The sequence below is a fragment of the Kribbella sp. NPDC049227 genome (assembly GCF_043197265.1).
In the GTDB taxonomy this organism is placed as follows: domain Bacteria; phylum Actinomycetota; class Actinomycetes; order Propionibacteriales; family Kribbellaceae; genus Kribbella.
In genome coordinates, this window is record NZ_JBICST010000001.1 from 331477 (window position 1) to 387509 (window position 56033).

57 protein-coding genes and 1 tRNA gene (2 of these 58 only partly in view) are annotated in these 56033 nt (G+C 68.8%); 20 read left to right on the forward strand and 38 right to left on the reverse strand.

What is annotated here, in order from left to right:
- Positions 1-1217 carry the 5' portion of a methionine--tRNA ligase gene (gene metG, locus ACGFH6_RS01755; protein ID WP_393379607.1) on the reverse strand. It extends 538 nt beyond the left edge of the window, so the window shows 1217 of its 1755 coding nt (coding positions 1-1217); its start codon is at positions 1215-1217; the stop codon falls past the left edge of the window.
- 157 nt (positions 1218-1374) lie between these two features.
- Positions 1375-2286 carry an NADP-dependent oxidoreductase gene (locus ACGFH6_RS01760; protein ID WP_393379609.1) on the reverse strand — a complete coding sequence of 304 codons (912 nt, stop codon included), beginning with the start codon at positions 2284-2286 and terminating at the stop codon, positions 1375-1377.
- 139 nt (positions 2287-2425) lie between these two features.
- On the opposite strand from ACGFH6_RS01760, the gene ACGFH6_RS01765 reads away from it, so the two are divergent.
- A complete protein-coding gene (locus ACGFH6_RS01765) occupies positions 2426-3682 on the forward strand; it encodes a LuxR C-terminal-related transcriptional regulator (protein WP_393379610.1) in 1257 nt (418 codons plus the stop codon).
- On the opposite strand, the gene metG (ACGFH6_RS01770) is transcribed toward ACGFH6_RS01765, so the two are convergent.
- Both metG (ACGFH6_RS01770) and rsmI read right to left on the reverse strand, forming a co-directional pair.
- On the reverse strand, positions 3679-5244 hold the full coding sequence (gene metG, locus ACGFH6_RS01770; protein WP_393379612.1) for a methionine--tRNA ligase: 1566 nt from the start codon (positions 5242-5244) through the stop codon (positions 3679-3681). The two genes, ACGFH6_RS01765 and metG (ACGFH6_RS01770), sit on opposite strands and share 4 nt — an antisense overlap.
- A 28-nt stretch (positions 5245-5272) precedes the next feature.
- Positions 5273-6115: a 16S rRNA (cytidine(1402)-2'-O)-methyltransferase gene (gene rsmI / locus ACGFH6_RS01775; protein ID WP_393379614.1), complete on the reverse strand. Its 843-nt coding sequence runs from the start codon at positions 6113-6115 to the stop codon at positions 5273-5275.
- A gap of 154 nt (positions 6116-6269) precedes the next feature.
- On the opposite strand from rsmI, the gene ACGFH6_RS01780 reads away from it, so the two are divergent.
- Positions 6270-7952, forward strand: a complete 1683-nt coding sequence (locus ACGFH6_RS01780; protein ID WP_360442199.1) for a phospholipid carrier-dependent glycosyltransferase — start codon at positions 6270-6272, stop codon at positions 7950-7952.
- 36 nt (positions 7953-7988) lie between these two features.
- Here the strand turns inward: ACGFH6_RS01780 and ACGFH6_RS01785 are convergent, their stop codons facing one another.
- From ACGFH6_RS01785 to ACGFH6_RS01855, 15 genes are all read right to left on the reverse strand, one after another.
- Entirely contained in the window at positions 7989-8663 is a 675-nt protein-coding gene (locus tag ACGFH6_RS01785; protein ID WP_393379615.1) for a DUF1707 domain-containing protein, read from the reverse strand.
- A 75-nt stretch (positions 8664-8738) separates the two neighbouring features.
- Positions 8739-9995 carry an MFS transporter gene (locus ACGFH6_RS01790; protein WP_393379617.1) on the reverse strand — a complete coding sequence of 419 codons (1257 nt, stop codon included), beginning with the start codon at positions 9993-9995 and terminating at the stop codon, positions 8739-8741.
- A complete protein-coding gene (locus ACGFH6_RS01795; RefSeq protein ID WP_393379619.1) occupies positions 9992-10804 on the reverse strand; it encodes a Rossmann-like domain-containing protein in 813 nt (270 codons plus the stop codon). Before ACGFH6_RS01795 ends, ACGFH6_RS01790 begins: the two co-directional genes overlap by 4 nt.
- 34 nt (positions 10805-10838) lie before the next feature.
- The gene (locus tag ACGFH6_RS01800) at positions 10839-11885 is read right to left on the reverse strand and encodes a pyridoxal-phosphate dependent enzyme (RefSeq protein WP_393379621.1); all 1047 of its coding nucleotides are present in this window, start codon (positions 11883-11885) and stop codon (positions 10839-10841) included.
- A complete protein-coding gene (locus ACGFH6_RS01805; RefSeq protein ID WP_393379622.1) occupies positions 11882-13471 on the reverse strand; it encodes an ABC transporter ATP-binding protein in 1590 nt (529 codons plus the stop codon). Before ACGFH6_RS01805 ends, ACGFH6_RS01800 begins: the two co-directional genes overlap by 4 nt.
- Positions 13468-14124 (reverse strand): ABC transporter permease, encoded by a 657-nt coding sequence (locus ACGFH6_RS01810; protein WP_393379624.1) that lies wholly within the window; start codon positions 14122-14124, stop codon positions 13468-13470. Before ACGFH6_RS01810 ends, ACGFH6_RS01805 begins: the two co-directional genes overlap by 4 nt.
- 278 nt (positions 14125-14402) lie before the next feature.
- Positions 14403-15341, reverse strand: a complete 939-nt coding sequence (locus tag ACGFH6_RS01815) for an ABC transporter permease (RefSeq protein WP_393379626.1) — start codon at positions 15339-15341, stop codon at positions 14403-14405.
- A complete protein-coding gene (locus tag ACGFH6_RS01820; RefSeq protein WP_393379628.1) occupies positions 15342-16874 on the reverse strand; it encodes an ABC transporter substrate-binding protein in 1533 nt (510 codons plus the stop codon).
- Positions 16875-17068: 194 nt separating this feature from the next.
- A complete protein-coding gene (locus ACGFH6_RS01825; RefSeq protein WP_393379630.1) occupies positions 17069-17635 on the reverse strand; it encodes an NADPH-dependent FMN reductase in 567 nt (188 codons plus the stop codon).
- Between the two features lie 123 nt (positions 17636-17758).
- On the reverse strand, positions 17759-18244 hold the full coding sequence (locus ACGFH6_RS01830) for a MarR family winged helix-turn-helix transcriptional regulator (protein WP_393379631.1): 486 nt from the start codon (positions 18242-18244) through the stop codon (positions 17759-17761).
- A 46-nt stretch (positions 18245-18290) separates the two neighbouring features.
- Positions 18291-19283: a copper resistance D family protein gene (locus tag ACGFH6_RS01835; RefSeq protein ID WP_393379633.1), complete on the reverse strand. Its 993-nt coding sequence runs from the start codon at positions 19281-19283 to the stop codon at positions 18291-18293.
- Entirely contained in the window at positions 19280-19792 is a 513-nt protein-coding gene (locus tag ACGFH6_RS01840) for a copper resistance protein CopC (RefSeq protein WP_393379635.1), read from the reverse strand. The genes ACGFH6_RS01835 and ACGFH6_RS01840 overlap by 4 nt, the downstream gene beginning before the upstream one ends.
- Positions 19793-19794: 2 nt before the next feature.
- Positions 19795-20484, reverse strand: a complete 690-nt coding sequence (locus tag ACGFH6_RS01845) for a YcnI family protein (protein ID WP_393379637.1) — start codon at positions 20482-20484, stop codon at positions 19795-19797.
- Positions 20485-20537: 53 nt separating this feature from the next.
- A complete protein-coding gene (locus tag ACGFH6_RS01850; protein WP_393379639.1) occupies positions 20538-21086 on the reverse strand; it encodes a hypothetical protein in 549 nt (182 codons plus the stop codon).
- 64 nt (positions 21087-21150) lie between these two features.
- Positions 21151-21288, reverse strand: a complete 138-nt coding sequence (locus tag ACGFH6_RS01855) for an alpha/beta fold hydrolase (RefSeq protein WP_393379641.1) — start codon at positions 21286-21288, stop codon at positions 21151-21153.
- Between the two features lie 105 nt (positions 21289-21393).
- Here ACGFH6_RS01855 and ACGFH6_RS01860 point away from each other — a divergent pair, with 105 nt between their 5' ends.
- From ACGFH6_RS01860 to proS, 4 genes are all read left to right on the forward strand, one after another.
- Positions 21394-22230, forward strand: coding sequence for an ROK family protein (locus tag ACGFH6_RS01860; protein WP_393379643.1), 837 nt, complete (start codon positions 21394-21396; stop codon positions 22228-22230).
- Positions 22231-22260: 30 nt separating this feature from the next.
- On the forward strand, positions 22261-22935 hold the full coding sequence (locus ACGFH6_RS01865) for a pentapeptide repeat-containing protein (RefSeq protein ID WP_393379645.1): 675 nt from the start codon (positions 22261-22263) through the stop codon (positions 22933-22935).
- Positions 22936-23013: 78 nt separating this feature from the next.
- Positions 23014-25233: an NADP-dependent isocitrate dehydrogenase gene (locus ACGFH6_RS01870; protein ID WP_393379646.1), complete on the forward strand. Its 2220-nt coding sequence runs from the start codon at positions 23014-23016 to the stop codon at positions 25231-25233.
- Positions 25234-25377: 144 nt separating this feature from the next.
- A complete protein-coding gene (proS, locus tag ACGFH6_RS01875; RefSeq protein ID WP_393379648.1) occupies positions 25378-26790 on the forward strand; it encodes a proline--tRNA ligase in 1413 nt (470 codons plus the stop codon).
- Positions 26791-26891: 101 nt separating this feature from the next.
- Here proS and ACGFH6_RS01880 read toward each other — a convergent pair whose 3' ends face one another.
- The 6 genes from ACGFH6_RS01880 to ACGFH6_RS01905 all read right to left on the reverse strand — a co-directional run bounded on the left by ACGFH6_RS01880 (position 26892) and on the right by ACGFH6_RS01905 (position 34510).
- Positions 26892-27875, reverse strand: coding sequence for a LuxR family transcriptional regulator (locus ACGFH6_RS01880; protein ID WP_393379649.1), 984 nt, complete (start codon positions 27873-27875; stop codon positions 26892-26894).
- Between the two features lie 60 nt (positions 27876-27935).
- On the reverse strand, positions 27936-28721 hold the full coding sequence (locus ACGFH6_RS01885; protein ID WP_393379651.1) for a hypothetical protein: 786 nt from the start codon (positions 28719-28721) through the stop codon (positions 27936-27938).
- Positions 28722-29097: 376 nt separating this feature from the next.
- Entirely contained in the window at positions 29098-30096 is a 999-nt protein-coding gene (locus ACGFH6_RS01890) for a LuxR C-terminal-related transcriptional regulator (protein ID WP_393379652.1), read from the reverse strand.
- An 89-nt stretch (positions 30097-30185) separates the two neighbouring features.
- Positions 30186-31622, reverse strand: coding sequence for a GuaB1 family IMP dehydrogenase-related protein (locus tag ACGFH6_RS01895; protein ID WP_393379654.1), 1437 nt, complete (start codon positions 31620-31622; stop codon positions 30186-30188).
- Between the two features lie 172 nt (positions 31623-31794).
- On the reverse strand, positions 31795-34041 hold the full coding sequence (gene katG, locus ACGFH6_RS01900) for a catalase/peroxidase HPI (protein ID WP_393379656.1): 2247 nt from the start codon (positions 34039-34041) through the stop codon (positions 31795-31797).
- A 37-nt stretch (positions 34042-34078) separates the two neighbouring features.
- Entirely contained in the window at positions 34079-34510 is a 432-nt protein-coding gene (locus tag ACGFH6_RS01905; protein WP_393379657.1) for a Fur family transcriptional regulator, read from the reverse strand.
- Between the two features lie 45 nt (positions 34511-34555).
- Here ACGFH6_RS01905 and ACGFH6_RS01910 point away from each other — a divergent pair, with 45 nt between their 5' ends.
- On the forward strand, positions 34556-35002 hold the full coding sequence (locus tag ACGFH6_RS01910) for a GNAT family N-acetyltransferase (protein ID WP_393379659.1): 447 nt from the start codon (positions 34556-34558) through the stop codon (positions 35000-35002).
- 41 nt (positions 35003-35043) lie between these two features.
- A complete protein-coding gene (locus ACGFH6_RS01915; protein WP_393379661.1) occupies positions 35044-35607 on the forward strand; it encodes a hypothetical protein in 564 nt (187 codons plus the stop codon).
- A 3-nt stretch (positions 35608-35610) separates the two neighbouring features.
- Here ACGFH6_RS01915 and ACGFH6_RS01920 read toward each other — a convergent pair whose 3' ends face one another.
- The 9 genes from ACGFH6_RS01920 to ACGFH6_RS01960 form a co-directional block, all read right to left on the reverse strand.
- On the reverse strand, positions 35611-36399 hold the full coding sequence (locus ACGFH6_RS01920) for an aminoglycoside N(3)-acetyltransferase (RefSeq protein WP_393379663.1): 789 nt from the start codon (positions 36397-36399) through the stop codon (positions 35611-35613).
- Positions 36400-36755: 356 nt separating this feature from the next.
- A tRNA-Ala gene (locus ACGFH6_RS01925) sits at positions 36756-36828 on the reverse strand.
- Positions 36829-36911: 83 nt separating this feature from the next.
- A complete protein-coding gene (locus ACGFH6_RS01930; RefSeq protein WP_393379664.1) occupies positions 36912-37694 on the reverse strand; it encodes a hypothetical protein in 783 nt (260 codons plus the stop codon).
- A gap of 97 nt (positions 37695-37791) precedes the next feature.
- Positions 37792-38409, reverse strand: a complete 618-nt coding sequence (locus ACGFH6_RS01935) for a GNAT family N-acetyltransferase (RefSeq protein WP_131362872.1) — start codon at positions 38407-38409, stop codon at positions 37792-37794.
- Positions 38409-38897, reverse strand: a complete 489-nt coding sequence (locus ACGFH6_RS01940) for a molybdenum cofactor biosynthesis protein B (RefSeq protein WP_393379665.1) — start codon at positions 38895-38897, stop codon at positions 38409-38411. Before ACGFH6_RS01940 ends, ACGFH6_RS01935 begins: the two co-directional genes overlap by 1 nt.
- Positions 38894-39376 (reverse strand): cyclic pyranopterin monophosphate synthase MoaC, encoded by a 483-nt coding sequence (gene moaC / locus ACGFH6_RS01945; protein ID WP_393379666.1) that lies wholly within the window; start codon positions 39374-39376, stop codon positions 38894-38896. The genes ACGFH6_RS01940 and moaC overlap by 4 nt, the downstream gene beginning before the upstream one ends.
- Positions 39373-40599, reverse strand: a complete 1227-nt coding sequence (gene glp, locus ACGFH6_RS01950; RefSeq protein WP_393379667.1) for a gephyrin-like molybdotransferase Glp — start codon at positions 40597-40599, stop codon at positions 39373-39375. The genes moaC and glp overlap by 4 nt, the downstream gene beginning before the upstream one ends.
- A 77-nt stretch (positions 40600-40676) precedes the next feature.
- Positions 40677-41147, reverse strand: a complete 471-nt coding sequence (locus tag ACGFH6_RS01955; RefSeq protein ID WP_393379668.1) for a GNAT family N-acetyltransferase — start codon at positions 41145-41147, stop codon at positions 40677-40679.
- 23 nt (positions 41148-41170) lie between these two features.
- Positions 41171-42559: a UTP--glucose-1-phosphate uridylyltransferase gene (locus ACGFH6_RS01960; RefSeq protein WP_393379670.1), complete on the reverse strand. Its 1389-nt coding sequence runs from the start codon at positions 42557-42559 to the stop codon at positions 41171-41173.
- A gap of 66 nt (positions 42560-42625) precedes the next feature.
- On the opposite strand from ACGFH6_RS01960, the gene ACGFH6_RS01965 reads away from it, so the two are divergent.
- The 3 genes from ACGFH6_RS01965 to ACGFH6_RS01975 are packed head-to-tail and all read left to right on the forward strand — an operon-like array spanning position 42626 to position 45157.
- Positions 42626-43192, forward strand: coding sequence for a 5-formyltetrahydrofolate cyclo-ligase (locus tag ACGFH6_RS01965; RefSeq protein WP_393379672.1), 567 nt, complete (start codon positions 42626-42628; stop codon positions 43190-43192).
- The gene (locus ACGFH6_RS01970) at positions 43185-44093 is read left to right on the forward strand and encodes a phosphotransferase (protein WP_393379674.1); all 909 of its coding nucleotides are present in this window, start codon (positions 43185-43187) and stop codon (positions 44091-44093) included. The genes ACGFH6_RS01965 and ACGFH6_RS01970 overlap by 8 nt, the downstream gene beginning before the upstream one ends.
- Positions 44093-45157 (forward strand): serine hydrolase domain-containing protein, encoded by a 1065-nt coding sequence (locus ACGFH6_RS01975; RefSeq protein WP_393379676.1) that lies wholly within the window; start codon positions 44093-44095, stop codon positions 45155-45157. The genes ACGFH6_RS01970 and ACGFH6_RS01975 overlap by 1 nt, the downstream gene beginning before the upstream one ends.
- On the opposite strand, the gene ACGFH6_RS01980 is transcribed toward ACGFH6_RS01975, so the two are convergent.
- Positions 45138-47669: a penicillin acylase family protein gene (locus ACGFH6_RS01980; protein WP_393379677.1), complete on the reverse strand. Its 2532-nt coding sequence runs from the start codon at positions 47667-47669 to the stop codon at positions 45138-45140. The two genes, ACGFH6_RS01975 and ACGFH6_RS01980, sit on opposite strands and share 20 nt — an antisense overlap.
- Positions 47670-47748: 79 nt before the next feature.
- Here ACGFH6_RS01980 and ACGFH6_RS01985 point away from each other — a divergent pair, with 79 nt between their 5' ends.
- From ACGFH6_RS01985 to mscL, 4 genes are all read left to right on the forward strand, one after another.
- A complete protein-coding gene (locus ACGFH6_RS01985; protein WP_393379679.1) occupies positions 47749-48213 on the forward strand; it encodes a DUF1203 domain-containing protein in 465 nt (154 codons plus the stop codon).
- Between the two features lie 77 nt (positions 48214-48290).
- Positions 48291-48647: an FmdB family zinc ribbon protein gene (locus tag ACGFH6_RS01990; protein WP_393379681.1), complete on the forward strand. Its 357-nt coding sequence runs from the start codon at positions 48291-48293 to the stop codon at positions 48645-48647.
- 58 nt (positions 48648-48705) lie between these two features.
- Entirely contained in the window at positions 48706-49323 is a 618-nt protein-coding gene (locus ACGFH6_RS01995) for a hypothetical protein (protein WP_393379682.1), read from the forward strand.
- A 120-nt stretch (positions 49324-49443) separates the two neighbouring features.
- Positions 49444-49833 (forward strand): large conductance mechanosensitive channel protein MscL, encoded by a 390-nt coding sequence (mscL, locus tag ACGFH6_RS02000; RefSeq protein WP_393379684.1) that lies wholly within the window; start codon positions 49444-49446, stop codon positions 49831-49833.
- Positions 49834-50000: 167 nt separating this feature from the next.
- On the opposite strand, the gene ACGFH6_RS02005 is transcribed toward mscL, so the two are convergent.
- Genes ACGFH6_RS02005 through ACGFH6_RS02015 form a run of 3 tightly spaced genes read right to left on the reverse strand, consistent with a single transcriptional unit; the run spans position 50001 to position 51263 of the window.
- Positions 50001-50480, reverse strand: coding sequence for a GNAT family N-acetyltransferase (locus ACGFH6_RS02005; protein ID WP_393379686.1), 480 nt, complete (start codon positions 50478-50480; stop codon positions 50001-50003).
- 10 nt (positions 50481-50490) lie between these two features.
- Positions 50491-51126: an alpha/beta fold hydrolase gene (locus tag ACGFH6_RS02010; protein WP_393379687.1), complete on the reverse strand. Its 636-nt coding sequence runs from the start codon at positions 51124-51126 to the stop codon at positions 50491-50493.
- Positions 51123-51263, reverse strand: a complete 141-nt coding sequence (locus tag ACGFH6_RS02015) for a hypothetical protein (RefSeq protein ID WP_393379689.1) — start codon at positions 51261-51263, stop codon at positions 51123-51125. Before ACGFH6_RS02015 ends, ACGFH6_RS02010 begins: the two co-directional genes overlap by 4 nt.
- Positions 51264-51509: 246 nt before the next feature.
- Here ACGFH6_RS02015 and ACGFH6_RS02020 point away from each other — a divergent pair, with 246 nt between their 5' ends.
- The 5 genes from ACGFH6_RS02020 to ACGFH6_RS02040 form a co-directional block, all read left to right on the forward strand.
- Entirely contained in the window at positions 51510-52115 is a 606-nt protein-coding gene (locus ACGFH6_RS02020) for a hypothetical protein (RefSeq protein WP_393379691.1), read from the forward strand.
- Positions 52116-52376: 261 nt separating this feature from the next.
- Positions 52377-53585: an alpha/beta fold hydrolase gene (locus ACGFH6_RS02025; RefSeq protein WP_393379692.1), complete on the forward strand. Its 1209-nt coding sequence runs from the start codon at positions 52377-52379 to the stop codon at positions 53583-53585.
- 118 nt (positions 53586-53703) lie between these two features.
- Complete coding sequence (locus ACGFH6_RS02030; RefSeq protein ID WP_393379694.1) at positions 53704-54198, forward strand: SigE family RNA polymerase sigma factor; 495 nt, start codon at positions 53704-53706, stop codon at positions 54196-54198.
- Positions 54195-54800 (forward strand): META domain-containing protein, encoded by a 606-nt coding sequence (locus ACGFH6_RS02035; RefSeq protein WP_393379696.1) that lies wholly within the window; start codon positions 54195-54197, stop codon positions 54798-54800. Before ACGFH6_RS02030 ends, ACGFH6_RS02035 begins: the two co-directional genes overlap by 4 nt.
- 92 nt (positions 54801-54892) lie before the next feature.
- Positions 54893-56033: the 5' portion of a S1 family peptidase gene (locus ACGFH6_RS02040; protein ID WP_393379698.1), read on the forward strand. It continues 152 nt past the right edge of the window; only the first 1141 of its 1293 coding nucleotides appear in the window; it begins with the start codon at positions 54893-54895; the stop codon falls past the right edge of the window.

Here is a 56033-nt window from a genome sequence, read left to right on the forward strand (position 1 = left end):
GACGCGGTCCGATTCACCAGGTTGCCCCAGGTGCCGACCAGTTCGTCGTTGTTCCGGCGGACGAACTCCGACCAGGTGAAGTCGGAGTCGTGCGTCTCCGGCCCGGCGACGGCGATGAAGTACCGCAACGCGTCCGGCCCGTACCGCTCCAGGACATCGCGGACATAGATCACCACCGACCGCGAGGACGAGAACTTCCGTCCTTCCTGGGTCAGGTACTCGCTGCTCACGACCTCGGTCGGCAGGTTCAGGACGCCGTACGGCCCGGGTGAGGCGTTGTAGCCGAGCAGTTCGGCCGGCCAGATCTGCGCGTGGAAGGTGATGTTGTCCTTGCCCATGAAGTAGTACGACAGCGCCTGCGGATCGGACCACCACTTCCGCCAGGCCTCCGGATCGCCGCTCCGCCGGGCCCACTCGATACTCGCCGAGAGGTAGCCGATGACCGCGTCGAACCATACGTACAGACGCTTGTTCGGGTTGTCCTCCCAGCCCGGCAGCGGCACCGGGATGCCCCAGTCGATGTCCCGCGTCATCGGCCGCGCGCGTACGTCGTCCAGCAGGTTCAGCGCGAACTTGAGGACGTTCGGCCGCCAGCCGGTCCTGGTGCGGAGCCACGCTCCGAGCGCGTCGGCCAGGGCCGGGAGATCCAGGTAGATGTGCTCGGTCTCCACGAAGACCGGCGTCTCACCGTTGATCCGGCTGCGCGGGTTCCGCAGGTCGATCGCGTCCAACTGGTTGCCGCAGTTGTCGCACTGGTCGCCGCGCGCACCGTCGTACCCGCAGATCGGGCAGGTGCCTTCGATGTAGCGGTCCGGCAGGGTGCGGCCGGTCGACGGCGAGATGGCGCCCATCCCGGTCCGCGGGACGAGATATCCGTTGCGGTGAACGGTTCTGAACAGCTCCTGTGCCACGGCGTAGTGGTTGCGCGTGGTCGTCCGGGTGAACAGGTCGTACGACAGCCCGAGCGCCTGCAGGTCCTCGACGATGACCCGATTGTACCGATCGGCGAGCTCCCGCGGGGTGACCCCTTCCCGCTCCGCCTGGACGAGGATCGGCGTACCGTGCTCGTCGGTCCCGGACACCATCAGTACGTCGTTCCCAGCCATCCGTTGGTACCAGCTGAACACATCGGACGGAACGCCGAAGCCGGAGACATGGCCGATGTGCCTGGGACCGTTCACGTACGGCCAGGCCACGGCGGACAGGATGCTGGTCATGCGCCCGACTGTAGAAGGCGGGTCCGTCGGCGGCGACCGGAGTAGCAGCCGGACGCGCCGCCGGCACTCACCAACCTGCCGTTGCCCGACCGGGACGTGCCTGCGCACGCTCAGCGGCGAGCTGCCGGCCGAGGTTGGTGAGTGCCGCAGGTCCGGATTACGGGAGGACGACGACCTTCCCGCGAGCGTGACCGGATTCGCTGAGCTCCTGGGCCTTGGCGGCGTCCGCGAGCGGGAAGGTCTGGGCGATCCGGACCCGGAGGTCGCCGGCCGCGGCGGCCTCCAGCTGGTTCGTCAGATCGGCCGCGATCTCCTCGGGGCTCTTGGTGGCTCCCATCGACGCCGCGACCCCCAGCTCCGCGGCGCCGAAGTCGGCGATGGTGACGATCCGCTCGGTGCCACCACGGAGCTCGATCGAGTCCGGCAGGACGCCCTGACCTGCGGTGTCGAAGACCGCGTCGACGCCCTGCGGCGCGGCCGCGCGGACCCGGTCGACCAGGCCGTCGCCGTACTCGAGCGGGACGGCGCCGAGTGACCGGAGGAACTCGTGGTTGGCGGGCGACGCCGTACCGATGACCGTGGCGCCGGCGGCCTTGGCGAGCTGAACGGCGATCGAGCCGACCGCTCCGGCGGCACCGTGGACGAGAACGGTCTCGCCGTCCTTGACCTGCAGTTCGTCGAGCACGCGCTGCGCGGTCTCACCGGCGACGGGCAGTCCGACCGCCTGCTCCCAGCTCAGTCCGGCCGGCTTGGGAGCGGCGTTGCCGAGGATCGCGTACTCGGCGTACGACCCGGTCGCGGACCAGCCGACGACCTCGTCGCCGACGGCGAACCCAGCGCCCTCGCAGACCTCGTCCACGACCCCGGCGACCTCCATCCCCGGCGTAGCCGGGAACGTCACGTCGATGAAGCCCTTGGTCCAGCCGCGACGGACCTTGAAGTCGATCGGGTTCACGCCGGCCGCGTGGACGCGGATCCGGGCCTGCCCGGGACCGGCGTGCGGTTCGGTCACTTCCTCGGTCCGGAGCACCTCAGGACCGCCGAACTCCTCGAAGACCACCGCTTGCATCTCACTGCCTCCACCGATTGGTTGATAGTTCAATCAAGGATGCCCGCGCCGCCGGCATTCCCGACTGGCCGAACGGACGGTTGTCCACCGGCCGAAAGACGGGCTCGGGTGGACGCATCAACCGACGTACCCTGACCTCATGCAGACGGCACTCACCGCCGACGTGCTGGCCGCGGCGGCGCAGATCATCGACGGACCGACCGACGAGCTGTTGATCCGGCTCTCGGCCGCGACCGCCGAGCTGATCCCACATCGCGCGGTCGCCCAGCTCGCCTCCCAGTGCGCCTCCACCCCTGTCACCACGCACGGCGACCCTGCCCTGGCCGAAGCCATCACCGGCGCCGACCTGGCCGGTCTGCTCGGCGTCGTCACCGCCGGTCATCCGTGGCAGGGCGTCGTACCGATCGCCGGTTCGACGCATCCCGTCCTGGCCGTCGCCAGCGACCGGGCGCCTCGCGGATCGGTGGTCGTCTTCCTCCGGTACGACGAGACGCCCGCGGAAGCCGGCACCCTGCAAGCCCTGTGGGACCTCGTCACCGCGCACATGTATCGACTCACGCTCGAGCGTGAGCCCGGCGCGCTCGCGCAGAACCGGGCCGTGGCGCAAGCACGCGCCGATCTCGCGGCCGAGCTCGGTGAAGCCCACGCGACCACCCTCGCCACCTTTCTCGGCGTCCTGCGCAACCAGCGGATCGACGACACCTCGGCCCGGACGATGACAGTCGAGCTGGCCCTCAACGGACTGGCCGACCTGCGCACGGACACCCAGCGGGACCGGGTGTGGAGCGGCGAGGAGCCCTCGGGCAAGGCGTTCGAGCGGCTCGCGGACTCACTGCGGGCGTTGCTCCGGCACGGGCCGGTGGACCTGGAGCTGGATGCCCCGGGCAACGATCGGCTGATCCCCGCGGGTGTCGCTCATCGGGCCCGCGTCGCCGTACGCTCGGTGGTCCTCGCGATGCTCACCCAGGACCGGGTACGACGGATCCGCGTCGGCTGGCGGTGGACCGGGACGGACCTCCAGGCCACCGTCCGCGACGACGGCCCCGGCCGGCTCGAGGACGTCCTTGACCTGGGTCAACTGGCCGAACGGCTTCGGTTGCACGCGGACGACCTCGACCTCGACGCGGTCCCGGGCTGGGGTCTGACCGCCCGCATCACCCTGCACGCGCACGAGACTGCCCCGACCCACACGACCACCTCGGACTCGCTCGCCGCCCTCGGCACCCGGGAACTGGAGGTGCTGGAGCGGTTGGCCCAGGGACTGCGCAACCGCTCCATCGCGGACGACCTGCACATCAGCGAGTCCACGGTGAAGTTCCACGTGGCCAACATCCTCACCAAGCTGGCCGTGACGTCGCGGACTCAGGCGGCTGCTCTCTACCTCGCGACGGCCTAGGCCTCTTCGAGCCGCGGGAAAAGCGGGTCGCCCTTGGTCAGCACCGCGCCGGCCGGGAGCTGGCCCCAGGTGCCGGCGTCCTGGACGCGCTGGTCCTTGAGGGCGCCGAGCTTCTCCTCGGCACCGAGCAGGGTCCACAGCTTCGCGGCCGACTTCGGCATCGTCGGGTTGTGCAGTACGGCGACCGCCCGCAGCGCCTCGGCGGCGGAGTACAGGATCGTTGCCAGGCGATCCCGCTGGGTCTCGTCCTTCGCGACCTTCCACGGCTCCTGCTCGGTCACGTAACCGTTGACCGCGCCGACCAGCTCGTTGATCGCGGCCAGGGCGTCCTGGAACGCGAGCGTGTCCATCGCCTTGTCCGCGGTCGCGACGGTCTGCGCGAGCTTGTCGGCCAGCGCCTGCTCGGCCGGTCCGTGGTCCGTCGGCTCCGGCAGCGCACCGTCGAAGTACTTCCCGACCATCGCCGCGATCCGGCTGGCCAGGTTGCCCAGGCCGTTGGCGAGCTCCGAGGTATAGACCGCGCTCAGGTGCTCCCAGGAGAACGACCCGTCCGACCCGAACTGGATCGTCCGCAGGAAGTAGTAGCGGAACGCGTCCGACCCGAAGTGGTCGGTGATCTCGTGCGGCGCGATCGCGGTCAGCTTGGACTTGCTCATCTTCTCGCCGCCGACCAGCAGCCACCCGTGCGCGAACACCTGCTTCGGTACGGCGACCTCCGCGGCCATCAGCATGGCCGGCCAGATCACCGCGTGGAACCGGAGGATGTCCTTCCCGACCAGATGTACGTCGACCGGCCACAACCGCTCGAACCGCTCCGGGTCGGTGCCGTAGCCCGCCGCCGTCACGTAGTTCAGCAGCGCGTCGATCCAGACGTACAGGACGTGGTCCTCGTCCCACGGCACCGGGATGCCCCAGTCGAAGGTCGACCGGGTGATCGAGAGGTCCTGCAGGCCCTGCTTGACGAACGCGATCACCTCGTTGCGAGCGCTGGCGGGAGCGACGAAGTCCGGCTGGGATTCGTACAGCTCCAGCAGCTTGTCGGCGTACGCCGAGAGCCGGAAGAAGTAGTTGGTCTCGGAGACCTTCTCCAGCTCGGTGCCGTGGATCATGCACCGCTGGGTGCCGTCGGAGTCCGTGCGGATGTCCGTCGGCAGCTTGAACTCCTCGCAGCCGACGCAGTACAGGCCCTCGTACTCGCCCTTGTAGACGTCGCCCTTGTCGTAGAGCTTCTGCCAGAACTCCCGGACCCGCTCGGTGTGGCGCTGCTCGGTGGTCCGGATGAAGTCGTCGTACGCGATGTCGACGTCGACCCAGGCCGGCTTCCAGGACTCCTCGACCAGCTTGTCCGTCCAGGCCTGCGGGGACATGCCCTGCGCCTCGGCGCTGCGCATCACCTTCTCGCCGTGCTCGTCGGTACCGGTCAGATACCACTTCTGCTCGCCACGCTGGGCGTGCCAACGGGTCAGGACGTCCCCGGCCACCGTCGTGTAGGCGCTGCCGATGTGCGGCGGTGCCGTGACGTAGTAGATCGGGGTGGTGACGTAATAGGCCTTCTCGGACATAGGAAAAGGGTAGTGCCGAACGCCAGGGCTATTTACCGGGGTCTCGGGCGGCCAGGACGGCGTCGTACACGGTCCGTTTCGGGACGTTGAAGCGCTTGGCGACGTCCGAGATGGCCTGCTTGCGCGGCGTACCCGCCTCCTCGTCGGTGGCCACCTCCGCGGCGAGCTCGGCCGGAGTGAGGACCTTGTTCGGGTCCGCGCCGGACACGACGACCGTGATCTCGCCCCGGACGCCGTCCTTGGACCAGGTCACGAGCTCGTCGAGCGGGCCGCGCTTGACCTCTTCATATGTCTTGGTGAGCTCCCGACAGACCGCCGTACGACGATCCGTCCCGAAGGCCTCCGCCATCGCCTCGAGGGACGCGGTCAGCCGGTGTGGCGCCTCGAAGAACACCATCGTCCGCGGCTCGTCCGCCAGGTCGGCCAGCCGCCGGGCCCGCTCCCCGGGTTTCCGCGGCAGGAACCCCTCGAAGGTGAACCGGTCCACCGGGAGACCGGACAGTGCCAGGGCGGTCAGCACTGCCGACGGGCCTGGTACGGCGGTCACCTCGACGCCGGCGTCGATCGCGGCCGTCACCAGCCGGTATCCGGGATCCGAGACGCTCGGCATACCCGCGTCCGTCACGACCACGACGGTCTGGCCCGACGTCAGCGCCTCCAGCAACTCTGGCGTCCGCTCCCGCTCGTTCCCCTCGAAGTAGCTGACCACCCGGCCCGCGACCACGATCCCGAGCTCCGACGTCAGCCGCCGCAACCGCCGCGTGTCCTCCGCGGCCACCACATCGGCCTCGCCCAGCACCCGCCCCAGCCGCGGCGAGGCGTCCAGCACGTCCCCGATGGGAGTCCCTGCCAACACCAATCGCCCGGTCATGCCGCTGAGTCTAGGGCGCGTGCATCTCGACAGGAGGTGCCGGTTGTAGGGGGCAGATCCTCCGCCTGAGGACGGCTTAGGAGGGGGCTTTCCCGCCGAGACGTCCTGTCGATCTGCACAGTCCTTGCGGCGGTGTGACCGGCGCGTCCGTACCATGGCGGGCGTGACTGCTGTGATCGAGGACGGAACCGCGCGCCGTGCGGACGCTGCCGCCGGGCGGGAGACGCTGGGGCGGGACGTGCTCGGGAGACGGCTGCCACCACTCAAGGAACGGCTGTACCCGCCGATGCCGCGCGATTTCGAGGGCGGCTGGATCGCGACCCTGGCGATCACCGCGCTGGCCGCGTTCATCCGGTTCTGGCACCTCGGCGACCCGGCGAAGTTCGTCTTCGACGAGACGTACTACGCCAAGGACGCCTTCAGCCTGCTGAAGTTCGGGTACGCCCGGCAGTTCATCGACCAGCCGGAGGGCGCCGCGGACAAGGCGATCCTGGCCGGCAACCTGGACGTCTTCAAGGACACCCCGAGCCTGACCGTGCACCCCGAGGTCGGCAAGTGGATGATCGCGGCCGGTGAACAGCTGTTCGGGATGAACACGTTCGGCTGGCGCTTCATGCCGGCCCTGTTCGGCGCGCTGACCGTGCTGCTGGTGATCCGGACCGTACGGCGGATGACCCGGTCGACCCTGATCGGCAGCATCGCGGGCATCCTGCTCGCGGTCGACGGCCTGCACTTCGTGATGTCCCGGGTCGCGCTGCTCGACATCTTCCTGGCGTTCTGGCTGGTGGCCGCGGTGTCCTGCCTGGTCGCCGACCGGGACTGGACCCGGCGCCGGCACGCGAAGTCCCTCGACACCCCGGTCGCCGACGGCGAGCGCCGTGGCCTCGGCCGCTGGCTGCTGTTCCGGCCCTGGCGGATCCTGGCCGGTGTCTGCTTCGGCCTCGCGCTCGGTACCAAGTGGTCGGCGGTGTGGGTGCTGGCCGGCTTCGGCATCCTCGTTTTCGCCTGGGACTACGGTGCCCGGCGTGCGCTCGGCGTACGGCTCGCGTTCCTCAAGTCGGTGCTGGTCGACGGCATCCCGGCGTTCATCAGCATCGTGCTGGTCGCAGGCGTCACGTATCTGGCGACCTGGACCGGCTGGCTGCTGCACGACAACGCCTACGACCACGACTACGCGTCCAAGAATCCGGCGACCGGGGTGATGAAGATCGTCCCGGACGACTTCAGATCGCTGCTGCACTACCACGAGGAAGTGCTCGCGTTCCACACCGGCGACTACATCAAGAACGCCACCCACCCGTACGCCTCGAACCCGGCCGGCTGGCCGATCATCGCCCGCCCGATCGGGTTCGACGCGGTCAACGACATCAAGCCGGGGACGCCGGGCTGCAACCCGCCTGCAGGCCAGAACTGCCTGTCGGTGATCTCTGCCCTGGGTACGCCGATCCTGTGGTGGGGCGGAGCACTGGCGCTGATCGCGGCCCTGGTGCTGTGGATAGGCTCGCGGGACTGGAGATTCGGGATACCGATCGTCGGCTATGTCACCTGCTGGGTGCCGTGGTTCGCGTTCGACGACAGACCGATCTTCTTCTTCTACGCGGTCACGATGATCCCGTTCACCGTGATGGCGCTGGCCTTGGTGCTCGGCAAGATCCTCGGCCCGGCCAGATCGGCGTTCGGCAACGCGACACCACGCCGCCTGATCGGTAGCGCGGTCGTCGGTGCCTTCGTCGTCCTGGTCGTGCTGAACTTCGCCTACATCTGGCCGATCCTCACCGACAAGGTCCTCCCCCACTCCGACTGGCTCAGCCGAATGTGGTTCAAATCCTGGATCTGACCGACCCCACCGGGTGCTCCGCCGTCCGGCGGGCGGTCAGTGGCCGAGTTCGCCGTGGTTCTTGAAGCGCTTCTTGTGGCGTTTGGCTGAGGACTGACCGCCGACGCCGCCGAACAGGGCCAGGCCCTTGACCACGACGACGGGTGCGTCGGGGTGCGGGTCGTCGCTCCCGCGGGCCCCGAAACCGCCGAAGATGCCGACGCCCTCGTTGCGGACGGTGACACCCTCGGGGACGGTGATGTCGATCCCGCCGAACACGGCGAACGCCCAGATCGTCACCTCGCGGCCCTCGAACACCGCGTCGGTCATGTCCAGGTCGTGCCCGCCGAACACCGCGACCGCGTTGGTCCGGCGCTTCACCCGCCAGCGGCCCGTCCGCTCGCCGCCGCCGAAGATCGCCAGCATGGTGTCGAAGCTGTCCTGCGGGTTCGCCGGCTCCTCGATCGGGACCGGGCTGTTCGACGTGACCGGCTGGGCCATCGACGTCGGCAGCGGCGTCGTCCCGCCCGGGATCACCAGGTCACTGGTGATCGGCTCCAGCTCGCCGAGGGTCTTGGCCTGCAGCGTCTGCTCCAGCCGCTCGGCATGCTCGTCCTGAGACAACCGCCCCGACATCAGGGCTTCCCGCAGTACGTCGACGACCTGGTCGCGATCGGTGTCGGACGCGCGCAGGCGCGCATGCGGGTTCTGGCGGTCGGGCAGGTTCTCCATAAGACCGAACGATATATCGAGACAGGCCCGAAACGGAGCCTGAATCTTCCGGATCGATTCGCTGACGGCCGGGGGTCAGGTCAGGGTCGGTGCGCGGCGTACCCGGACGGCGAAGAGGACTGCGATCAGCGTGATCGCGGAGAAAGCCAGCGCTGTGCCCGGGTAGCCGCCGAGCCCGAGGCCGAGACCGCCGATGGCCGCACCGAGGAACGTACCGAGGCTCATCCCGGCGGCGTTGACGCTGAGGGCCGAGCCACGGAGATCTCCACTGCGGCGGACCAGAAGAGTGGTGACACAGGCGGCGACGGCCGCGTGGCTGGCGCCGAGGAGTGCGGTCAGGAGGAGAGTCAGCGGGAGCGTCGGCGAGAAGTAGAAGAGCGCGACGCTGGTCAGCGCGACGCCGAGGCCGATGAGCAGCATCTTCTCCGGGCCGATCCACGGACGTTCGAGCGCGATGTAGCGGCCGGCCAGGAGGTTGCCGAGGAAGAACGAGGCGCCACTCAGCGACCAGACGAGCGCGAACCAGCCCGGGGCGAGGTCGAACTTCTCGTCGTAGAAGGCGGCGAGGTACGCCAGGTAGCCCATGAAGGCAGCCGTCCGCAGCATCGCGACCACGAGCAGCGGCAGGGCGCCGGGGATCCTGCCCAGCTCGCGGTACGTCGTGAGGTAGCTCAGCCGCTCGTTGCCGCCGGCCCGCAGCGGTGCCTTCCGGCCGCGACCACGCCAGAAGAACGCGGCCGACAACGCCAGCGAGACGACCGATGCGGCGAGCAGATTGCCCCGCCAGCCCCACAGCAGCCCTGGTACGGCGAGAACCGGCGCAGCCAGCATCGCCATCATCGAGGTGGTCGCGGACACGAGCGTCGCGGCCCGCCCAGCCGCCACCGGGGACGTGAACCGATCAGCCGCGGCCGCACCGATCGACGGCGCCAGGATCGAGGTGGATGCCCCGATCAGCAAACAGAACGCCGCCAGCGCAAACACGTTGCCCACAGCACCAAGTGCCGCCGAGACCCCCAGCAATGCCAGCCCACCCGCAGCCACCAACTCCCGCGCCAACCGGTCGATCAATGGCGCCACCAAGAACCCGACCACCAACGCGGCCAACCCACCCAGGCCGCGCAACCCTCCAACCTCGGCCACATCCCCATCAGCCGCGGCCGCGATCGGCACCAGGTACATCCCGAACACCGTGAACGGAATCAGACTCACCGCCGAAGCCACCAAGAACGGCCACAACCGCCGCGCCATCCACAGATCGCCTGGCACGTCTGCCGGTCGCCCGCCGACGACCTGTGCGGCGATCGCCGGGTTCTGACTGGGGCTGCTCATGTGTCCGTCCTGGAGGGGTAGCGGTAGAGGGTGGTGGGGCGGGCGCTGAACTGGGAGAAGGGGAAGGGCTCGGCGGAGAGGGCGGTGACTCCGGAGCCCAGGAAGGCGCGGACCACGGCGCTGCCGGTCTGCGCGTAGATCGCCAGCGGCTTCGATTGCTGGCGGCAACGGTCCAGGAGTACGTCGAAACTCCCGTTGGACAAGGTCATCCCGGTCGCCACGACGGCGTCGGCGGCATCGACGACCTCGGTCATGTCCCGCGAAACCGGCAGCCCGGATGCGGTCTCGCGCAGGTTGAAGTCGCAGGGCAGGCAGATCCCACCTCGCTCGCTGATCGCGTCGACCAGTGGGTTCACCACCCCGATCAACGCGACCTTCCAGCCCGGTCGAACGTCGAGCAGCCCGGCCACCGCCGCATCCCGGGCCCGTGCGCGGAGGTCCGGCGTACCGGCGGGGAGCACGATCTCCTCGGCTCCGGACGCCGAGTGATGCGGCTCCACCGAGGCGAGATAGGCGTCCAGCGCCGCGATCCTCACCGGCAACGGACCATCCGCGATCAAGTCGTCCAGCGAGACCCCGGACGCATCCGCGCAGTACGACGGATCGAGCTCACCCGCCTCGAAGGAGCAGGCACCGAACACCTCGCCCACGCGGAGCAGGACGTAGTGGTTCCGGTACGTCACCTCGGCTCCCGGCAGCCGCGTCGTGTGATGCAACCAGAACGCGCTCGTGACGGACAACGTCGACGGATCCGGGCCCGATGAACCGGCGAGGACGGAGGAGGTGAGCGCAGCCACGGAAGCGGTCATCGGCCAGCCTTTCGGTCGTCGGTCAGACCAGAGACTAATGCGACGGAGTCGCAGATGGAAACTCCTCGCGCCGTGTCCGGGCGGATTCGCGGCGGTCCCACGACATCGCCGACCACGGCACCGCGAGCTGGTCCAGCGAGTCGACCTCGCGCGGCCGCATCGACTCCATCGGCCGGGCATCGGCGTGCCGGGCGAACGCGGACTCGACGTACCGCGTCCCGGTGTCGGCGGCCAGGAACACATGCTTGCGGCTGCTGTCGCAGTTGTGTTCCCACAGCGCCGAGAGGTACGCCGCTCCCGCGGACAGGCCGGCAAACACCCCGGACGTCCGCAGCAGGTCCACCGCGGCCGACATCGCGTAGTCGAACGACACCCAGTGCAGCCGGTCGTACAGCTCGTGCCGGACGTTGCGGAACTCGATCGAACTGCCGATCCCCGCGATGATCATCTCCGGATCCTGGGTGTGCCCGGCGCCGAAGGTGATGCTGCCGAACGGCTGCACGCCGACCAGGTTCACGTCCCGGCCGCGATCCCGCAGGTACTCCGCGATCGCGCCTGTCGACGCCCCGGTCCCGACCCCTCCGACGAGACACAGCGGGCCGGCCGGCACCAGTTCGGCCACGAGATCCGCCACCGCGCCGTACCCGAGGTAGTGGATGTCGTCGTGGTACTGCTGCATCCAGTGGTACGACGGGTTGTCGCGCAGGATCTCGCCGATCCGGCGGACCCGGAGGTTCTGGTCGAGCTGCAGGTTGTTCGACGACGGCACCTGCTCGACGGTCGCGCCGAGGATCTCCAGCTGGATCCTCAGCGTCCGGTCGACGGTGGTCGAGCCGACGATGTGGCACTTCATCCCGTACCGGTGACAGGCCAGCGCCAGCGCGTGCGCGTAGATCCCGCTCGAGCTGTCGATCAGCGTGTCGCCGGGCCGGACCGCGCCGGTCTCCAGCAGGTGCCGTACGGCGCCGAGCGCGGAGTACACCTTCATCGTCTCGAACCGCAGGCAGATCAGGTGATCCCCGACGCGGATCGGATCCGGGTCCTTGATCGCCTCCGCCAGGTGGTCGTGCAGTCGCGTCATCGGCGCGGTTCGCTCCTCGTGTCGAGTGTCAGCACGGGCGGAGATTGTGGGTGACCGATCGAGGCGGCCCTCACCAGCCGCCGGGTCAGTTCGTGGTGTGGTTGGGTCATCACGGTCGCGGATGGTCCTTGCTCCACCACGCGACCGGCGTCGATCACCAGGACGTGGTCCGAGACCGCCGCGACCAGGCCGAGGTCGTGGCCGATCCAGATCAGCGCGGTGCCGCGGTCCTTCAGCTCCGTCAGCAGATCGACGACGAGCGCCGTACCGTGATCGTCCAGCGCGGTGGTGATCTCGTCGCAGATCAGTACGTCGGGGTGCGCGAGGACGGCCCGGGCGAGCGCGGCTCGTTGCAGCTCACCACCGGAGAGGCGGCTCGGCGTACGGGCCGCGGTCATCGCGGAGACGCCGAGGCGGGCCAGGGTGGCGACGGCTTCGGCGTGGGCCTGCTCGGGGTCGAGACCGCGAAGGCGTTGGGCTGTCCGGGCGACCTGCTGGTCGACCGGGCGGCGTTCGTCGAACGAGCCGCGGACCTCTTGCCAGACGTACTGGATGCGGCGGTTCTGGGTGCGTGATCGCTTGCGCAGGACGGGTAGTGACTCGTCGTCGAGGAGGAGCCGGCCGGCGTAGCGCTCGTGCAGGCCGGCCAGGCAGCGGGCCAACGTGGTCTTGCCACTGCCGGAACGGCCGACGACGCCCACGCACGCGCCCGGGCGGACGGCGAGGTCGATCTCGTGCAGGATGGGGTCACGGCCGCGGGGACGCAGCGACGCGGACAGGTTCATTGCCTGGAGCAACGGATGCCCGAGGCTGGTGGTTCCCGATCGCCCGAGGTCTGGTGCTTCCGGGAGTACGTCGGGACCGCCGGAGTCGATCACCCGGCCGGCGGACAGCACCACCACGCGGGTGGCGAGCGCGCGGACCAGATCGAGATCGTGACTCAGCAACAAGATCCCGAGCCCGTCGGCGGCGAGTTCCCTCAGCTCGTGGACCAACTGCAGCCGGGTGATCGAGTCGAGGCCGGTGCTCGGCTCGTCCAGAACCAGCACCTTCGGGCGGCACGTCAACGCCTGTGCAAGTGCGACCCGCTGCCGCTGCCCACCCGAGAACTGATGCGGAAACCGCCGCAATGTCTCGCGATCCCCCGGCAACTGTGCCGCCCTGAGCGCTCCGGGGACCACCGATTCACCACGATGATGCAGCCCCTCGAGCTCCCGCAACGTCGTACCAATCCGCCGCGCCGGGTTGAGCGCGCTCCCCGGATGCTGAGGCATGTACGCCACCACCCGCCCCCGGATCCGGGCAGCCGCCGTCGTCACCCCGTTGCCATCAACAACAACCTCTCCAGCAACCTCGACCCTCCCCTCCAGCTGAACCCCCTCCCCAAACTCCCCCAACAACGCCAGCGCCGAAGTGGTCTTCCCCGACCCCGAAGCCCCCACCAAGGCCGTGACCTCCCCCACCACCACCTCGAACGAAACCCCGTCCACCAGAACGGCAGACCCGGCAAACGCCCCGAGCTCCCTGACCCGCGCCACCACCCCCAGCCCGGTCCCACCCGGCAGGTCGGTGGATGGGGTGGTCATTGGGTCGCCTCGGTGGGGTGGCGGGAGTAGTGGAGGAGACGGTCGGCGAGGAGGTTGAAGCCGAGAGTGAACGAGACCAGGAGGAGGGCGGGGGCCAGGACCGACCACGGTTGGAGGAGGAGACCTTCGCGGTTGCGGGAGATGCTGACGGCCCAGTCGGGAGCGGTGGGACTCAGACCGAGACCCAGGAAGTTGACCGAGGCAACCAGGAACACGGCGAGCGTGATGCGGGTGCCGAGGTCGGCGGCGACCGGTCCGAGGACGGAGCGTCCGACGTACCCGAGGTGAATGGTGAACCAGGACTCGCGCTGCATGCGGAGGGCTTCGACAACCGGACTGCTCGCAGCGTCCAGCGCCGCCGCCCGCACCAGCCGGGCAACGGTCGGAACGTTGACCAGGGCAACGGCCAGCGTGATCGCCAGTGCGGACGCCCGCCACCCGACCGCGACCACGCTGATCACGAGCAGCGAAGGCAATGGCAGCAGTACGTCGAGCGGCCGGATCAACCCTTCGTCCAACCACCGGTGCCGCGTCGACGCAGCCACCAGCCCGATCAACCCACCGATCACATACGCGATCACCACCGCGCCGATCGCCATCCCCAGCGCTGTCCGCCCACCAACCAGCAGGAGTTGCAGCACATCCCGCCCCAACCCATCCGTCCCCAAAACCCCCTCCGACGTGTAGGGCAACCCCGCCTCCACCCGAACCCGCGCCAGAGGCCCGAACACCGCAACCGCCACAGGAACCCCAACCAACCCCACCGCCACAACGACCGAGACCCGCCCGACGCCCCCATCTCTCCCAGAAGCCACGCGCCGCCCACCGACCGCACGCGACCATCCGAGGACGCCGGCACGCGTACGCCACCGAGCGGCGGGTGCCTCGGGCCGGTTGGGCCGGGCGCCGAGCCGGCGATCGCGGGAGTGGTTCATCGGAGTAGTTCCGTTCGAGGGACCAGGCGGTTGCAGACCAGGTCGGCGGCGAGGTTGAGGAGCAAGGCTGCTACAGCGAGGACCAGGGTCAGACCCTGAACTACTGGGACATCACGGGTTTCGACGCCGTCTACCAGGGCGGTGGCGAAGCCGGGGATTGCGAAGATTGCTTCCACCACGAGGACCCCGCCCAGCAACGTGTCGCCGGTCCGCGCCAACTCCTGCACCCCGGGGACCGCGGCGTTCGGCAGCACGTGCCGCAACAGCAACCGCCGTCGCGGAACCCCGAGCCGCCGCGCCTGTACGACGTACTCCGCGTGCAGCGCCGTGATCGTCCCCGCACGGACCTGGCGTGACAACAAGCAGACCGTGCGCCCAAGTAGCACCGCGACCGGCAAGACGAGCAACCCCGGGGAAGCCAGCAGAGACCCGCCGATCCAGGTCGCCGGCAACCACCCGAGCTTCAGGGAGAACCCCGCCACCAGCAACACCGCGATCACGAAGTCCGGGATCGCACTCAACGCCAGCGTCACCGATGTGATCGCCCGATCAAGCCGCCCGTTCTCCCGCGTTCCCATCACGATGCCGAGGGCAACAGCCAGCGGTACGACAACAGCGAGCGTGGCCAGCGTCAGCACCAGCGTCGCTCCCACCGAGCTCTTCACGATGTCGACCACCGGTCCCCCGCTGATCAACGACGTACCCAGATCGCCCCTCAGCACGTTGCCGAACCAATCGGCAAACCGTTCCGCCAAAGGCTGATCGAGCCCGAGCTCAGCACGCAGCCGCGAGACCTGATCCGGCGTCAACGTCTCGGTGAACCGCATGTCCGCCGCATCCCCAGGCAGCAAGGCGGTCAGCGCAAACACCAGCACCGAGAGCACAGCCAACTGAACGACGGCGAGCACAGCCCGCTGTCCGGCGTACGACTGCATTCAGGCCAGCCACACCTTGTCGAACCGGCCGGAGTCCAGGGTGTTCGGCGGCACCGCCTGCACGCCCTGCACCGTCGCCGACACCGCAACCAGATAATCCGGCAGCCCCCACGCGAGAATGCCGCCCTCATCCCGCAGCGTCCCCTGGAGTTCGCCGTACTTCGCCGACCGCGCACCCTCGTCCGTCAGCCGCTGCGCAGTCGCAAACGCAGCATCGAAGGCAGGCCGGCGCCAATGCGTCACATTGAACGGCGACGTACTCAGCAGCCGATCCGTGACGTACTGCGGAATCGGCATCGCGCCGGACCGATGGTTGCCGATGACACCCTTCGTGAGCAGGTCCTTCGCATACGTCTGCGCACTCCCCGGGACCACCTTGAGCTTCACCCCGGCCTCGGCGACCTGCTCCGCGAACAGCGTGGCCGACTCGACGAACCCGGCGGACGCATCCGCGGTCAGGAACTCGATCTCCTTGTTCACCATCCCGGCCTTCCTCAGCAGGGCCTTGGCCTCCGAGACGTCCCGCTCCCGCTGCGCCAGATCGGCCGGATAGTACTGATATCCCTTGCCGAACAGGTCGTTGCCGACCTCACCCCGCCCGGCGAGCACCACGTCGACCAGCCGCTGCCGGTCGGCGAGCAGCTTGAACGCCATCCGCACGTCCGGGTTGTCGAACGGCGGCTGATCCACCTTCATGACGAACGCCTGCAGCGTGCTGGCCTTGGCAGGCACGATCCGCACCGTCCGCCCGGCTGACACGGTCCGCGCGAAGGTCGCGGTCATGTCGTTCGCGTACTCCGCCTGTCCGCCTTGTACGGCGTTCGCCCGGGCCTCGGAGTCGGCGGAGAGGATGTGCAGTTCCTCGATCCGGGCCGGCTCGTCCCAGTAGTCGTCGTACCGGTTCGCGATCATCGACCGGCCGGCCTCGAACGAGACGCACCGGAACGGGCCGGTGCCGACCGGTTTCGCCGGATCCTTGAATCCGTCCCGCACGATCTGGGTCCCGATTCCCGCCAGCAGGGCAGGGAACTCCGCGTTCGGCGCGGTCAGCCTCAGCTCGACCGTGCGCGCATCGACGGCCCGGCTGCGCCGCAGATCCAGGGTCGCGAGCGACGACTGGGCGACACGCTCGGGCACGGCCGGGTCGGCGGTCCGCGCGAGGCTGTAGAGCACGTCCTCGCTGGTCAGCTTGCCGCCGTCATGGAACGTCGCATCCCGGAGGCTGAACCGCCAAGTCGTCGCCTGTCCGTCGTGCTCCCACTTCTCGGCCAGCCGCCCCACCGGCTTCAGATCGGGCCCCAGCTCGACCAGCTTCTCGTACGTCGCCTTGTGCCGCGCGATGTCCACGAACAGGCTCTGGACGTGCGGATCGAGGACCTCCTTGGCACCGCCACCGGCGTACACCGCCCGCAGCCGGCCGCCGTTCTTCGGTTGAGCCGCGGCCTCGCCATCGGCGCCGCAACCGGTCAGTCCGGCCAGTGCCGATGCACCGGCCAGCCCCAGGAACCCGCGTCTGTTCAGAGCATCGGACACGCGCCACATCCTCACGTTAGTGAAAACGATTGTCAAATCCAGCGCGCATCCGAACCCGACGCCATCATTCTTCCGACCCCGTCCTTCGACTGCTCTCCGTGACGGCGTGTCACTTCCGCATACCGGGAGTCACCACCAAAATCCGAAAGCCCGCCCCGGCGCAGAGCACCGGGGCGGGCGAGAGACGCGGACGGTCAGGCGGCGGAGGCTCGGACAGTGGCGAGGGCGTTGCTCCAGCTGATCACCTGGTCGAGCATGGCGTGGACCTCGGGCTCGTGGAAGTCGGCCGGGGTGAACTCGGAGTAGTTCTTGAAGTCGGTGGCCAGCGACAGCGTGACCTGGTTGCGGACGTCGGCGACCTTGAGCTCGCCCATCACCAGACGCAGGTGCTCGACCGCGCGGGCGCCGCCAACCGCGCCGTAGCTGACGAAGCCGGCCGCCTTGTCGTTCCACTCCTTGAACAGGAAGTCGATCGCGTTCTTCAGCGCGCCGGAAGTGGAGTGGTTGTACTCCGGGGTGACGAAGACGAACCCGTCGAAGGAGGCGATCTTGTCGGCCCAGGCGTGCGTGTGCGGCTGGCTGTACTGGCCCATCGACGGCGGCATGGCCTCGTCCAGGTGCGGCAGCTTGTAGTCGGCGATGTCGACCAGCTCGAACTCCGCGTCGCTGCGCTGCTTGGCGAGATCCAGCACCCACTGAGCCACGGCTTCGCCGTTGCGGCCCGGGCGCGTGCTGCCGAGGACGATCGCGATCTTGGGCATGACTGTTCCTTCACGAAGAGGGGGCCCGGAGGCTCTTTGATGATGCATCACCAAAATAGCCGATCGAGATGACATGTCAACCCAAGGGTCGGAGCTCTCACCTGCTGGGACCGCCGGTGTGAGCTACTCCTCGCAGTCCGGTGTCGCGCACGGGTTCGCAGGCACCGCGGTGAGAACGCGCTCGAGGAGAACGCCGAGCTGGCCTTGCTCCTCGGGACTCAAGTGATCGAAGAAGTAGCTGCGGACGGCGTCGACATGGTCCGGTGCGGCCGCCTCGATCGCCTTCCGGCCGAGGCCGGTGAGCCGAACCATCGAGCCGCGGGCGTCCGACTCGCACTCCTCGCGGGTGACCAGGCCACGCTTCTCCATCCGGCTGACCTGGTGCGACAGCCGGCTGCGCTCCCAGCCGACCGACTTGCCCAGGTCGCGGGTGCGCAGTACGCCGTCCTCCGCGACGGACAGCGGATGGAGCAGGGCGTAGTCTGCGCCGGACAGCCCGGAGTTCGCGATCAACCGGGCCTCGAGGGCGCGCATCAGCTCGCGATGCGCGTCACGGTACGACTCCCACAGACGCGCCTCACGCGCATCCAGCCACCGTGGTTCCGTCATCCACCCAGTGTACGGACATCTGTTGACATATCACCGAGTCAGCAAGTCACGGCGTGCGCGAAAGGGCAACGGCCAGGCCCACGGTCCCCGCCATGATCAGCAGCTCGACAACCGCCAACCGCCGGAACGCCGCCGGATCCCCGGCCGCCAACTCCGGGAGCGTCGTCCGCCGATGCCACCACCCGACCAGCACCAGGATCGCGAACGCCACGGTCTTCGCGAACACCAGAGCGCCGTACCCGCTGGTGACCCATTGCGTGATCAGCGCCCAGCCGTCGTCCCGCCCTCCGAGGTGGATCTCCGCGGTCAGCAACCCGGTCACGCCCATCGCGATCGCACAGACCAGTGCGAGCCGGCTGAACCGCTCGACGGCCTGCTGATCCCGGGCATACCGCAGTACGGCGCCCAGGCCGCCGATCCACGCCGTCGCAGCGAAGACGTGGACGACCAGTGAGGTGGTCGCGAGGACGGACCACACATTCGTTCGCTCGATCGCGCCGTGTCCAGTGAGCAGCGGACCGGTCAGTGCAGCTGCGGTGAGCACCGCCGCGAACCGCGCGCCACGGACCGTCCGGCAGCCACTCAGGACCACTGCGAGAATCGCTGTCAGTACGACGGCCACCGCAAGAGCCCTGACCTGCAAGAGCTCCCCCGCCACGGATGCATGCTCAGCAAGGTGCGACAACGGGATCCCCAGGATCACCGCGCCCGTCGTGATCAGCCCGCCGATACTGGCCACCGCCCAGACCGCGGCTGCGATCGCCGCGTCCTGGCAGGCCCGCAAACCCTTCGGCGACAGTTTCCCATCAGTTGCTGGAAGCAACAGTATGACCGCTGCCAGCGCCCCGCCCGTCGCCACCGCGGCGGCATCTGCGACGAAACGCAGTACCGGAACCGACCAGGACAAAGGCATTCCGGCACCGATGAGACCGTCCGGCAACGGTTGCGGCGCACCGCCGGCGGCGAGCAGGGCGACGACCATCACCACGATGCCGGCGGCAACCATGCCACCAGCGACGGCCGGTTTCGCCGAACTCATTGCGAGGCAGGCCGGCGGCGCACGATGACGATCGCCAGCGCCACCACGACCAGCATCACCAGGCACAGGGCCACGACCGTGACCGTGTTCGAGCCACTGTCCTGACTGGCGGTCGGCGTACCGCCCGGTTGGGTGGCCGGGTGGCCGGCATGGGTGACGGTGAACGATCCGGTGACGGTGATCGGGTGACCGTCGGCCGACACCACGCGGGCGTCGACCTGGTACCGGCCGGCGTCGACCATCGCGCCGACCGGCTGGGTCACGGTGTTGTCGATCACCTGCACGTCGCCGGTGGCCACATTGGTCCCGGACGGCGACTTGACCTGCACCTGCGTGCCGTTGCTGCCGATCGGCTCGCTGAAGGTCAGCACCACTTTGGTCGGCGGTGCGGACATGGACGAACCATCGGCCGGGGTCATCGACTCGAGCTTGGCGTGCGCCGCCGCCACCCCGGTGGAAACCACCAGAGCGAGCAGCGACGCCACCAGTACTGCGATCAGTCGGCGCACGACTATGCCTTCTCGGATCCAGCCGGCTTGCGGGCCCGGAGTCCCAGGCCCAAGCCGATCAGGCCCAGCAGCAGGCCGGCGCCACCGAGAACGCGAGCCAGCGGATCCGACGAGTCCACGCTCTCCGAGGTCGTTGCCGCGACCGGCGTGATCGGCGCGGCCAACTCGAGCGTCGGAGCCGGGTGCTCCGGCTCGTCAGCACCCTCCTTGGCGAGTTGGTCCCACTTGACCACCTCGCCATCGCTGTAGGACTGCACTGCGGGGAAGCTCAGCGCGTCGACGCCGTCCGGAATGCGCCCGACGGACAGGGAGAACTCGTCGAAGTTGCCGGCCGGGACCCCACCGGCCGTCGCAGTCCAGGTCACGGTGGTAATCGCCTTGGTCAGCGTGACGTCGCCGACCTTGACCGGGGCGGGCAATTGCTCGGTCGTCTTCACCACCGTCCAACCGGGCTTCACCTGCGCTCCGACGCTGGCGAACGGGTGGTCCTTGGGCAACGAGACAACGAGCTTCGTAGTGGCGGCCGTATCGGACTCGGTCGGTACGCGGAACACCAGCTTGGCGTACCCACCGGGCTTGGCGTCCGGCGACGACACCGTGACGTGGGCCGACGCCGAGGTGGCGGCGCCGGCCAGGACAAGCGTGGATGCCGCCACGATCGCGACAGCACGCAGGGCGAACTTTCTGGACATGGGAACCTTTCGCGGTCACACGGGACAACCCGGCCGCGAAGGCATGCGGCCGGTCAGGACATCGCTGGGATCGCCCGGATGACCGGCGGTCCGCGCCGCGAGACGTTCGAGGTGAGCCACCGCTGAACCAGTCGCGGTGACGGCGGTACGACGAGCAGTACGGCGGCGTACCGGCGGACTGGAATCAGGATCGGCAGCCGCGGCAGGAAGCGCGCGAAGATCCGCAGTACTCGGTGGACCCAGCGTTGTGCCCCTGTGATCGCGAGAACGCCTGCGAGCAGGACGGTCAGGTGCGCGGCAGTCATGACGAGACTGCCGCCGATCCCCTGCGGCATGCCTCCGTGGTGCATCGGCATGGCCATCGGCTCGTGGGCCGCGTCCAGGGTGACGTGGACGAACAGCTGGATCGCGGCGAGCACGACCACGGACAGTGCGCGTTCGCCGGCGAGGTACTCACCCAGCAGCCAGCAGACCGCAGTCAGGGCTAGTAGCGGCGAGGCCAATTGGAGGGCAACGGTTCCACCCGCGAGCGCGTGACCGGCTACCGCGACCACGACGCTCAGCGCCGCGACCACGGGTGTCGCACTGCTCTCGGCGTGCATCCCCGATCCCCTCGAGTGTCACTCGTACCAGACACTCTACGGACAGGGCTGCCGACTGGTTCCCTCAGTGCGCAGCGACGAAGCGCAGTACGGCGTCCCGGAACACAGCCGGCTCCTCGACGTGGCCGAAATGGCCGCTCTCCCGCAGTACCACCAGTTCGGCGCCCGGGATCCCGTCGGACAGCTCCCGCGATGCTGGCATCGATCGCCTCGAAGGTTTTTGAAGTACACCGGCAGCAGCCGCGCCAGAGCGTCCAACTCCTCGTCATGACCCTCAGCCGCACCCTGCTGCTGTCAAGATGACCGGATGGACGTAGCGGTGCTGGAAATCGGGGGCAGTCACGTGACGGCGGCGGTGGTGTCGCCGGACGACTGGTTCGTGAACGTGGTGGAACGAGCGAATCTCGCGTCGCAGAAGGCGGCCGAGGTGGTCGTCGCCCAGTTGGCGGCGGCGGCCCGGAAGTTGCCGCTGGCAAACGGTCTGGCGGTGGCGCTGCCCGGTCCGTTCGACTTCGCCACCGGCGTCGCCTGGTATCGCGGCCAGGACAAGTTCGACCAGCTGTACGGGTACAACCTGGGCGACAGTCTGCGCGCTGAGCTCGCCCTGGACCGGCTGATGTTCATGAACGACGCCGAGGCGTTCGCTGTCGGCGAGTGGACCGCGGGCGAGGTCCGCGGCGTCGAGCGGTGCGTCGGCGTCACCATCGGCACCGGCGTCGGTACGGCGTTCCTCGCCGACGGCCACGTGGTCCGCGAAGGCGGCACCGTCCCGCCCGGCGGTGAGCTCTACAAGACGGAGTACGACGGCAAGCCGCTGGAGGACTCGATCTCCGGACGGGCGATCCTGCGCAGGTACTTCGCAAGCACAGGCACCGAAGCACCTGGGGTCAAGGAGATCGCCGAGGACGCGCGGGCCGGTGACGCCGCCGCGAAGGACGCCCTGCTGACAGCCTTCGGTGATCTTGCGACCGCACTCACCCCTTGGCTGGATCGCTTCGGGGCGACGAAGACCGTGCTGGGCGGCTCGATCTCGGGGGCTTTCGACATCGTGGCGGACGTGTTCGGCTTCGACATCGCGCCCACCGAGGACACCGAGCACTCGGCGCTGATCGGCGCGGCAGCGCACTACCTGCGCTCGCACTGAATTGTCCACGGCTCTGGCTACGGTCACTCCATGAAGATCGCCGCGCCCCGGCTGCGCACCCAGCTCGAGTCCGCCTCGCCCACGCCGGAGGACATCGAGGACGAGGCCAGGCTGCTCGACCTGTCCCTGGAGGACGTGGATCTGAGCGATCTCGTCGCCGAGCATCTCGAGCTGAGCGGCTGCCGGCTGATCCGCGCCAAGCTGGCCGGGTCGGACCTGGACAAGCTGATCCTGGTCGACGCGGAGCTGTCCCAGTGTGACGTCGCGAACGCCCGCTGGTCGGATGCCGCCCTGACCCGGGTGGCGATCAACTCGTCCCGGCTGACCGGGTTCGCCGGGCCGGGGATGAGCATCCAGCACGCCACGATCCGTGACAGCGTGCTCGACTTCGGCTCGTTCCGGTTCGCGAAGTTCGTGAAGGTGGAGTTCTCCGACTGCCGGCTGCAGAACGCGGACTTCGTCTCCGCTGACCTGACCGGCGCCGTGTTCCGCGGCTGCGACCTGACCGGCGCGGAGTTCTCCCAGGTCAAGGCGTCCGGGGCGGTCTTCGTCGACTGCACGTGGGACGCCGCCCGCGGCCTCACCGCGCTGACCGGCGCGACCGTGGCCGCCTCCTCCCCGATCGACACCCTGACCTTCACCAGCGCGGTCACCACGGCGGCCGGGATCACCCTCGCTCACCCGGACGACCTCGACGGAGCGTGAGCATGGACACGTCCGGTCTGGGCGGGGCGGACTGCCTATTAGGGTGGGGGCGGAGCTTGCCGACCTGAAGTGGAGCACGTGGTGACCGACTCGACCATCATCTACACCCACACCGACGAGGCTCCGGCGCTCGCCACGTACTCGTTCCTCCCGGTGATCCAGGCGTACGCCGGGCAGGCCGGGGTCGGGGTGGAGACCCGGGACATCTCGCTGGCGGGCCGGATCATCGCCCTCTTTCCGGAGTACCTGAAGGACGACCAGCGGATCGCGGACGCGCTGGCCGAGCTCGGCGAGCTGGCCCGGACGCCGGAAGCCAACATCATCAAGCTGCCGAACGTCTCGGCCTCGATCCCGCAGCTGAAGGCGGCGATCGCCGAACTGCAGGCCCAGGGCTACGCGCTGCCGGACTACCCGGACGAGCCGAAGACCGACGCGGAGCGGGAGATCCAGGCCCGCTACGACAAGGTCAAGGGCTCCGCGGTGAACCCGGTGCTGCGCGAGGGCAACTCGGACCGCCGCGCCCCCGCCTCGGTGAAGAACTACGCCAAGACCCACCCGCACCGGATGGGTGCCTGGTCGGCGGACTCCAAGACCAACGTCGCCACCATGGGCCAGGACGACTTCCGGTCCACCGAGAAGTCGGCCGTGATCGAGGCCGACGGCTCGCTGCGGATCGAGCTGGTCGGCGACGACGGCACCACGACCGTCCTGCGCGAGTCGGTGCCGGTGCTGGCGAGTGAGGTCGTCGACGCGTCGGTGATGCACGTCGCCGCACTGCGCGAGTTCCTCACCGCACAGGTCGCCCGGGCCAAGGCCGACGACGTGCTGTTCTCGATCCACCTGAAGGCCACGATGATGAAGGTCTCCGACCCGATCGTCTTCGGCCACGTGGTCCGCGCCTTCTTCCCGAACACGTTCGCGCAGTACGGCGACGTACTGGCCAAGGCCGGCCTGACCCCGAACGACGGGCTCGGCGGCATCCTCAACGGCATCGCGTCGCTGCCCGAAGGCGCCGAGATCAAGGCGTCGTTCGAGGCCGAGCTGGCCGCCGGACCGGCGCTGGCGATGGTCGACTCGGACAAGGGCATCACCAACCTGCACGTCCCGTCCGACGTCATCGTCGACGCGTCGATGCCGGCCATGATCCGCACCTCCGGCCACATGTGGGGACCGGACGGCCAGGAGCACGACACGCTCGCGGTGCTGCCGGACAGCAGCTACGCCGGGATCTACCAGGTCGTGCTCGACGACTGCCGCGCCAACGGTGCCTTCGATCCGTCCACGATGGGCTCGGTCCCGAACGTCGGCCTGATGGCGCAGAAGGCCGAGGAGTACGGCTCGCACGACAAGACCTTCGAGATCCAGACGACCGGGACCGTCCGGCTCGTCGACGAGGCCGGCAACGCCGTACTGGAGCAGACCGTCTCGGCCGGCGACATCTTCCGCGCCTGCCAGACCAAGGACGCCCCGATCCGCGACTGGGTCAAGCTGGCCGTCACGCGGGCCCGGGCGACCGGCGACCCGGCGGTGTTCTGGCTGGACGAGACCCGCGCTCACGACGCTCAGATCATTTCCAAGGTCCAGAAGTACCTGTTCGACCACGACACCGAGGGTCTGGACCTGCGCATCCTCGCGCCGGTCGACGCGATCAGGTTCTCGCTGGAGCGGATCCGCCGCGGTGAGAACACCATCTCGGTGACCGGCAACGTACTGCGCGACTACCTGACCGACCTGTTCCCGATCCTCGAGCTGGGCACCAGCGCGAAGATGCTGTCGGTCGTGCCGCTGATGGCTGGTGGCGGGCTGTTCGAGACCGGGGCCGGCGGCTCGGCACCGAAGCACGTGCAGCAGTTGGTCAAGGAGAACTACCTGCGCTGGGACAGCCTGGGTGAGTTCTTCGCGCTGGCCGCGAGCTTCGAGCACCTGGCCCAGGCGACCGGCAACGCGCGCGCCCAGATCCTCGCCGACACCCTGGACCGGGCCACCGCGACGTTCCTGAACGAGGACAAGTCGCCGACCCGTCGCGTCGGTGGCATCGACAACCGCGGCAGCCACTTCTACCTGTCCCTGTACTGGGCCCAGGAGCTGGCCAAGCAGACCGACGATGCCGATCTCGCGAAGGCGTTCGGCCCGCTGGCCGAGGTGCTCACGGCGAGCGAGCAGACGATCGTCGACGAGCTGATCGCCGTCCAGGGCAGCCCGGTCGACCTCGGCGGCTACTACCAGCCCGACCCGGCCAAGGCCGCCGCCGTCATGCGCCCCTCCAAGACCTGGAACGACGCCCTCGGCTCGCTCTGACGTCCGCGTCCGGGCGGACCGAGCATCCGCCCCGGTCACGGTGTCCTGTTGTCTCTCGCAGCTCCCGGCGCCCACCATGGCGCCGGGAGTTGCTGCTTGTTAATGCGTGGCCGCTCCGGCGATCGCCTTCCTACACTGACCGGCATGACCGCAACCCGATCCGTGCTTGCCACTCAGGCCACGGACTTTCCCCGATGGTTCCAGGATGTGATTGCCAAAGCCGAGCTCGCCGAGAACGGGCCGGTGCGGGGGACCATGGTCATCCGACCGTATGGGTACGGGATCTGGGAGCGGCTGCAGGCGACACTGGACGAGCGGATCAAGGCGGCCGGAGCGGCCAACGCGTACTTCCCCCTGCTGATCCCGGAGAGCTACCTGCACCGTGAGGCCGAGCACGTGGAGGGCTTCAGTCCCGAGCTCGCCGTGGTGACGCATGCCGGAGGCAAGCAACTCGAGGAGCCCGCGGTGATCCGTCCGACCTCGGAGACCGTCATCGGTGAGTACATGGCGAAGTGGATCCAGAGCTATCGCGACCTGCCGCTGCTGCTGAACCAGTGGGCCAACGCGGTTCGTTGGGAGCTGCGGCCACGGTTGTTCCTGCGGACGACGGAGTTCCTGTGGCAGGAGGGCCACACCGCGCACGCGACCGCCGAGGACGCCCGCGCGTTCGCCACCAGGATCCTGTACGACGTCTACCGCGACGTGATGGTGAACGTGCTGGCGATCCCGGTGGTGCCCGGCCGGAAGACACGGCGGGAACGGTTCGCCGGGGCGGTCAACACGATGACCCTGGAAGCCATGACCGGTGACGGCAAGGCCCTGCAGATGGGCACGTGCCACGAACTCGGCCAGAACTTCGCCCGTGCCTTCGACATCGGCTTCCTGTCGAGCGCCGGGCAGCGTGAGCTCGCCTGGACCACCTCCTGGGGCAGCACCACACGCATGGTCGGCGGGATGATCATGGTGCACGGTGACGACGCCGGCCTGCGCGTGCCGCCGGTCGTCGCGCCGACCCAGGTCGTCGTACTCGCGGTCAGGGAGGAGACGCTCGAGGCGGCTCGGGGGATCGCGGACGAGCTGACGGCGTTCGGTCTGCGCGTCGAGGTCGACGATCGGACCGATCAGCCGTTCGGCCGGCGCGCGGTGAACTGGGAACTGAAGGGCGTCCCGGTCCGCATCGAGCTCGGCCCTCGCGACCTGGACAGCAATGTCGCGACGGTCGCACGTCGGCTGAGGGGATCCGGCAAGGAGACTGTCGGCCTGCCGGATCTCACGTCGACCGTGGTCGCGGCGATGGACGCGGACCAGGCTCTCCTGCTGGCCGAGGCAGCCGCTCGCCAAACCGCGCGGACCACGGCCGTCTCCACCGTGGACGAGGCCCTGGAGGCGGCCGCGACCGGGTGGGCCAGCCTGCCGTACGACGTGGTCGGCGAAGACGGCGAGGACCGACTGGCCACGGCTGGCATCACCGTCCGCTGCCTGCAGCGCCCGGACGGCACGCTCCCGACCGAGGACAGCGAGAGCGGCCTGACCGCGATTGTCGCCCGCTCCTACTAGCGCGGCACGGACCGCCAAGCCATCACAATCGGGCGCCGGCGCTCGGCTCCCGCGGAGCACTGCCGCGAACAACCCGTTGTGATGGCCTGGCCGTCCACCTGTCAGCGCGCCAGGTACTTGCGGACGTCGTCGGCGACCTGGGCTCGATGGACCATGCCGTACTTGCGCAGGATCGCGCTCAGGTGGGTCTTGACCGTGTTCAGGCTGATCCCGAGCTCGGCCGCGAGCTGGTCGTTGTCCAGGCCGTCGACGAGCAGGACCGCGACGTTCTGCTGGGCCTTGGTCAGGCTGGTGAACCGGCGCTCAGGACCCTCGTCGGTGTCCATCAGCATCTCGATCAACTCGGACTGGATGTGCTCCGTCGCGTCGACGATGCGCTGCAGATGGCCTTCGACCGCCGCGGCCAGCTCGGACTCGCTCAGCGCCTCGGTCGCGATCTCGCGGATCGACGCGACCCGGTGGGTCAGGTACTCCATCACGTGGTCGGAGGTGAGCAGGTTGGGACCGGAGTCACCGGCCGGCAGCATCCGCAGCGCCTCCCGGTCCTCGCCCTCGCGGGTCAGCACCCGCTCCACCACACCGCCCAGCCACTCGAACGCACGGACGGCGTTGTCGTCGTAGCTGTTCGGCTCGTAGCTCTGCATCGACAGCATCCCGAACAACTGGTCCGGACCATCCTTGGACGGCCGGAAGATCGGCACCGTCACCGCGTCCTCGGACCGCCGCCCGATATCACCGATCGGTACGCCGGCATGCAGCGCGGCACCGTTGTCGTAGGCGTACCGGTACGTCTGCCGCCGCTTCAGCAGCCACGCGGTCTGGCCGTTCGGACCGAAGTTGTGCGTGTCCGGGTCGACGTACCGGCCGTCGTCGTGCCCGTAGGGATAGCGGACCCGGCTGCTGCCCTGGAGGAAACCGACGAAGAACGCGTCGACCCGCGCGACCTTGCCGGCCACCACCCGCACGTAGTCGTACAGGCCGTAGTGATCGGCTCGGAACAGCGCCTCGATCTTGTGATATGCCTCGCGCAGGATGATCGCGGTCTCCGCGTCGACCCTCAGCGGGGCGGACTTGTCTGCCTCCACGACGTCGACCCTTCAATCGATCACTCGACTATGACGCCGCCGCCGGGATATTGCCAGGTGCTAGTCCGCCAGGCGGACCCAGGCGGGCCAGACCGACGTTTTGTCCAGGTACGGCGCCAGCAGGGCACTCACCTCCGCATCGTCGGCACCCCGCAACTGGTCGGAGGCGATCTTGCGGGTGATGCCGGCCAGGAAATCGGCGATCTGGACGCGATGGTCGGTGAAAGAGTCCACCTGCTCCAGCGCGGCGAATCCCTCGGTCGACGCCTGCAACCGGCCGACCCGCTCGGCCGACAACGTGGTCTGCCGATCGTGCGCGATCGTGACTTCTTGCCCGCCATCAGTCCAGAACTCGACCGCCCGGACGATCGCCGGCATCAACGGATCCAGCCGCGGGATCGGCGACTCGTCGGCGGCCCGGACGAAGTCGTTGGCCGCTTCCAGGAAGACTCGCGCCTCCGCGGTACGACGGCCGGCGTCGTACAGGAACCGGATCGTCCCGGACCGGGCGCCGAGGAAGTCCACCAGCCCGGAGACGAGGAAGTAGGTCTTGTCGACCAGGAACACGTGCGCGTTGCCCTCCAGCGGGCCGTCCGGTCCGAGGAACCAGAGCAGGACCGCGCGGTGCTTCGACCGGAGCAGGTGGCCGGCCTTGTACATGGTCGCGGGCGACTTGATCCGGGCCCGGAGTTCGGCGACGCAGGCCGCCGCGGTCGGCTCGTCCAGCCGCACGCTCGCGTGCGCGAAGACGTCGGTCACGCCGCCGACGAGCTTCTCCCCCTCGTACCCGGACTCGTCACACGCGATCTCGACGGCCCTGGGTTCCGATGGCGCGGTGGTCGGCACGTCCCGACTCTCTCACCGCACGCAAGCACCGCGCACGCCGATTACGCAGAGAAGTCGCGGGTGGTGTGGGTCCGAGTTCCCGAGTCGCCCTCCCAAGCCTCGGCCGAACTCCCCTCACCACCCGCGACCAGATCAGGACGCCAATTCCTGTGAGCCCCCGCGTCTGTCGATCCCGCAGCCCCCTGTGAGATCGGCGACCCCCCGGCAGTTCTTCTGGCGTCCTCTCCCTCCCCCCGTTGACTACACCGTGCCACCTCGTGTCAGGACCTGCCTATCGCCCACGGCATGAGGTTGTTGTGTCCTCAATCTCATCCCGGGGATGATGTAGTCGTTTACGAGTCTCGCGCCTCGGCCGGAAACTTGCCGTCCGGCCTGGTCAGCGGGCCAGATACCGGCGTACGTCGGCGGCCACCTCGGCGCGGCTCGCCAGCTCGTACTTGCCCAGGATCGTTCTGAGGTGGGACTTGACCGTGTTGACGGAGATGCCCAGCTCGGTCGCGATCCGGGTGTTGCCGGGGTCCTCGGCCAGGAGCAGCGCAACACTCTGCTGGGTCGGAGTCAGCAGCGCGAACCGTTGCTCGGGCCCGTCGTCCGCGTCGAGCATCATCTCGATCAGCTCCGACTGCGTCTGCTCGGCCTCCTTGATCAGTTTTCCGAGCGAGTCCCGCGCGGGATCGGCGACATCGGTCGACGCCATCGCCTCGTGCGCAAGCGCTCTCAGGATGGCGATCCGGTTCGACAGGTACTCCATCACCGAGTCCGAGGTGAGCACGTTCGGGGACTCGGCCCCGGCCGGAAGCAGCCGCAGCGCCTCCCGGTCCTCCGCCTCCCGGGTGAGCACCCGCGCAGTCATTCCAGCGAGCCATTCAAACGCCCGTACGGCGTTGTCGTCGTAGCTGTTCGGGCGATAGCTGTGCATCGACATCATGCCGAACAACTCGTCGGCTCCACCGTCGCGACCGGGCCGGAACATCGGTACGGTCACCGCATCCTCCGACCGCTTGGACACGTCGCCGGCCGGGACACCTGCCTGCAGTACGGCACCGTTGTCGTAGGCGAAGCGGTAGGTCTGACGCTGACGCAGCAGCCACGCGGTCTGCCCGTTCGGCCCGTAGATGTGGCTGGCGGGATCGTCGTACTGTCCGCTGTCGTAGCCGTACGGGTACCGGACCCGGTTGGACCCGTGCAGGAAGCCCACGTAGAAGGTGTCGACCGAGGCGATCTTCCCGGCCACCGCGCGGACGTAGTCGAACAGGCCGTAGTGCGACGCCCGGTAGAGCGACTCGATCTTGTGGTACGCCTCCCGCAGGATGATCGCCGTCTCCGCGTCCACCCTCAGGACCCCCGGCGACCTGTCCTCCCCGTCAACTGGCATCTGCAACCCACCCCAGGACATCGCACTGACGTCAGGTCACCGAGTATCCACCGTTCGGCCCGCCGGGGAGACGGGTCTCGGTGCGTCGGTCACCAGCTGGTGTCGAGGGGCTTGCCCTCGGCGTACCCGGCGGCCGTCTGCAGGCCGACGACCGCGCGCTCGTGGAACTCGGCCAGGTTGGCGGCGCCGACGTACGTGCAGGAGCTGCGGATGCCGGACACGATCGAGTCGAGCAGGTCCTCGACGCTCGGCCGCTCGGGGTCCAGGTACATCCTGGCGGTCGAGATGCCCTCGCCGAAGAAGCCCTTCCGGGCCCGCTGGAACGGCGTGTCGTCGGCTGTCCGGGAGCGGACCGCGCGGGCCGACGCCATTCCGAAGCTCTCCTTGTAGATCCGGCCGTCGCTGTCGCGGTGCGGATCGCCGGGCGACTCGTACGTCCCGGCGAACCAGGAGCCGATCATCACGCTGGAGGCCCCGGCGGCCAGCGCGAGCGCGACATCGCGCGGATGCCGTACGCCGCCGTCCGCCCAGACGTGCTTGCCAAGTTCACGGGCCCGTTCCGAGCACTCCAGTACGGCGGAGAACTGCGGACGACCGACGGCCGTCTGCATCCGCGTCGTACACATCGCGCCCGGTCCGACGCCGACCTTCACGATGTCCGCGCCGGCCGCGACGAGATCGCTGACGCCCTCGGCGGTGACGACGTTCCCAGCGACGATCGGGACCTCCGGCCCAAGGGCTCGGACCTGCTCGAGGACCTCGAGCATCCGCTCCTGGTGACCGTGTGCGGTGTCGATGACCAGTACGTCGATCCCGACGTCGAGCAACGCCTTGGCCTTCTGCTCGGCGTCGCCGTTGATCCCGATGGCCGCCGCGACCCGGAGCTTCCCGTTCGCGTCGACGGCCGGCTGGTAGAGGGTGGCGCGGAGCGCCCGCTGGCGGGTGAGGATGCCGACGATGTTGCCGTTCGCATCTACGACAGGCGCGAGCCGGTGCCGGCCGTCGTGCAACTGGTCGAACGCCGCCTCCGCATCAATCCCGGCCGGCAGGGTCAGCAACTCGCGCGACATGATCCCGTCGAGCTGGCTGAACCGGTCCACGCCCGCGCAGTCGGCCTCGGTCACCACGCCGACCGGACGGCCGTCGTCGACCACGATCACCGCACCATGACCGCGCTTGGGCAACAGGTTGAGCGCCTCGCCCACGGTCCCGGTCGGCGGCAGCACCAGCGCGGTGTCGTGCACGGTGTGCCGTTGCTTGATCCAGGCAACCACCTCGGCGACCACGTCGACCGGGATGTCCTGCGGAATCACCGCCAGCCCGCCACAGCGCGCGATCGTCTCCGCCATCCGCCGCCCCGACACCGCGGTCATGTTCGCCGCGACGACGGGGATCGACGTACCGCTGCCGTCACTCGTGGACAGGTCCACGTCCAGCCGGGACGTGACACCGGACCGGTTCGGCACCAGAAACACATCACTGAACGTCAGGTCCCCCGCAGGCTCCCGATCATGATGAAACCGCACAACAGACCCCTTCCACCGGACAACACCCCCGCCAGCCTGACACGCCCCCACCCCACCCACAAGGAACCCCCGCTCACGCCAGGTCACCCCGATCACAGCGCGTGAAAGCCGGACGAACAAAGACCGGCTCCCACCGTCGTGGTGGGAGCCGGTCTTGGTGTTCTGGTGCGGATCAGGCGATGTCGAAGCGGTCGAGTTCCATCACCTTGGTCCAGGCGGCGACGAAGTCCTGGACGAACTTCGCCTTGGCGTCGTCGCTGGCGTAGACCTCGGCGACGGCGCGGAGCTCGGAGTTCGAGCCGAAGACGAGGTCGGCCCGGGTGCCGGTCCACTTGGTCTCGCCGTTGACGGTGGCCTCGAACGTCTCCTGGCTGTCGTCGACCGACGTCCACCGCGTGCCCAGGTCGAGCAGGTTCGCGAAGAAGTCGTTGGTCAGCGCACCGGGAGTCTCGGTGAGTACGCCGTACGACGAACCGTCGTAGTTCGCCCCGAGGACGCGCAGGCCGCCGACCAGGACGGTCAGCTCGGGCGCGCTCAGGGTGAGCAGGTTCGCCTTGTCCAGCAGCAGGTACTCCGCCGGGAGCCGGTTGCCCTTGCCGTAGTAGTTGCGGAAGCCGTCCGCGGCCGGCTCGAGCGCGGCGAACGAGTCGACGTCCGTCTGCTCCAGCGACGCGTCCGTCCGGCCCGGCGTGAAGGGTACGGCGACGTCGTGCCCCGCACTCTTCGCGGCCACCTCGACGCCCACACCACCGGCGAGCACGATCAGGTCGGCCAGCGAGATCTTCTTGCCGCCGGTCTGCGCGGAGTTGAAGCTCTCCTGGATGCCCTCGAGCGTCCGCAGTACCTGCGCGAGCTGGTCGGGGTTGTTGACCTCCCAGCCGCTCTGCGGCTGCAGCCGGATGCGCGCACCGTTCGCGCCACCGCGCTTGTCGCTACCGCGGAAGCTCGACGCCGACGCCCACGCGGTCGAGACCAGCTGCGCCACCGACAGCCCCGAGGCCGCGATCTGCGCCTTCAGCGCGTTGACGTCGTCGGCACCCACGAGCTCGTGGTCGACCGCCGGGACCGGGTCCTGCCAGATCAGCGTCTCGGCCGGAACCTCGGGGCCGAGGTACCGATCGATCGGGCCCATGTCGCGGTGGGTCAGCTTGAACCAGGCACGCGCGAACGCGTCCGCGAACTCGTCGGGGTTGTCCTTGAAGCGACGCGAGATCGGCTCGTAGATCGGGTCGAACCGCAGCGCCAGGTCGGTGGTCAGCATGGTCGGCTTGTGCTTCTTCGCCGCGTCGTACGCGTCCGGGATGATCTCCTCGGAGTCCTTGGCCACCCACTGGTTCGCACCGGCCGGGCTCTTGGACAGCTCCCACTCGTAGCCGAACAGGATCTCGAAGAAGTCGTTGCCCCACTGGGCCGGCGTCCTGGTCCAGGTGACCTCGAGGCCGCTGGTGATGGTGTCCGGGCCCCTGCCGGTGTTGTACGTGTTCCGCCAGCCAAGACCCTGGTGGTCGATCGGGGCGCCTTCCGGCTCCGAACCGACGTACTCCTCCGGGTCGGCCGCACCGTGCGTCTTGCCGAAGGTGTGACCACCAGCGATCAGTGCGACGGTCTCCTCGTCGTTCATCGCCATCCGGCCGAACGTCTCCCGGATGTCGCGCGCCGAGGCGACCGGGTCCGGGTTGCCGTTCGGGCCTTCCGGGTTCACGTAGATGAGGCCCATCTGTACGGCGCCGAGCGGCTTCTCCAGGTCGCGGTCACCGGTGTAGCGCTCGTCGCCCAGCCAGGTGGTCTCCGGACCCCAGTAGACGTCGTCCTCCGGCTCCCACACGTCCGGGCGGCCACCGGCGTACCCGAAGGTCTTGAAGCCCATCGTCTCGAGCGCGACGTTGCCGGTCAGGATCATCAGGTCGGCCCAGGACAGCGCCTGGCCGTACTTCTTCTTCACCGGCCAGAGCAGCCGGCGGGCCTTGTCCAGGTTCGCGTTGTCCGGCCAGCTGTTCAGCGGCGCGAACCGCTGCTGCCCCGCACCGGCGCCGCCGCGGCCGTCGCTGATCCGGTAGGTGCCGGCACTGTGCCAGGCCATCCGGATCATGAACGGGCCGTAGTGCCCGAAGTCGGCCGGCCACCAGTCCTGCGAGGTGGTCAGCACCTCGGCGATGTCCGCCTTCACCGCGGGCAGGTCGAGGGTCTTGAATGCCGCGGCGTAGTCGAACTCCCCGCCCAGCGGGTTCGCGACGGCCGGGTTCTTGGCCAGGATCTTCAGGTTCAGCTGGTTCGGCCACCAGCCGCGGTTGGCGTTGCCGCGGGTCGGGTGGGCGCCCTGTCCGTGCGCTACCGGGCAGCCGCCGGCCGCCTGCGCGTTGTCTTCGCCGCGGCTCTCCTCACTGCCTTCGCCGGGCAGTGGTTCATGCTTCTCGGACATCGAATTCCTTCCAGGACTGGACGTTTTCAACAGGAAGTCAGGTACTGCGTGTGGACGAGCAGTCGGCGCACAGGCCCCAGTAGATGACCTCGGCCTCGTCGATGACGAACCCGCGGTCATCGGCCGCGGTCAGGCACGGCGCGTGCCCGACCGCACAGTCGACGTCGGCGATCGCCCCGCACGACCGGCAGACGGCATGGTGGTGGTTGTCCCCCACCCGCGACTCGTACCGCGCGACCGACCCGAGCGGCTGGATCCGCCGTACCAGGCCCGCCGCCGTCAACGTGTGCAGCGAGTCGTACACCGCCTGGTGCGACACCTCGGGCAGTTCGTTGCGCACGGCCCCTATGATCGAGTCCGTGTCGGAGTGCGGATGCGCGTAGACCGCGGTCAGCACCGCCACCCGCGGCCGGGTCACCCGCAACGACACGCCCCGCAACAGTTGCTGGAGCTCGTCGGTCGTCGGCACGTCGAGCAGTCTTGCGCCTTTTCTGGAATGAGTCAAGATTAGTTGATGTCGCAGAATGAGACGATGGCCGACGTACTGCACGAGATCGAGAGCGACCGTCTCCCCGAACTGCTGGCCCTCTTCCACTCCGCCTGGTGGATGTCGGACCGGACGGCTGAGGAGACCGAACGCATCCTGCGCGAGTCCGACATCGTCGTGGCCCTCGTCGATCCCCCGTCGGACCGCCTGACCGGCTTCGCCCGGGTCCTGACCGACTTCACCCACATCGCCCTGATCCTCGACGTGGTCGTAGCCCCGGAGCACCGATCTTCCGGCCACGGCGCCACCCTGATGAGCACCATCGTCGACCACCCTCGATTGCAGACCGTCCGCAGCCTCGAACTGGTCTGCCAACCGGACCTCGTCCCCTTCTACCGCCGCTGGGGCTTCACCACCGAAGTAGGCCAGTCCCTCCTCATGCGCCGCACCAACGACCCGCGACTGACCTCCTGACACGTGGCGGGGTGATGTGCCGCGGTGGGTAATCTGGAGGCATGCCTGTGGGCGGGCGGCTGTGGAAGCATCCGAGGGTGTCGATCGGCGTTGGCGTGGTCGCTCTCGCCGCGATCGCAGCCGTGGTGATCGCGCTTGTCGGCCGTGGACCTGAGACGCCGCAGACCTTCGGCCCCTGGTATCCATTGACGAATCAGAGCGGCGATCCGGCCGTCGCGGACTTCGAGAACCACGTGCCGTGCGCGATCGACGACCCGCCTGCAGCCGAGTGCCAGCGGGTGAAGCTCGGCGTCGTCCTGTACCGCGACGAGGCCACCGGCGCACCGTCGACGTACCTCATCTCTGTCATCCGGGTCGGCGTCGGCAACGACCGCGAGACCCACGAAGGAACCTGGACCGTCGCCCGCGGCACCGGGCTCGACTCGCAAGCCACTGTCTACCAACTCGACACCGGTGCTCCAGAACATCTCCGGCAGTACTGGCCGGTCGGTGACAACATCCTGTACCTCCTCGACAAGGACAAGATGCCGCGCGCCGGCGACGCCGCGTACGGCTACGCGTTGAGCAGCATCCCCATCGGCCAGAAGGTCCAGGTCGCGAGGTAGGAATCAGAATCGGTACTGCGACATCCAGTCCGTCGCGAAGTCGACGACTGCCCGTTGCGACATCAGCCGTGCCGTAGCCGCACCAACCATGCCGACCCGTGCCCCGCCCGCGGCCTCGAACGCTTCCCCAATCTGACCGAAGTCACCCTCGTCCTCATCGACGTCCTCCCATTCCCGCCACACAGCAGTCCCGTCCGGCTGCCGCAACGAGGACCCGACAACGTGCCGAGGCGCTTTCGGACTGCGCCACTCGGACAAGTGCATGGACGTGTTGCGCTCGTGTCCGCACCCGAGCAACAGCACTGACCCGTCCAACCGATACACCGCACCCAACGGCGAGGACTCCCCCAGCCCATCATCAAGGCGGTGTCCTTCGACGACTTCATCGGCCCGCGCCCCCAAGGCAGCGAACGAAACCTGCGGATGACTACTCCGCCGCGCCCCGGGCCACGTACGCACCAACTCCGCCAGCCGCCCCAACGCCCGCCCAGCAGGCGTCAACGCCGGATCAAACCCCGGCGCCTCCTGCCGAATCACCGACCACCAAGCCTCCGGCACCGGGGGACTGACCCAATGCGCCGGATCCGTGTTGTCCGGCGTATGCGTAGGAACAACCAACGTCCCCTCCGCCCCCAGCACCTCCAACAACGCCTCCACCACAGCCTGAGGCCCCCCAGCCACAAACCCCAAACTCCGCAACGAAGAATGCATCAACACCACCCCGCCGGCCCGAACCCCCAACCCCCTGAGATCCGCCACCAACGACCCCCGCGTCGCACACCCACCAACCATCCCCAGACCCTAGACGCCGACCGCACCCCACGCCCGCCAATTTCCACCGGCATCGGACTACTAGCGCGACTCCAGTTCCCCAACTACCAGCCAAGCGTCCCCCAACACGCGACCCCACCCACTCAACCGAGCGCAGCGAAGGCGCACCCCACCCACCGCGGCGGGCACCACAGCCGCCGAGCGCAGCGAAGGCGCCCTCCCAACGCGCGGCCCCAGCCACGGAGCCGAGCGCAGCGAAGGCGCAAGGGGGTGCGGGTGGCGGAGCCCCCGCTTGCGGCGAGCGGAGCGACGCCGCACAAACGACGAAGGCGACCCGGTCCGCGCTCTCCGCGGACACGAGTCGCCCATCGACTTCGTGGAGCTGAGGGGATTCGAACCCCTGGCCTCTTCGTTGCGAACGAAGCGCGCTACCAACTGCGCCACAGCCCCGAGTTGGTCGCCGGTTTCCTGGCGACCGCGAAACTCTAACACGCCTATGGTCGCGGGTTAAAACCGAGGTTGTCGAGTGGGTTTCAGTCTCCGACCGCGCGCTTGACCTCGGGTTCGGCGGGCTTCTCGACGGGCTCGGGGAGGGCGGGCCTGTCGGCCGGGTCGGTGGTGCGGGCGGAGGAGAAGACCTCGTCGTCGGACAGGGAGATGGTGCGGACGGTGCGGTCCGGCGCCTTCTCCTTCATGACGTACGTCGGCAGCGTCACCGGCACCGGATCCCACAGACCCTCGGCAGGCGCGGGCTTCTCGACCGGGGGCTCGGGCAGCTTGACCTCGATGGTCAGCTCCTGGTCGGGAGACGGAGTGGGCGCCGGCTTACCGGCCGGCCCGCGGTCGTGCCGCGCCTGGGCCTGCGCCCGCCGTTTGGCGGCCAGCCGGGCACGCGTCCGCGCCTGCCGTCGCAACTGGATCCGGGTGAGTACGACGAACCCGGCGATCAGTGCACCCGGGATCGCGACGGTCCACCACAGCAGCATCTGCAGACCCGCCAGCGCGGTGACCGACAACAGCGAAAGGGTCAGGATCGACAGCACCCGCCGGCGGCGCATGGCGGCCACCCGGCGGGCTCGGTTCGGGACGTACCGCGTCGGTGGCGGCAGGTCCTCGGCCGATCCCTTGTCGTCCACGGCACCTGCGGGACGTACGACGTACCGGGGCCGGGACGGGTCTCGTGAGAGCACGCGCGCATCGGCGGACGACGACACCGGGCGGCGCCGTGCCTCGTCGCCGCGCTTGAGAATCATGGGGACGAGGTATGCGGCCCACGCGGCGACGATCGCCACATAGATCAGCCCTGTCGTCCCCATGCGACGACGCTAAGGCGCGCGGGGGGCCAGATGAGGTACGTGAGACGGTGTGTCGCAAGAAGACTCGTGTGACTGATGTGAACAGTACGCAGCGTAGTCAGGGTAACCGCGATACGAGACCGGGCCCGACTTCCTCGATGTTCAACGCGAAGATGCGATGGTCGCGCCAGTCGCCGTCGATGTGCAGGAACCGCGGCCGCTCCCCTTCGTACCGGAAGCCGAGCTTCTCCACGACGCGCAGACTCGCCTTGTTCTCGGGGCGGATCGCCACTTCGATCCGGTGCAGCCCGAGGGTGAACCAGCAGTGGTCGGCTGCCAGCGCGACCGCGGTCGGAACGATGCCGCGGCCGGCGTACTGCTCGTCGACCCAGTAGCCGAGGTTCGCCCAGCGCGCCGAGCCGTAGGTGATCCCGGAGACGGTCAACTGCCCGACCAGTGGCCACTTCGACCGTGGCCCGACGCCCGCGGCACCGCCGTACGTGATGACGAACGGGAGCATCCGCCCGTACCGCGCTTGCCGGTTCCAGTCTCGCGCCATCGCCCGGAAGGTCCGCGCACCGTCCTCCGCGCCGGGCGGCTGGGTGGCGTCCCACGGGCGCAGCCAACTGACGTTGCGCTGGCGTGCGGCCGCCCACTCGCCGCCATCACCCGCGCGCAGCGGACGGAGCGCGACCTGCCCGTGCTGGAGCTCCACAGGCCAGTGCACGATCGCCATCAGTCGGTGTCCGTCCTGACATGGTCGCCGCCGTGGACCTGGTCGACGGCGTGCCGCAGCAGCGGCTGCAGTACGGCGAGTCCGTCCTTCACACCGCCCCGGGACCCTGGCAGGTTCACGATGACCGTCGCACCAGCGACTCCGGCGAGCCCACGCGACAAAGCGGCCGTCGGTACGCCGTTCGCCACGCCGTACGCCCTGATCGATTCGGCGATGCCCGGCACAACCTTCTCGATCACGGCAGCGGTCTGCTCGGGTGTCTCGTCGGTCGGCGAGATGCCAGTGCCCCCGGTTGTCACGACTACGTCGTACGACGCTGCGACCGCGGCACGCAACGCGTCACCGACCGGCGGACCGTCCGGCACGACCTGGGGACCGGAAACCTCAAAGCCCCATGACGCCAGGCGCTCGGCGATCACCGGACCGGTGGTGTCGGTGTAGACGCCGGCGGCGGCGCGGTTCGAGACGCTGACGACGAGAGCCTTCACGGCCGCTCCCAGTGCCCGGTCTTACCGCCTTCTTTGAGCTCGACGCGGACGTCGGACAGAACGGCGGCCGGGTCGATCGCCTTCACCATGTCGATCACGGCGAGGCCGGCGACGGCGACCGCGGTCAGCGCCTCCATCTCCACGCCTGTGCGGTCGGTGGTCTTCACCGCGGCGGTGATCAGGACGGCGTCGTCGGTGACCTCGAGGTCCACCTTGGCTCCGGTGATCGCGATCGGGTGGCAGAGCGGAACCAGGTCAGGGGTCCGCTTGGCGCCCATGATGCCGGCGATCCGCGCGACGCCGAGCGCATCCCCCTTCGGTACGCCGTCGCCGCGCAGCGCGGTCACCACGTCGGCCGAGACAAGAACCTTGCCGCTGGCAACAGCCCGGCGACTCCCCACGTCCTTGGCCGAGACGTCGACCATCCGGGCGGCCCCGGTCTCGTCGACGTGGGTCAGCCTCGTCGGGTCCTCCGTCATCCGGTCTCCTCGTCCAGCAGCAACAGCTCGACCTGATCGCCGGCCCGGACCGATGTCACGTCCTCCGGCACCACGATCAGCGCGTTCGCACGGCTCAGCCCACCGAGCAGGTGTGAACCGTGCCCGCCGACTGTACTGGCCATCCAGCCCTGGTCGCCCGACCTGGCCGCGGCGCGGACGAACTGCCGCCGTCCCGACGGCGAGCTGAACGCGTCCAGCGACACGCCCTGGACCGTGGATCGCCGGTACGGCATCTGTCCCATCAGCTTGCGCAGCGCCGGCCGGACGAACACCTCGAACGACACGTACGCCGACACCGGGTTGCCCGGCAGGGTGAAGATCGGCACCTCGTCCTCACCGAGCACGCCGAACCCCTGTGGCTTGCCCGGCTGCATCGCGACCTGCGGGAAGTCGACCGTGCCGGTCTTGCTGAGGATCTCCTTGACGATGTCGTAAGCACCCATGCTCACGCCGCCGGTGGTGATCACCAGGTCGGCGCGAACCAGCTGGTCGGACAACGTGTCCATGATCTTCTTCGGGTCGTCGTCGACGATGCCGACGCGGTACACCACGGCCCCGGCGTCGCGGGCCGCGGCGGCGAGCGTGTAGCTGTTCGAGTCGTAGATCTGTCCCTCACCGAGCCGGCTCCCCGGCTCCTTCAGCTCCGCTCCGGTCGAGACCACGACCACCCGCGGCCGAGGCCGGGCCTTCACCCGCGCCCGGCCGACAGCGGCCAGTACGGCGATCTGCCGCGGTCCGAGCACGGTGTCGCGCTCCAGGACCTGCTCCCCCGCCCGCACGTCTTCACCGGCCCGGCGGACGGACATGCCGAGCGACGGCTGCTGCACGATCCGCACATTCACGGTCCCGCCGTCGGTCCACTCCACCTGGACGACGCTGTCCGCACCCCGCGGCATCGGTGCGCCGGTCATGATGCGGACACACGTCCCCGGCGTGACCACGATCGGCTCGCTCCGGCCGGCTCTGATCTCACCGACCACCGGCAACGTGATCGGGTTGTCCTGCGACGCCCCGGCCAGGTCGGCGGCCTGCACGGCGTACCCGTCCATCGCCGAGTTGTCGAACCCGGGCAGGCTCACTCCCGAGACGACGTCCTCGCAGAGCACCAGCCCCAGCGCCTCCATCAGCGGCTGATCGAACGCCGGCAGGGCCGTCACCCTGCCGAGCACGGCCTCGAGATGCTCATCCACACTCCGTCTCACGAGCCCGACCCTAATCCACGGCTGCCGCGAGTCCGCGGCCAGTTCCGGAAGGATGCAGTGAGAGTGCCGACTCGGTACTAGGTGCGGGCCTCGGGATGGTGGCCCCAGGTCATGCGGATGTCCGGTGCTCGTTCCTCGTTCGCTGCGCCGTCGGTGCGACGTACTTCGGTGAAGCCGTGCCGGGCGTAGAACGACTGCGCCCGGGTGTTGGTCTGGAAGGTCCACAACGCCAACCCGCCGGGCCGGAGATCCTTCGCGAGCTCGACGAGCGTCGACCCGACGCCCTGACCGGCCGCGTCCGGGTCGACGTACAGCTGGTCGAGGTCGTCGCCGTCCAGCGTCAGGACCGCGACGATCCGGCCGTCGTCGAGCCCCACCCAGGTCTGCGCGTCCGGGAGCAACACCTCCGCAAACCAGGTCGCGACCTGCTGCGCGGTGTGGATCGCGGGCGGCAGCAGCGAGGGCTCCGCGTGCCGCGAACGCCACCAGACCCGCGCGGCCTCGTCCGTGTCGTACGGCTCCAGCGGCCGGATCAGCAGGTCGTCCATCCAGTTCCCCCCAGCTCGTGGTGTCAGGCGCGGAGTTCGGCCCCGTCCGGGATCACCCGGCGCTCGCCGGCCGGCGACTCCAGCTCGACGTCGCCGACCACCACCACATCCTTGCCGAAGGCAACGTCACCGCGCACCTCGAGCCGGTCGGCGCGGACCAGCGACGGCGGCCCGGCCGGGAACCGGGCGTCGAAGTCGGCCAGGATCTTGAAGTACTCCGGGTCGAGGTCGACGTACGGCTCGTCGCCCTCGTGCGTGGTGGTCAGGTCGCCGGCCTCGTCCAGCTCGTAGACGTCGGAGCGCAGTACCAGCAGGTCGTTGGTGGTCTTCACCGGCTTGAACCGGCTGCGGTCGACCAGCACCGCCTGCGAGCCCTCGAAGGTCTCGATCGCGGTCCCCATCCCGGTCTCGAGCTGGATCACCTTGGGCGAGGACGGGTCGGCCGGGTCGACGGTCTTGCGGTTCACGATGATCGGCAGCCCGAGGATCCCGTCGTGACCGTCCATCAGCTCGGCCAGCCGGTCCAGGTCGATCCACAGGTTGTTGGTGTTGAAGGTCTTGTGCCGGGTGACGTCCTGGAAGTGCTTCGTGTCCTCGGCGGCGACCTGGGCGCTGTCGCGCAGGATCAGCCGCCCGTCGGACTTGCGCACCGCGACGTGCCCGCCCTTGCGGTCGGACCGGGTCCGGCGGCAGACCTCCATCCCGAACGGTACGTCGTGCTCGGCCATCCAGGCCGCGATCCGCGGGTCGGCGGTGGCGCCGAGGTTGTCGGCGTTGGAGATGAACGCATGCCGGAAACCGTGTTCCCGCAACGCGTCAAGGGTGCCGGAGGCAACCAGTGCGGTGAACAGGTCGCCGTGCCCCGGCGGGCACCAGGCCAGCTCCGGGTCTGGTTCCCACTCCGCCGGCGTCAGGTCGTCGGCGAGCAGCTTCGGCTCCATGTTCTGCTGGAAGTCCAGCGGCAGGCCGTCGATCGCCAGACCGTCGTACTCGCTGAGGATCTGGCGCGACTCCTCCGTGGTCCGGAACGAGTTCATCAGCACCAGCGGCAGCGGTACGTCGTACTTGCGCCGGGTGCTGAGGATCTGCCGGGCAATGATGTCGAGGAAGCTCAGTCCGTCCTTGACCGGCAGTGCGGACTTCGGGCCGGTGACACCCATCGACGTACCGAGACCGCCGTTGAGCTTGATCACCACCGTCTCGGCCAGCGCGGCCCGCAGCGCCGCCGGGTCGGTGTCCAGGTGGTCCAGATGCGGCAGGTCCCCCACCGGCTCGATGTCGTCCTCGCGGATCGTGCCCTGCTGACCGGACTCGAGTAACCGGTAGTAGTGGGTGAAGACCCGGATCGCGACGTCGGCAGTGCCGGCCGCGCGCATCTTCTCCTGCGCCTGTCGTAGACCTGCCTCACTCATGTCCCAACACTAGGGGACGCGTGGTGATCACAGTGTTAACCGCGTCACGCCGCCTACGATCAGTAGGTGTTCGCGTCAAAGGCCGCTGCGCGGTCCCATTTCCTCGGTGCCCGCAGCAATCGATCGTCCGCAGGGGACCTGCTGGCAGGTGCCCGCTCGCTGGAGGCGATGCAGAGCGCCCGGCGGGTGGCTCTGTACGTGTCCAGGGGTCCTGAACCGCAGACCGGCGCCCTGATCGACTGGCTGCTGGCTACCGATCGTGACGTCCTCCTGCCGATCCTGTACGCCGACAACGACCTCGGCTGGGGTGTGGCACCGGGAGCGGCCGATCTGGTCCCCGGCCGGCTGGGTCTGTCCGAGCCGCCCGTGGACCTGGGCCCGAACGCCATCACCACCGCCGACCTGGTGATCTGCCCGGCTGTGGCGGTCGCCCGTGACGGCGTACGCCTCGGACGCGGTGGCGGCTCCTACGACCGGGCCCTGGCGCGGGTCAGGCCCGGTACGCCGATCTGGGCCGCGGTGTACGACGTCGAGGTCGTCGACAAGCTCCCGGCCGACGACCACGACCATCCGGTGCACGCGGCGCTGACGCCAAACCACTTGATCCTGCTGGGAGGATCTCTGGATGACTGAGACCGCGGTAGAAGCCGCAGCCACAGCCGGACGTGACCTCGGCCTGACGGTCACCGACCCGACAGTCCTGTACAGCGCCTTCTCGGTCGTAGTGCACCTCAAGCCGTCCCCCGTGGTCGCACGCGTGCCGATGAACCTGCCGGACTACCTGATGGACAGAGAGACCACCGCAGTACGTCAGCAGCGTGAGCTGGACGTGGCCGGGTGGCTGGTGGACCAGGGCAAGCCGGTGATGTCGCCGAGCCCGCTGGTACCGCGGAGGCCGGTGGAGAAGGACGGCCTCTCCATGACGTTCTGGCAGTACGTCGAGGAGGACAAGTCGGTCGAACCCGACTACGTCGCCGGGACGGTCCGGGCCGCCGAACTGCACGCCATCCTCGCGGACTATCCACGAGAGCTTCCGTGGCTGACCCCGCTGCTCGCTGTGCCGTCAGGCATCGAGTCGCTGGAGGCGGTGCCTGGGCTGCTCGAGCAGGAGGACGTGGACCGGGCGCGTGCCGAGTGGGCGGTGCTCGGACCGGTGCTGTCGAGCCGAGCCGCCTTCGAGGCGGTCTTCCCGTCGGCCACGATCCAGACGATCCACGGGGACGCTCCGTCGTACAACGTGATCCCGACCAAGGACGGAGTGCTGTGGTCCGACTTCGAGGACACGACACTCGGCCCGATCGAGTGGGACCAGGCAGGCTTCGGCCCGGAGCTCGGCACGGTGTACGACGAGGCGGCGGCCGCACTGGGACGTCCGCAACTCGATGAAGCTGTGCAGCGCGTGATGGACACTGCGCGGGTGATGCAGGTCCTCGTGTGTACTCCGATGGTGCCCCGGCTGCCGGACCTGGCGGACGGCATCCGGATGTTCGCCGCACAGTGGCGGGACATGCCGTTCGCTGGTGGACTGGGCTGATGCTCAGCGAGTACGTCGACACCGGTGTCCTCTCCGGTCTGATCTCACTGGTGAGTCGCGGCGACGAGACCCGGGTCGAAGTACTCGGCAAGCTCGCGTTCGACGGTCCGGAGCTGCAGAGGGACAGCTTGTTCCGGGTCGCCTCGTTCACCAAGCCGATGGTCGCCGCGGCGGCGATGATCCTGGTCGACGAACTGCGGCTGTCCATGGACGCACCGGTCCGCGACCTCCTGCCGGAGCTGGCGGACCCCGTCGTACTGCGGCAGCCGGACGGACCACTCGACGACACGGTCCCGGCGGAGCGGCCGATCACCCTGCGGGACCTGCTCACGTTCCGGCACGGGCTGGGCGAGTCGGACCATCCGGCGCTGCGGGAACGCGAGCAGGAGCTGGAGCTGCACACGTTCGGGCCTCCGGTGCCGCGTACTCCGCTCGAACCGGACGAGTGGATGCGGCGACTGGGGACACTGCCGTTGCAGTATCAGCCGGGTGAGCGGTGGATGTACTCGACCGGCTCACACCTGCTCGGCGTACTGATCGCGCGGGCGACCGGAGTGCCCTTGGAGACGTTCCTGCGGGAGCGGATCTTCGAACCGCTCGGCATGCGGGACACCGGGTTCATCGCGTCGGACCCGGCGCGGCTCACGACGGCGTACCTCGGAGAGGACGTTCTGGACCCGGCGGCGGACAGCCAGTGGCTGGAGCCGCCGTCCTTCCCGGATGCGAGTGGTGGGCTGATCTCCACGGTCGACGACTTCCACGCGTTCGCCCGGATGCTGCTGGCCGGCGGCGACGGTGTGCTGTCCCCTGCGGCGGTCGCGGAGATGACAACCGACCAGCTCACGCCAGCACAGCGTGCTGCCGCCGCCGACTTCCTCGGGCCGGAGACCGGATGGGGCTATGGACTGTCCGTCGGAGGCGGGCGCTACGGCTGGGCCGGCGGTCTGGGGACGCTGTGGTCGACCACGCCGGCCGACGGGACCATCTCGATCCTGCTGACCCAGCGTGCCCTGTGGACGTGGCCGGAGGCACTGTTCGCCGAGGCTAACGCTCCGGCTTGGTGAAGGTCAGCAGATCCTTCCGGCTCTCCTCGACGGCGCCCTTGGTGTAGGCCCAGGGCAAGGTCTCGCCACGTGCCCACAGCTCAGTCTGGTCGGTGTAGTGGGACGAGAACGCGTGCCCGGACACACCGGTCAGGTTGATCCAGCGGGACTTGTCGAAGTCGGCCAGGTCGACCACCATCCGCATCGACGGTGTCGACGTCACCGCGTAGCCCTCGGCGGCATCCCATGAGGTCGCGTCGACAAGTGACGTACCGCCGCCCAGCTCGTACGGACCACGGTTGAAGATCCGCTCGATCACCCCGATACCCGACGTACCGAGCGTCTGGTTGGTCAGCGTCAGCTTGTGCAGCTTGCCCCACTGCCAGTTCGCCGGCTCGCGGGCCATCTTCTGGGTGATCTCGGACCGGGCCTCGACCAGCGCCTCGCGCAGGATGTCGTCGCGGCTCTCCAGCTGCGGCGTCCCGATCTTGTCCCACCACTTGCTGTTCGGCTGGGCGAGCAGGGTGTGGATCACCTCGAACCAGCGCGAACCACCGTCCGGCCAGGTGCTCTCCGGGAGCTGGTCGTGGAAGGTCAGCGCGAGGATGTTGCGCCACACCACGTTGAAGTAGGCCGCCGCCGCGGAGTCGGCCGGCTGGGTGAAGTCCCAGTTCTTGAGGGTGTCCTGGCCCTGCCGGTCGAAGCTGTCGTCGATGCCGATCCGGAGCAGATACGGCACCACCATCTCGGCCACCCGGTTCTTGGTGTCCAGCTGGATCGACGCCATCGCGTTCGCGTCCAGCTTCCCGGCCGCCTTGATCCGGTCGGTGATCTGCTGCGACCGGTAGCCGTAGTCCCAGCCGTCGCTCAGGAAGTACTTGTACGTCGGCGGCACCACCGCCTGGTTCGCGGTGACGATCACGCCGTCCGCCGGATCGAACTCACTCGGCAGCGAGTCGAACGGGATGTACCCCTTCCAGTGGTACTTCGGGTCCCAGCCCGGCACCGGCCAGTCGCCGCGGCCGGAGTTGCGGATCGGAATCAGCCCGGGTGCCTGGTAGCCGATGTGGCCGTCGGTGTCGGCGTACACCAGGTTCTGCGAAGGAACCTGGAACGACTTCGCCGCGGCCCGGAACTGGGTCCAGTTCTGGGCCCGGTTGATCGCGAACAGTGCGTCGGCGGTGCGGCCCGGGGTCAGTGCGGTCCACTGCAGTGAGATGCCGTACGCCTGCGGCTGTTTGCCCCGCTTGGCGACGATCTCCCCGATCTCGCGCTCGTCGTCACCGACGTCGGAGATCAGCGGACCGTGCCGGGTCTCCCGGACGGTGATCTTCACCGGTTCGTCCTCGCCGGCGACCTTGAACGTCTCCTCGCGCGTCGCCATCGCGCTCCACCGCTTGTTGTAGAGCACCTTGTTCCCGTCGACGCGCTCCAGGTACAGGTCCTGGACGTCGGGGTCGAGGTTGGTGAAACCCCACGAGATCGCGTTGTTGTGGCCGATGACCACGCCGGGCAGTCCCGAGAAGCTGAAGCCCGAGACGTCGTACGGACAAGCCCGGCTGACGTTGTTGCAGTGCAGGCCGACCTGGGTCCAGATCCCCGGCATGGTCGCGCCGAGGTGCGGATCGTTGGCCAGTAGCGGCTTACCGGTCGTGGTGTGGTCGCCGGAGACGACCCACGAGTTCGATCCGATGCCGTCGCCCTGGCCGAGCAGTTGCGGCAGCCCCTTGGCCACCTTGTCGACGGTGTCGAGGGACTTCAGCAGGTCCTTGGTCAGCATCCCGCGCCGCAGCTCGGAGTCGACCGGCGCGGTGGTGAACCGACCGTCGGGACCTACCGAACCTGTCGCGAGGATCGGCTGGTTCCGGTCGAACGGATAGTCCGGGTAGAGGCTCTCGACGTTGCGCGCCGGGAACGACGCGAGCAGCTTGGTCTTGGTGATCTCGTCGTCCATGTTGCCGCCGAGGTCCCACGCCATCGCCTTCAGCCACGCCAGCGAGTCGGCCGCGGTCCACGGCTCCGGGCGATAGTCAGTGCCCTTCAGCGACAGTACGGCGTACTCCAGGCTCAGACCGGAGCCGCTGTGCGTCGAGAGGTACGAGTTCACTCCGCGCGCGTAGTCGTCGAGGTACTGCCGGGTGGACGGGCGGAGCAGACCAAGCTCCTTCTCGGCGACCCGGCGCCAGCCCAGGGTGCGGATGAACTTGTCGGTCTCCAGAGCGCTCTCGCCGAACAGCTCGGACAGCCGCCCGGCGGTGACGTGCCGGCGGAAGTCCATCTCGAAGAAGCGGTCCTGCGCGGCCACGTAGCCCTGCGCGGCGAACAGATCGGACGGGCTGTCGGCGTAGATCTGCGGGATGCCCTGAGCGTCGCGGACCACCTCGACCTCCGCGTCGAGACCGTCCAGCTCGATCGTTCCGTCGTAGGTCGGGAAGGAATGGCGCACGACGAAGACGACGGTCCCGGCGATCACCAGGAGGACCGTGGCGAGGGCGATTCCGCTGATGACGAGGACTCGAAGCAGGCGACGCACGGACCCAACCGTAGAGAATGCCGCCGTCCACCCCAAATGGGGTCCCTCACAACTTTGCGTTGCTCTGCGTTCCATCGGCATGAACGCAGAGTTGGAATACGTCGCCGTCCCGGCCGCCGACCTGGACCGGATCCGCTGCAACGACCACGACGACTTCGGCAATCCGATCGTGCCGCTCACCTCCGGCGGTGGCGAACCGCTGCGGTGCTGCCTCACGATCGCTCCGGCCGGCGACCGGATCGCGCTGGTCTCGCACCGGCCGATGACGGCCGGCGGACCGTACGCCGAGGTCGGACCGGTCTTCGTCCACCTGTCCGACTGCGGGGGTCCCGCCTCCGGCGGCTACCCGGCCGACTTCCGGGACCGGCGGTCGGTACTGCGCCCGTACGACGCCTCGGGGCAGATGCTCGACGGGGTGCTGGCCGCGCCGGGGACCGCTGAGGTCGAGCTCAAACAGCTGTTCGACGACCCGGCGGTGGACACCGTTCAGGTGCGGAACGTGATCGCCGGCTGCTGGAACTTCACGGTCCGCCGACAGGCCTGAGTTGGAATACTTCGGGCCGCTGGCGCATTATTAGCAGTCGAGTAGTAGGAGTGCCAGCGGCCTGAAGGGAACCGAACGTGCCGACGTATCAGTACCAGTGCACCGACTGTGGTGAGGCGCTCGAGGTGCGACAGAGCTTCACGGACGACGCGCTGACCGTCTGCCCGGCGTGCCAGGGCACGCTGCGGAAGGTCTTCAACGCCGTCGGTGTCGTTTTCAAGGGTTCGGGCTTCTACCGCAACGACAGCCGCTCGTCGGGCAAGAGCACCGTGCCCGCCAAGTCCGAGTCCTCGACAGCGTCCTCGTCGTCGTCCTCCTCATCGGAGTCGAGCTCCTCGTCGTCGGCGGGCTCCTCGTCTTCCGGCAGCTCGTCGTCCAACAGCTCGTCCAGTGGTTCGTCGTCCTCGTCCTCGACGAGCACCAGCGCCGCCTGACCTGCTGCCTGTGGATAACTGAAGGGCGGCCGCCGGCGAAACTCGTACTTTCTCCGGCATGAGACTCCCTTCGCTCCTTCGTGACCTGTTGCGTGCCGCTCGGTGGCATCGCCGGCTTCTCGCCGGCGCGACTGCCGCGGCCGCTGTGTACTTCGGCCTCGTCGCTCTATCCCCTCCACCACCGCCGACCGTCGCGGTGCTCGCCGCTGCGCGCGACCTCACCGGCGGAGCCGTCCCATCCGGCGGTGATCTCCGAACACTCGACCTGCCCGTCGGCGCCGTGCCCGACGGTGCGCTCAGACCCGGCACGGATCTGACCACGCGCGTTCTGAGCGGACCGGTCAGATCCGGTGAGCCGTTGACCGACGCACGCTTCCTCGGTCCGGTCTCGGTGCCAACGGGGTCGCTGGCCTACCCGTTCCGCATCGACGACGCCGACATCACCGCGCTCCTCCGCGTCGGCGATCGCCTCAACCTGTACGCCGCGACGAGCAGTGCAGCCGAGTCCGCGGACTTGCTCGCTCGAGCTGTGCGAGTGGTCGCACTGCCGAGTCCGCGGACGACGTCCTCCGGCGCTCTCATCGTCGTCGCCACCACACCGGACGTCGCGACCAGACTGGCCCAGGCCACAACCAACTCCCGCATCACGGTCGCGCTGACACCCGACACCAGCTGATCACCAATCGGACACGCGCCGGCACGATGCGTGGCTGCCCCGGCGCGCTCCCTCGCCGTCGCGGCTGTGCGGTCCTACCTTGTCTCGGGTACATCACCTGCTTCGTGGAGGCACACCCACATGCTCAAGGGCTTCAAGGAATTCATCATGCGCGGGAACGTCGTCGACCTCGCGGTCGCCGTCGTCATCGGCGCCGCGTTCGGCGCCGTCATCAAGGCAATCGTCGACGGGCTGATCAATCCGTTGATCGCCGCGATCTTCGGCAAGCCGGACATCAGCGGTGTCTGGGCCTTCACCATCAACGACGCGCAGTTCTCGATCGGCCTGATCCTGCAGGCCGCACTCAACTTCCTGTTCGTGGCCGCGGCTGTCTACTTCGTCATCGTGATGCCGCTGAACAAGCTGGCCGAGCGCCGGGCCCGCGGTCAGGAGCCGGAGCCGGACCCGCTCACCACCGACCAGGAGCTGCTGACCGAGATCCGCGACCTGCTGCGTTCCCGTTCGGTCTGATCCCTGCGGGAGCGGGTAGGCGCACACACCTCAGCCCCTGAGCTCGCCAGGCGCCTACCTTCTCCCCGGTTTCGTCAGTCCCCGGTTTCGTCAGTCCCCGGTTTCGTCAGTCCCCGGTTTCGTCAGTCCCCGGCTGTCGTCGGCCCGCTTGCTCGAAGTCCCGGACGTCAGTCCCCGGCGTACCGCATCCAGCGGTAGGCAACCGGTTGATCCGCGTTCCACTCGTCCATCAAGCCCGCCGGCACGTCCACGAATCCCGACCGCTGGTAGGTCGCGATCGCGATCGCGTTCTCCGGCCGCACCCGCAGAAACACCTCGGAGAACCCGGCTTTGCCGGCCGGTCCGAGCAAGGCCCGCACCAACTCCACCCCGATCCCCCGACCGCGGAGCTGCGGGTCCACGATGATCCGCGCCAGCTCGACCTCGTCCTCTTCCTCGTCGAGCCAGACCTCCCCGTAGCCGACCGGCCGTTCTCCGTCGAAGAGCAGGTACGACTCGATGTCCGGGTCGGCCTTGCGCCAACTCGCCGTCAACTCCGCCGGAAACGGGTACTCCATCCGTCCGGACAGCAACCCGACTTCCTTCGCATCCACGGCCCAGCTCGCGACCAGACCGTCGTACCCGCTGGTGAACCCCCGAAGCTCCACGCCCGTCCCCTCAGTTCACGAACTCCACGATCGTTCGCACCAGTTGGTCCAGGTACGGCGGGAAGGTGGGCAGCGGTGGTTCCGCGGTACCGGCCAGCTCACGACTCCCCTGGATCAACCGCAGCAATGCGTCGACCGTCTTGCGCTGATGCGACGGATTCTCCGGCACCGACGGAAGCACCGCCACCGGGATTCGGGCCAGCGCTGTGAGTTCGGCGTCGGTCACACCGCGCAGAGTCTCACCGGCCAGCAATCCGTCCACGACCTCAGGAGGGCAACCGGACTGGATCAACCCAGCACGCGTGCGCGCATCCACGGCCGCATCCCCACCGGTCGCAGGCCAGGCCAGCAGCATCCGGTCAACGAGGTCCGGATGTGCCATCGCGAGCCGGGCCGCGACCGGACATCCATTGGATGCTCCAACGATCGTCAGTCCGCTGTCCCCCGGCGGCAATCGGAGGTTCCGGAGATGTTCACCCAGCGCCGTGACCTCGGCGTCCCATCCACTCGGCCGCTTCAAACGGTCCGGCGCCAGCACGGTCACCCCGTGCGACGCCAGTCCGCCGATGACTCCCGTCGTACCCCAGAAGGCTTTCGCATCCATGGCGTCCCACAGGCCGCCGTGGATCAGCAGGACGGTGTTCATTCGTGGTGGGGTGGGACCTCGCGGAGGATGCGCTCGTCATCGTCGTTGCCGAAGTCGTTGTCGCCCCAGGTGCGCGGGTCGTCGTCACGGGTCTGGTCCGGCAGCAGCGGCTCGTCGTCTTCGTACGGGCTCGTCATGCCCCCAAGATTACCGGGCGCCGGCACCCGCGGTCCCTGGAATTCCGGGGACCCGCAGCGCAGCGGCCTCTGCCCCCATCGCAGCGCGGGATGCGCGACCAGCGCGTGCACGTTACAGGTCTGCCTCGGTTGCCGAACGATCCGGCGGCGTGACCGGAACGACGCGCCGCCGTGATGTTCCGGCACGCATGACGTGACCCCGGTCGACCATCATGGGTGACCTTGCCAACCCGGAAGGACCGAGTCGTGAGTGCATTACGGACACGGGGCCTGATCGGTGCGACGCTCGTCGTGGCTGTACTCGGCATCACCGCCGCCTGCGGTGACGAGAGTTCCACGTCCCCGCCCGCCGCCCAGCCCAGCGATACGCCGACCACCCCCGGCAGCCCAACCCCGTCGCCCACCTCCAGCGGCACACCCAACACCGACTGCCCCGACACGATCGCAGCCGTCCGCGCGGCCGCCGACAAGGTCGTGTGGGGCAAGGGCGCGGCGACGTCACTGTTCCAGCCGGTCAGCGTGACGATCTGCCAGTACGACGCGAAGGCGTCCGGGCAGGCCTACGCGACCGGCACCACGAAACGCACCGCCAAGCAGGCGACCGACCTGTTCGCCCTGGTGAACGCGCCGAAGCCCGTCGCCAAGAAGCCGGCCTTCTGCACGAAGGAGCTCGGCCCGACCTACGTCCTGCGGTTCACCGACAACGACCGTGGCGTTCTCTCCTACACCGCGGAAGCCTTCGGCTGCCGCCGCCTGGTGGCGACCTCTTTGGAGGGCCAGGGCAAACCGGGCGTGCTGCCGGCTCCACGCCAAGTGACACCCGAGCTGATCAAGTCGCTCGGCCTGCGCTGACCCTGCGCCGGACGTGCACCCCGAAGCCGTCCGGACCGGGGTCAACCCGCGCCTGCCTTGCGGGTCCCTCCCTGGGGTCGACCCGCAAGGCAGGCTGCGGCGGCTTGTCAGCGCTCTCCCGAACCTGCACTCTGTTCGTTCCGGGAGGGGTGCATGCGACTGCTACGACTGCTGTGCGCGCTGCTCCTCGTGTGCACGGCCTGCTCGTCGGAAACCCCTTCATGCGCAGGGGTTTCCGGCTTCACGTGTACGACGCTCCGCGTGCCACTGGACCATCAGCGGCCGGACGGCCCGTCGCTCGACCTGGCCGTGGCGGCCGCGGACAATGTCGACGCACCGCGTGGCGTGCTCCTGATGCTCACCGGCGGCCCCGGCCAACCGGGTGTCCCGCTCCTGGCTCGCGTCCGTGCGTACCTCGCTCCTGAGGTGCTACGCGAGTACAGGCTGGTCATGTTCGACCAGCGCGGCACGGGCACGCCTGGCATCAATTGCCCTTCTCTGCAACGAGCTGTGGGCGGCTCAGACTTCCTGACGCCACCCGCCGAGGCTGTGGACGAGTGCGCGCAGCGGATCGGACCTGGACTCGGGTACTACGGCACGCCGGACACCGTCGAGGACATCGAGCTGCTCCGGCAGCACCTCGACGCCGACCGCCTGACGCTGGACGGTACGTCGTACGGGAGCTTCACGGCGGCGCAGTACGGACTGAAGTACCCGGACCGCGTGCAGTCGCTCGTGCTGGACTCGATCGTCCCCCACAAAGGATTCGACCCGCTCGCCGTCGACCTGATGGCGGCAACCGGTACGGTCCTGAGGGCCGCATGCCGCCAAGACCCTGCCTGTACGACGGATCCCGTCGCCGACCTCGCCTGGTTGGTGCAGCACGGTGTGAGTGGCACCGACGTGATGGAGAGCTTGTCCGTCTCCAGCCTCAACACGGTGAACCCATCGCTGAAGGGCATCCCGGCGATCCTGCACGCCGCCCGCAACGGCGACGACGCCGGCTTGAAGGAGTTCCTCCAGCAGGCGACCAGCAGTGGCCTCTCATACGACGCATTGTCCGCGGGACTGCACATGGCCACGCTCTGCTCGGACCTGCGCTTCCCATGGACCGGCCAGTCCACCCGCGGCCAGTCCGCGCGGGGCCAAGCACTCGAGACAGCGCTACGCCGTCTGGATCCGAAGCACCTGTATCCGTACGACCTGCGCACCGTGCGCGAACAGCAGATGATCCAGGGCTGCCTGCGCTGGCCGGCCGCGCGGACGTCGACGTACCCGAAGGCGCAGGAGTTGTTGCCGCCCACACTGATCCTCCAAGGCAGCAACGACCTGTTCTGCCCGGTGGAGTGGGCTCGATGGGAGCAGGCGAACGCACGCTCGGCGCGGCTGGTCGTCGTACCGGGTAGTGGGCACGGCGTGCAGCGCGATCCGCGCGGGCAGGACGAGGCCCGCAAGTTCCTGCTGGGCTAGGCGGTCTAGTCCAGCAGTCGCGGTGAGATCCAACTGTGTGTGAATGGTTGCAGCACCCTGAGCCACTCGATGCGTCTAATAGGTGTGAGGTGTTGTACGCCCGGCCAGGGAGCGGCGAGTGGAGTTCGAGGAGTACGTGTCCGCCCGCGGACAGGAACTGGTGCGGCTCGGTTTCACCGTCTCCGGCGACTACCAGCGAGCGGAGGATCTGGCACAGATCGCGCTAATGCAGGCGTTCCGGGCCTGGCGCAAGGTGCGGACGGCGGACGATCCGCACAACTACGTCCGGCGGATCCTGATCAACGCGTACCTGTCGATGACGCGGCGGCGCTCGTTCACCGAGGCGCCGACGGCCGAGATCGACGCAGAGCGCACCGTGCCCGACCCCGCCACCGACATCGTGAACTCCGACGACCTCTGGCGCTCGCTGGCCACGTTGTCGGCCCGGGAGAGGGTCGTGCTGGTCCTGCGCTACTACCAGGACCTGGACGACCACACGATCGCCGACCTGCTCGGCATCAAACCGTCCTCCGTCCGCGCGACCGCCAGCCGAGCGCTGGCCACGCTGCGACGGACCAGGCAGTCCCACCGTGTTGATGAGAGGTTGTCGTGAGCAACACCGATCTCGAGGATGACCTGCGGGCAACCCTCGACCGTGCCGCGGCCTCGGTGCCGCCGGTCACCGGCCTGACCGAGCGGGCCACCACCGGCGCCCGGCAGGCCCAGCGCCGTACCTGGATCGCCTCCGGAGCCGCCGCCGTCGCGGTGGCCGCGATCGCCGTCGTCGGCTTCAACCTGGCCGGCAAGGACGCGCCCTCGCAGTCGCCGGTCGCGGCCGGCACCACCTCGGCGACGCCGAGCGCGAAGGTCCAGTCGCAGCTCTCGCCCCAGAGTGTGGCCGGGACCTGGCGACCGGTGGAGATGGACGGACTGAAGACGCTGAAGGCGGCGCGACCCGAGGATCCGGTGCTCGTGCTGCTGCCGGACGGGACCTGGAACGGGTCCGACGGCTGCAACGGGCTGCAGGGGACATACACGATCGGTCAGCGCGGCGAGTTCACCGCCACGGTCGGTCCGCAGCGCATGGTCGGCTGCGAGAACGTGCCGCACACCGGCGTACTGAAGACGGCCAGGCGGGTCGCCCTGGACGCCGACACGCTCCGGTTCTTCGCCGCCGACGGGCGTCAACTTGCGAGTTACGCTCGCGCACGGTAGTCGAATTTGCTTGCGGACGGTGATCGGCTATTGACTGAACGGAGTTCCGGACCGGACGATTTACCGAGGCCGTCCACCGATTGGGGAGCTCTGTGCGACTCACAGCAACCGTCCCGCTGCTCGCGCTCGGCTCCGTTTCACTCCTCGCAGTCGGTCTCACGGCGACAGCCACGCCTGCTGCGGTGACCGCGGCGGCGGCCTGCTCGCACGCTCAGCCGAGCGTGAGTTCGGTCCAGTCCAAGCGGTTGGAGCAGCCGACGTCGTCGACCGACGCCCGCCCGCTCGGCGAGGCGCTCGGTGACGGCATCTCGGTCGCTGTGCAGTCCCTGGAGCCCCTGGACGCCACCGGCCGGCCAACTTCAGGGCTGCCGTACGGGCTGAGCGCCGGCGTCATCGGCGTGGTCGGCTCCGCCACGGCCGGCTACAAGGTCGTGGTCGACAGTTCGGTACTGGACTCGAAGAAGTACCAGGCCGCGATCGCCCGCAGCGTCCCCACGGCCGGCAAGGAGATGGTCGGCCTCGAGCGCAGCTGCCGCTCGGTCCGCACGATCTCCGCCGCCTGGAACGCGGTCGGCGCCCGCTCCTGGTCCTCCGACGCGAGCCGTACGACGTTCGCCGCCGACCTGGACCCGGTCACCGAGGACATCGTCGTGGAGTACGACGAGGCCAGCACCTCCCCCACGTCACTCGACGGCTTGCGCGGACTGAACGGCGTACAGGCCGTCGCCAGCTCACTGGAGCGGACGACTCGGCTGAGCGATACGCCGAACGGCGGCCACTGGGGCGGTGCCCGGATCACGTCGGCCCTGAAGAACTGCTCGGCCGGTTTCTCCGTTGTACGACGCTCCAATGGGCAACGTGGCTCGGTCACCGCCGGCCACTGCGGCGGCGTCGGCACGGTCTGGAAGTCGGGCAGCAACTACTACGGCACCACGTCCGTGCGGACGAACTACCCCGACTACGACCAGTCCCTGCTCACCGGCAGCACGTACGGCCCGAAGATCTGGACCGACGGCCCCGGCGACCCGGTCGACACCCGCACTGTCACCGGCGGCGCCGACCCCGGTGTCGGCACGGCCGTCTGCCAGTCCGGCAGCTTCAGTACGTCGCTGTGCGGCCTCAGAGTCCTCTCGAAGTCCGCGAAGTACTGCGACTCCGACGGCTGCACGACGTACGTCATCCGCGCCACCCGAGGCGGCCAGATCGCGATCATCGGCGGCGACTCCGGCGGCC

Coding starts and splice junctions, on each gene's coding strand:
- ACGFH6_RS01760 (WP_393379609.1), bottom strand. CDS start 2,286: ATGCAAGCGGTGGTCTTCGAGGAGTTCGGCGGTCCTGAGGTGCTCCGG.
- ACGFH6_RS01765 (WP_393379610.1), top strand. CDS start 2,426: ATGCAGACGGCACTCACCGCCGACGTGCTGGCCGCGGCGGCGCAGATC.
- metG (WP_393379612.1), bottom strand. CDS start 5,244: ATGTCCGAGAAGGCCTATTACGTCACCACCCCGATCTACTACGTCACG.
- rsmI (WP_393379614.1), bottom strand. CDS start 6,115: ATGACCGGGCGATTGGTGTTGGCAGGGACTCCCATCGGGGACGTGCTG.
- ACGFH6_RS01780 (WP_360442199.1), top strand. CDS start 6,270: ATGGCGGGCGTGACTGCTGTGATCGAGGACGGAACCGCGCGCCGTGCG.
- ACGFH6_RS01785 (WP_393379615.1), bottom strand. CDS start 8,663: ATGGAGAACCTGCCCGACCGCCAGAACCCGCATGCGCGCCTGCGCGCG.
- ACGFH6_RS01790 (WP_393379617.1), bottom strand. CDS start 9,995: ATGAGCAGCCCCAGTCAGAACCCGGCGATCGCCGCACAGGTCGTCGGC.
- ACGFH6_RS01795 (WP_393379619.1), bottom strand. CDS start 10,804: ATGACCGCTTCCGTGGCTGCGCTCACCTCCTCCGTCCTCGCCGGTTCA.
- ACGFH6_RS01800 (WP_393379621.1), bottom strand. CDS start 11,885: ATGACGCGACTGCACGACCACCTGGCGGAGGCGATCAAGGACCCGGAT.
- ACGFH6_RS01805 (WP_393379622.1), bottom strand. CDS start 13,471: ATGACCACCCCATCCACCGACCTGCCGGGTGGGACCGGGCTGGGGGTG.
- ACGFH6_RS01815 (WP_393379626.1), bottom strand. CDS start 15,341: ATGCAGTCGTACGCCGGACAGCGGGCTGTGCTCGCCGTCGTTCAGTTG.
- ACGFH6_RS01825 (WP_393379630.1), bottom strand. CDS start 17,635: ATGCCCAAGATCGCGATCGTCCTCGGCAGCACGCGCCCGGGCCGCAAC.
- ACGFH6_RS01830 (WP_393379631.1), bottom strand. CDS start 18,244: ATGACGGAACCACGGTGGCTGGATGCGCGTGAGGCGCGTCTGTGGGAG.
- ACGFH6_RS01835 (WP_393379633.1), bottom strand. CDS start 19,283: ATGAGTTCGGCGAAACCGGCCGTCGCTGGTGGCATGGTTGCCGCCGGC.
- ACGFH6_RS01845 (WP_393379637.1), bottom strand. CDS start 20,484: ATGTCCAGAAAGTTCGCCCTGCGTGCTGTCGCGATCGTGGCGGCATCC.
- ACGFH6_RS01850 (WP_393379639.1), bottom strand. CDS start 21,086: ATGCACGCCGAGAGCAGTGCGACACCCGTGGTCGCGGCGCTGAGCGTC.
- ACGFH6_RS01855 (WP_393379641.1), bottom strand. CDS start 21,288: ATGCCAGCATCGCGGGAGCTGTCCGACGGGATCCCGGGCGCCGAACTG.
- ACGFH6_RS01860 (WP_393379643.1), top strand. CDS start 21,394: ATGGACGTAGCGGTGCTGGAAATCGGGGGCAGTCACGTGACGGCGGCG.
- ACGFH6_RS01865 (WP_393379645.1), top strand. CDS start 22,261: ATGAAGATCGCCGCGCCCCGGCTGCGCACCCAGCTCGAGTCCGCCTCG.
- proS (WP_393379648.1), top strand. CDS start 25,378: ATGACCGCAACCCGATCCGTGCTTGCCACTCAGGCCACGGACTTTCCC.
- ACGFH6_RS01890 (WP_393379652.1), bottom strand. CDS start 30,096: ATGCCAGTTGACGGGGAGGACAGGTCGCCGGGGGTCCTGAGGGTGGAC.
- katG (WP_393379656.1), bottom strand. CDS start 34,041: ATGTCCGAGAAGCATGAACCACTGCCCGGCGAAGGCAGTGAGGAGAGC.
- ACGFH6_RS01910 (WP_393379659.1), top strand. CDS start 34,556: ATGTCGCAGAATGAGACGATGGCCGACGTACTGCACGAGATCGAGAGC.
- ACGFH6_RS01915 (WP_393379661.1), top strand. CDS start 35,044: ATGCCTGTGGGCGGGCGGCTGTGGAAGCATCCGAGGGTGTCGATCGGC.
- ACGFH6_RS01920 (WP_393379663.1), bottom strand. CDS start 36,399: ATGGTTGGTGGGTGTGCGACGCGGGGGTCGTTGGTGGCGGATCTCAGG.
- ACGFH6_RS01930 (WP_393379664.1), bottom strand. CDS start 37,694: ATGGGGACGACAGGGCTGATCTATGTGGCGATCGTCGCCGCGTGGGCC.
- ACGFH6_RS01935 (WP_131362872.1), bottom strand. CDS start 38,409: ATGGCGATCGTGCACTGGCCTGTGGAGCTCCAGCACGGGCAGGTCGCG.
- moaC (WP_393379666.1), bottom strand. CDS start 39,376: ATGACGGAGGACCCGACGAGGCTGACCCACGTCGACGAGACCGGGGCC.
- ACGFH6_RS01955 (WP_393379668.1), bottom strand. CDS start 41,147: ATGGACGACCTGCTGATCCGGCCGCTGGAGCCGTACGACACGGACGAG.
- ACGFH6_RS01960 (WP_393379670.1), bottom strand. CDS start 42,559: ATGAGTGAGGCAGGTCTACGACAGGCGCAGGAGAAGATGCGCGCGGCC.
- ACGFH6_RS01970 (WP_393379674.1), top strand. CDS start 43,185: ATGACTGAGACCGCGGTAGAAGCCGCAGCCACAGCCGGACGTGACCTC.
- ACGFH6_RS01975 (WP_393379676.1), top strand. CDS start 44,093: ATGCTCAGCGAGTACGTCGACACCGGTGTCCTCTCCGGTCTGATCTCA.
- ACGFH6_RS01985 (WP_393379679.1), top strand. CDS start 47,749: ATGAACGCAGAGTTGGAATACGTCGCCGTCCCGGCCGCCGACCTGGAC.
- ACGFH6_RS01995 (WP_393379682.1), top strand. CDS start 48,706: ATGAGACTCCCTTCGCTCCTTCGTGACCTGTTGCGTGCCGCTCGGTGG.
- mscL (WP_393379684.1), top strand. CDS start 49,444: ATGCTCAAGGGCTTCAAGGAATTCATCATGCGCGGGAACGTCGTCGAC.
- ACGFH6_RS02010 (WP_393379687.1), bottom strand. CDS start 51,126: ATGAACACCGTCCTGCTGATCCACGGCGGCCTGTGGGACGCCATGGAT.
- ACGFH6_RS02015 (WP_393379689.1), bottom strand. CDS start 51,263: ATGACGAGCCCGTACGAAGACGACGAGCCGCTGCTGCCGGACCAGACC.